This window comes from Alteribacter salitolerans, assembly GCF_016901055.1.
Classification (GTDB): Bacteria; Bacillota; Bacilli; order Bacillales; family Salisediminibacteriaceae; genus Alteribacter; species Alteribacter keqinensis.
On record NZ_JAFEUX010000004.1, the window covers coordinates 1 to 57,671 of the forward strand.

At 46.5% G+C, this 57,671-nt stretch carries 49 protein-coding genes, 1 pseudogene and 1 other annotated feature; of the genes and pseudogenes, 2 read left to right on the forward strand and 48 right to left on the reverse strand.

From position 1 onward, the window contains the following. Positions 1-440: 440 nt before the first annotated feature. The 7 genes from priA to JSY36_RS08670 all read right to left on the reverse strand — a co-directional run bounded on the left by priA (position 441) and on the right by JSY36_RS08670 (position 10,066). Positions 441-2,858 (reverse strand): primosomal protein N', encoded by a 2,418-nt coding sequence (gene priA / locus JSY36_RS08640; protein ID WP_205166083.1) that lies wholly within the window; start codon positions 2,856-2,858, stop codon positions 441-443. Further along, positions 2,855-4,069, reverse strand: a complete 1,215-nt coding sequence (gene coaBC / locus JSY36_RS08645) for a bifunctional phosphopantothenoylcysteine decarboxylase/phosphopantothenate--cysteine ligase CoaBC (RefSeq protein ID WP_205166084.1) — start codon at positions 4,067-4,069, stop codon at positions 2,855-2,857. The genes priA and coaBC overlap by 4 nt, the downstream gene beginning before the upstream one ends. Positions 4,070-4,777: 708 nt before the next feature. Next, positions 4,778-4,999: a DNA-directed RNA polymerase subunit omega gene (gene rpoZ, locus JSY36_RS08650; RefSeq protein ID WP_122897165.1), complete on the reverse strand. Its 222-nt coding sequence runs from the start codon at positions 4,997-4,999 to the stop codon at positions 4,778-4,780. Continuing rightward, the gene (gene gmk, locus JSY36_RS08655) at positions 5,000-5,614 is read right to left on the reverse strand and encodes a guanylate kinase (protein WP_205166085.1); all 615 of its coding nucleotides are present in this window, start codon (positions 5,612-5,614) and stop codon (positions 5,000-5,002) included. 205 nt (positions 5,615-5,819) lie between these two features. Next, positions 5,820-6,083 carry an extracellular matrix/biofilm regulator RemA gene (gene remA / locus JSY36_RS08660; RefSeq protein ID WP_122897167.1) on the reverse strand — a complete coding sequence of 88 codons (264 nt, stop codon included), beginning with the start codon at positions 6,081-6,083 and terminating at the stop codon, positions 5,820-5,822. Positions 6,084-6,243: 160 nt separating this feature from the next. After that, entirely contained in the window at positions 6,244-7,128 is an 885-nt protein-coding gene (locus JSY36_RS08665; RefSeq protein ID WP_205166086.1) for a YicC/YloC family endoribonuclease, read from the reverse strand. Positions 7,129-7,345: 217 nt separating this feature from the next. Further along, on the reverse strand, positions 7,346-10,066 hold the full coding sequence (locus JSY36_RS08670) for a cation-translocating P-type ATPase (protein WP_205166087.1): 2,721 nt from the start codon (positions 10,064-10,066) through the stop codon (positions 7,346-7,348). 269 nt (positions 10,067-10,335) lie between these two features. On the opposite strand from JSY36_RS08670, the gene JSY36_RS08675 reads away from it, so the two are divergent. After that, entirely contained in the window at positions 10,336-12,045 is a 1,710-nt protein-coding gene (locus tag JSY36_RS08675; protein ID WP_205166088.1) for an Rqc2 family fibronectin-binding protein, read from the forward strand. A 246-nt stretch (positions 12,046-12,291) separates the two neighbouring features. On the opposite strand, the gene JSY36_RS08680 is transcribed toward JSY36_RS08675, so the two are convergent. The 29 genes from JSY36_RS08680 to spoIIGA form a co-directional block, all read right to left on the reverse strand. After that, on the reverse strand, positions 12,292-12,519 hold the full coding sequence (locus JSY36_RS08680) for a hypothetical protein (RefSeq protein ID WP_205166089.1): 228 nt from the start codon (positions 12,517-12,519) through the stop codon (positions 12,292-12,294). Further along, complete coding sequence (locus JSY36_RS08685; protein ID WP_122897170.1) at positions 12,520-12,942, reverse strand: NUDIX hydrolase; 423 nt, start codon at positions 12,940-12,942, stop codon at positions 12,520-12,522. 110 nt (positions 12,943-13,052) lie between these two features. After that, complete coding sequence (locus tag JSY36_RS08690) at positions 13,053-14,879, reverse strand: ABC transporter ATP-binding protein (protein ID WP_205166090.1); 1,827 nt, start codon at positions 14,877-14,879, stop codon at positions 13,053-13,055. 65 nt (positions 14,880-14,944) lie between these two features. Next, a complete protein-coding gene (locus JSY36_RS08695; RefSeq protein ID WP_205166091.1) occupies positions 14,945-16,699 on the reverse strand; it encodes an ABC transporter transmembrane domain-containing protein in 1,755 nt (584 codons plus the stop codon). A gap of 630 nt (positions 16,700-17,329) precedes the next feature. Further along, positions 17,330-17,995, reverse strand: a complete 666-nt coding sequence (locus tag JSY36_RS08700; RefSeq protein WP_336511461.1) for a class I SAM-dependent methyltransferase — start codon at positions 17,993-17,995, stop codon at positions 17,330-17,332. A 4-nt stretch (positions 17,996-17,999) separates the two neighbouring features. Continuing rightward, the gene (gene pyrE, locus JSY36_RS08705) at positions 18,000-18,623 is read right to left on the reverse strand and encodes an orotate phosphoribosyltransferase (RefSeq protein WP_205166093.1); all 624 of its coding nucleotides are present in this window, start codon (positions 18,621-18,623) and stop codon (positions 18,000-18,002) included. Then, positions 18,623-19,318 carry an orotidine-5'-phosphate decarboxylase gene (gene pyrF / locus JSY36_RS08710; protein ID WP_205166417.1) on the reverse strand — a complete coding sequence of 232 codons (696 nt, stop codon included), beginning with the start codon at positions 19,316-19,318 and terminating at the stop codon, positions 18,623-18,625. The genes pyrE and pyrF overlap by 1 nt, the downstream gene beginning before the upstream one ends. After that, a complete protein-coding gene (locus tag JSY36_RS08715; RefSeq protein ID WP_205166094.1) occupies positions 19,315-20,253 on the reverse strand; it encodes a dihydroorotate dehydrogenase in 939 nt (312 codons plus the stop codon). The genes pyrF and JSY36_RS08715 overlap by 4 nt, the downstream gene beginning before the upstream one ends. Continuing rightward, positions 20,250-21,017 carry a dihydroorotate dehydrogenase electron transfer subunit gene (locus JSY36_RS08720; protein ID WP_205166095.1) on the reverse strand — a complete coding sequence of 256 codons (768 nt, stop codon included), beginning with the start codon at positions 21,015-21,017 and terminating at the stop codon, positions 20,250-20,252. The genes JSY36_RS08715 and JSY36_RS08720 overlap by 4 nt, the downstream gene beginning before the upstream one ends. Next, the gene (carB, locus tag JSY36_RS08725; protein ID WP_205166096.1) at positions 21,014-24,220 is read right to left on the reverse strand and encodes a carbamoyl-phosphate synthase large subunit; all 3,207 of its coding nucleotides are present in this window, start codon (positions 24,218-24,220) and stop codon (positions 21,014-21,016) included. Before carB ends, JSY36_RS08720 begins: the two co-directional genes overlap by 4 nt. Next, entirely contained in the window at positions 24,213-25,319 is a 1,107-nt protein-coding gene (locus JSY36_RS08730; RefSeq protein WP_205166097.1) for a carbamoyl phosphate synthase small subunit, read from the reverse strand. The genes carB and JSY36_RS08730 overlap by 8 nt, the downstream gene beginning before the upstream one ends. After that, positions 25,320-26,600 carry a dihydroorotase gene (locus JSY36_RS08735; RefSeq protein WP_205166098.1) on the reverse strand — a complete coding sequence of 427 codons (1,281 nt, stop codon included), beginning with the start codon at positions 26,598-26,600 and terminating at the stop codon, positions 25,320-25,322. Further along, positions 26,597-27,490, reverse strand: coding sequence for an aspartate carbamoyltransferase catalytic subunit (locus tag JSY36_RS08740; RefSeq protein ID WP_205166099.1), 894 nt, complete (start codon positions 27,488-27,490; stop codon positions 26,597-26,599). Before JSY36_RS08740 ends, JSY36_RS08735 begins: the two co-directional genes overlap by 4 nt. Before the next feature lie 344 nt (positions 27,491-27,834). After that, on the reverse strand, positions 27,835-29,154 hold the full coding sequence (locus JSY36_RS08745; protein WP_205166100.1) for a solute carrier family 23 protein: 1,320 nt from the start codon (positions 29,152-29,154) through the stop codon (positions 27,835-27,837). Between the two features lie 170 nt (positions 29,155-29,324). Next, positions 29,325-29,861, reverse strand: coding sequence for a bifunctional pyr operon transcriptional regulator/uracil phosphoribosyltransferase PyrR (pyrR, locus tag JSY36_RS08750; protein WP_122897183.1), 537 nt, complete (start codon positions 29,859-29,861; stop codon positions 29,325-29,327). 214 nt (positions 29,862-30,075) lie between these two features. Further along, entirely contained in the window at positions 30,076-30,999 is a 924-nt protein-coding gene (locus JSY36_RS08755; protein ID WP_205166101.1) for an RluA family pseudouridine synthase, read from the reverse strand. Next, complete coding sequence (gene lspA, locus JSY36_RS08760) at positions 30,996-31,469, reverse strand: signal peptidase II (protein ID WP_122897185.1); 474 nt, start codon at positions 31,467-31,469, stop codon at positions 30,996-30,998. Before lspA ends, JSY36_RS08755 begins: the two co-directional genes overlap by 4 nt. A gap of 225 nt (positions 31,470-31,694) precedes the next feature. Next, positions 31,695-32,402: a TraR/DksA C4-type zinc finger protein gene (locus JSY36_RS08765; RefSeq protein ID WP_205166102.1), complete on the reverse strand. Its 708-nt coding sequence runs from the start codon at positions 32,400-32,402 to the stop codon at positions 31,695-31,697. 328 nt (positions 32,403-32,730) lie between these two features. Then, positions 32,731-35,487 carry an isoleucine--tRNA ligase gene (gene ileS / locus JSY36_RS08770; RefSeq protein WP_205166103.1) on the reverse strand — a complete coding sequence of 919 codons (2,757 nt, stop codon included), beginning with the start codon at positions 35,485-35,487 and terminating at the stop codon, positions 32,731-32,733. A 93-nt stretch (positions 35,488-35,580) separates the two neighbouring features. After that, positions 35,581-35,809: a binding site (T-box leader), on the reverse strand. A gap of 73 nt (positions 35,810-35,882) precedes the next feature. Continuing rightward, the gene (locus JSY36_RS08775) at positions 35,883-36,386 is read right to left on the reverse strand and encodes a DivIVA domain-containing protein (RefSeq protein ID WP_122897188.1); all 504 of its coding nucleotides are present in this window, start codon (positions 36,384-36,386) and stop codon (positions 35,883-35,885) included. 100 nt (positions 36,387-36,486) lie between these two features. Continuing rightward, positions 36,487-37,263: a YlmH family RNA-binding protein gene (locus JSY36_RS08780; protein WP_236784697.1), complete on the reverse strand. Its 777-nt coding sequence runs from the start codon at positions 37,261-37,263 to the stop codon at positions 36,487-36,489. A 50-nt stretch (positions 37,264-37,313) separates the two neighbouring features. Beyond that, the gene (locus JSY36_RS08785) at positions 37,314-37,577 is read right to left on the reverse strand and encodes a YggT family protein (protein ID WP_122897189.1); all 264 of its coding nucleotides are present in this window, start codon (positions 37,575-37,577) and stop codon (positions 37,314-37,316) included. Positions 37,578-37,590: 13 nt separating this feature from the next. Next, complete coding sequence (locus JSY36_RS08790; RefSeq protein ID WP_122897190.1) at positions 37,591-38,046, reverse strand: cell division protein SepF; 456 nt, start codon at positions 38,044-38,046, stop codon at positions 37,591-37,593. 29 nt (positions 38,047-38,075) lie between these two features. After that, the gene (locus tag JSY36_RS08795) at positions 38,076-38,759 is read right to left on the reverse strand and encodes a YggS family pyridoxal phosphate-dependent enzyme (RefSeq protein ID WP_205166104.1); all 684 of its coding nucleotides are present in this window, start codon (positions 38,757-38,759) and stop codon (positions 38,076-38,078) included. 33 nt (positions 38,760-38,792) lie between these two features. Further along, positions 38,793-39,629, reverse strand: a complete 837-nt coding sequence (gene pgeF / locus JSY36_RS08800) for a peptidoglycan editing factor PgeF (RefSeq protein ID WP_205166105.1) — start codon at positions 39,627-39,629, stop codon at positions 38,793-38,795. 74 nt (positions 39,630-39,703) lie between these two features. Beyond that, complete coding sequence (locus tag JSY36_RS08805; protein ID WP_122897193.1) at positions 39,704-39,991, reverse strand: YlmC/YmxH family sporulation protein; 288 nt, start codon at positions 39,989-39,991, stop codon at positions 39,704-39,706. A gap of 537 nt (positions 39,992-40,528) precedes the next feature. Next, on the reverse strand, positions 40,529-41,314 hold the full coding sequence (sigG, locus tag JSY36_RS08810) for an RNA polymerase sporulation sigma factor SigG (RefSeq protein ID WP_122897194.1): 786 nt from the start codon (positions 41,312-41,314) through the stop codon (positions 40,529-40,531). A gap of 121 nt (positions 41,315-41,435) precedes the next feature. After that, entirely contained in the window at positions 41,436-42,155 is a 720-nt protein-coding gene (sigE, locus tag JSY36_RS08815) for an RNA polymerase sporulation sigma factor SigE (RefSeq protein WP_122897195.1), read from the reverse strand. Positions 42,156-42,174: 19 nt separating this feature from the next. After that, the gene (gene spoIIGA, locus JSY36_RS08820) at positions 42,175-43,095 is read right to left on the reverse strand and encodes a sigma-E processing peptidase SpoIIGA (RefSeq protein WP_205166106.1); all 921 of its coding nucleotides are present in this window, start codon (positions 43,093-43,095) and stop codon (positions 42,175-42,177) included. Positions 43,096-44,008: 913 nt separating this feature from the next. On the opposite strand from spoIIGA, the pseudogene JSY36_RS08825 reads away from it, so the two are divergent. Then, a pseudogene (locus JSY36_RS08825) lies at positions 44,009-44,307 on the forward strand (transposase); the annotation flags it as partial. 2 nt (positions 44,308-44,309) lie between these two features. On the opposite strand, the gene ftsZ reads toward JSY36_RS08825, so the two are convergent. The 12 genes from ftsZ to JSY36_RS08885 form a co-directional block, all read right to left on the reverse strand. Then, positions 44,310-45,506: a cell division protein FtsZ gene (ftsZ, locus tag JSY36_RS08830; RefSeq protein WP_122897197.1), complete on the reverse strand. Its 1,197-nt coding sequence runs from the start codon at positions 45,504-45,506 to the stop codon at positions 44,310-44,312. 228 nt (positions 45,507-45,734) lie between these two features. Then, positions 45,735-47,042, reverse strand: a complete 1,308-nt coding sequence (ftsA, locus tag JSY36_RS08835) for a cell division protein FtsA (protein WP_122897198.1) — start codon at positions 47,040-47,042, stop codon at positions 45,735-45,737. 221 nt (positions 47,043-47,263) lie between these two features. Beyond that, positions 47,264-47,632 (reverse strand): small basic family protein, encoded by a 369-nt coding sequence (locus JSY36_RS08840; protein WP_122897199.1) that lies wholly within the window; start codon positions 47,630-47,632, stop codon positions 47,264-47,266. Between the two features lies 1 nt (position 47,633). Continuing rightward, a complete protein-coding gene (locus JSY36_RS08845; protein WP_205166107.1) occupies positions 47,634-48,335 on the reverse strand; it encodes a DUF881 domain-containing protein in 702 nt (233 codons plus the stop codon). Then, positions 48,332-49,045, reverse strand: a complete 714-nt coding sequence (locus JSY36_RS08850) for a DUF881 domain-containing protein (protein ID WP_236784698.1) — start codon at positions 49,043-49,045, stop codon at positions 48,332-48,334. Before JSY36_RS08850 ends, JSY36_RS08845 begins: the two co-directional genes overlap by 4 nt. Then, entirely contained in the window at positions 49,023-49,874 is an 852-nt protein-coding gene (locus JSY36_RS08855; protein ID WP_205166109.1) for a cell division protein FtsQ/DivIB, read from the reverse strand. Before JSY36_RS08855 ends, JSY36_RS08850 begins: the two co-directional genes overlap by 23 nt. Before the next feature lie 34 nt (positions 49,875-49,908). Further along, on the reverse strand, positions 49,909-50,823 hold the full coding sequence (murB, locus tag JSY36_RS08860; RefSeq protein ID WP_205166110.1) for a UDP-N-acetylmuramate dehydrogenase: 915 nt from the start codon (positions 50,821-50,823) through the stop codon (positions 49,909-49,911). 436 nt (positions 50,824-51,259) lie between these two features. Next, the gene (spoVE, locus tag JSY36_RS08865) at positions 51,260-52,360 is read right to left on the reverse strand and encodes a stage V sporulation protein E (RefSeq protein WP_205166111.1); all 1,101 of its coding nucleotides are present in this window, start codon (positions 52,358-52,360) and stop codon (positions 51,260-51,262) included. Positions 52,361-52,426: 66 nt separating this feature from the next. Then, positions 52,427-53,782: a UDP-N-acetylmuramoyl-L-alanine--D-glutamate ligase gene (gene murD / locus JSY36_RS08870; protein WP_205166112.1), complete on the reverse strand. Its 1,356-nt coding sequence runs from the start codon at positions 53,780-53,782 to the stop codon at positions 52,427-52,429. After that, positions 53,783-54,757, reverse strand: coding sequence for a phospho-N-acetylmuramoyl-pentapeptide-transferase (mraY, locus tag JSY36_RS08875; protein WP_205166113.1), 975 nt, complete (start codon positions 54,755-54,757; stop codon positions 53,783-53,785). It abuts the gene before it with no gap. Between the two features lie 43 nt (positions 54,758-54,800). Then, on the reverse strand, positions 54,801-56,171 hold the full coding sequence (locus JSY36_RS08880; protein ID WP_205166114.1) for a UDP-N-acetylmuramoyl-tripeptide--D-alanyl-D-alanine ligase: 1,371 nt from the start codon (positions 56,169-56,171) through the stop codon (positions 54,801-54,803). Further along, positions 56,158-57,636 carry a UDP-N-acetylmuramoyl-L-alanyl-D-glutamate--2,6-diaminopimelate ligase gene (locus tag JSY36_RS08885; protein ID WP_205166419.1) on the reverse strand — a complete coding sequence of 493 codons (1,479 nt, stop codon included), beginning with the start codon at positions 57,634-57,636 and terminating at the stop codon, positions 56,158-56,160. Before JSY36_RS08885 ends, JSY36_RS08880 begins: the two co-directional genes overlap by 14 nt. Positions 57,637-57,671 lie beyond the last annotated feature (35 nt).

The following is a 57,671-nucleotide window of genomic DNA, read 5'->3' on the forward strand; positions in this document are numbered from 1 at the left end:
TTTGTAATTTCGATTATGATGCATCAAAAGGTCCTCCTCTTGGTGTATTGGGTTCGCAACCTGCATCATAACGGAGGACCTTTTTTTGTGCAAGAGGCCACTTCACCTACTAACAGGAATGCTCCTGCGGAAGTGCGAGACAGACGAGACCCCGCAAGGGCAAAGCCCTGAGGAGGATCGGCGCGAGTCCGCGGAAAGAGAGCGTATTCCGTTCAGCGCAGCTGACTGCAATGAAGAATTAGAGCATCCTTCCTAATTCTATCTTCATGGTAACCTATCTTAGTTAAGGAACGTATAAGTCCCCGCTACGAATAAGGGTTATTGTATTAATGGCTGTGTACGTTGCCCGTCCGGATGGTGAACCCCCGCTCAAGCCGGTCTCTTTTGAGAGGGAAGCGGCTTTGCTCATTTCACTAAAAAACCGGCCTTTTGGGGCAGCCTTACATAAGCATATATGGATTTGTATCAATATTAATTGCGAGGTCGGTTCTGCTCATTTCAGCCTGGTATGTTTTGAGAATTTCCTGCAAAACATGGATAATCCTCGGTTCATTTTTGTATTTTATCATGCATTGGTAGCGATATCTATCTTTGATTCGCGGGATCGCGGAGGTTGCCGGCCCGTGAATAATCGTTGTTTCCGACAGGCTTGAACGAAGGTAGTCTGCTATTTTTCCGGTTACAGAAACGACTTTCGTCAGCTCTGTCGCACTTACATTAATCAGGGTCACAAAAAAGTATGGCGGATATTCACCTTGCTTCCGGAAATACATTTCCCGATTGAAAAAGGACAGGTAATCGTGCTCTTTTACAAGCTGAATACTGAAATGCTCCGGTGTATAACTCTGGACAACCACTTCCCCGGGCTTTTTATGACGCCCTGCCCGGCCGCTTACCTGAGTTAAAAGCTGAAATGTCTTTTCCGATGCCCTGAAATCAGGAATATGAAGCATCGTATCTGCTGTGAGGACACCCACAAGTGTAATGTTGGGAAAGTCGAGTCCTTTGGCAATCATCTGTGTACCGAGAAGAATGTCTCCTCCCCCTTTTTCAAATGCGGTGAGAAGCTTTTCGTGGGAGCCTTTCCGCCTTGTTGTATCTACATCCATCCGGATAACCTTTGCTTCCGGAAGTACTTTTTTAAGCTCCTCTTCCACCTTCTGTGTTCCCGAACCGAAAAACCGGATATGATCACTTTCACATTCAGGACAGCGGTTTGGTTTCGTTACCTGGTAGCCGCAGTAATGGCACTGGCACGTCTGGTTCGACCGGTGATAAGTCAGGGAAATGTCACAGTGGGGGCATTCAGCTACGTATCCACAGTCTCGACACAACACGAAAGTTGAATACCCTCGGCGGTTTAAAAACAAGACGATCTGCTCCTGCTTCTCCAGGCGGTCTTTCATGGCATCGAGAAGCTTAACGGAGAACATACTCCGGTTTCCGCTTTTGAGTTCATCACGCATGTCCACGATGTCTACATGAGGCAGCTTCACATCGTTTACACGGCGGTCCATCGTAATGAGGTTATAGACCCCTTTTTTTGCCCGTGCGAAGCTTTCCATACTCGGTGTCGCACTTCCGAGTATCACAGGACAGCCGTATGTTTTGCCACGTTCAATCGCTACGTCTCTCGCATGATATCTCGGTGCTTCTTCCTGTTTGTAACTGGATTCGTGTTCCTCATCGATGATGATCATTCCCAGGTTTTCAAAGGGGGCAAAAATAGCTGAGCGGGCACCGACAGCAACGGTCACTTCCTTGTCGCGGATTTTCCGCCATTCATCGTACTTCTCCCCTTTGGATAAGGCACTGTGTAACACAGCAACTTCAGAACCGAAACGCTCTTTAAACCGGTGAACCATCTGAGGGGTCAGACTGATCTCCGGAACCAGTACGATGGCTTCTCTTCCTTTTTTCAAGGCATAATCAATAGCCTGGAGATACACTTCTGTTTTTCCGCTTCCCGTAATGCCGTGAACAAGAAATGTTTCGTGTCTGTCCTCTTTAACGGTCGGTGTGATGGCTTCAAGAGCTGTCTTTTGCTGGTCCATCAGAGGAAGGGCTTTTGAGACACCGAAGTCCCGCCCTTCGTATGGATCACGGTACTCCTCTACCTCGAATTGCGTGAGGAATCCTTTTGATACAAGGGATTTCACCGTTCCGGATGATACATTGGTTTTTTCAAGAAGCCGCGCTACGGCGATCGGTTCTTCTTCCATAAACCTGAGCACTTCACTTTGCTTTGGTGCCTTTTTCTCAAGGGCTTCTGCATGCTCATTTGCCTCGGCGGTGGAAAGAACCCGCTGAACAACATTGGTTTTCTTTTTCGTTTCATTGGATTTAACCACAGGTTCGACAAAGAGGCGGCCGGATTTGATTTCTTTTTGGACAGCCCCAAGAAGAGTTTCGGACTTCTTTTTCACTTCATCCCACATAACAGACCCGTTTTTATGGAAAAAGGTCTTAAGCTCTTCAGGCAGATCCTGTTCATTTACTCCCTCTGCAAGGCTGATTCTTTTATTATAGGAAGCACGCATTGCGGCAGGAAGCATAGACTTCAGTGCAATCACCTGCAGACATAACGTTTTATTTGTCAGCCATTCAGCAAGCTGAAGGAGCTCCCCCGTAAGGGCTGGCTTTACATCTACCAGATCCTCCACTGCTTTCAGCTTCGACGTGTCAACGTCGGTGTCTCCTTTTACAGCCAGTACAAACCCCTGTACTTTTCTCGGTCCAAAAGGAACGATTACACGCATGCCCGGCTTTACGGTTGGAATAAACGGGGCCGGGACAAGATAGTCGAAGGCCTTGTTCGTCTGTTTGCTTGCCACATCCACAATGACACTTGCGATCATGTACGATCTCTCATTTTCATCAGCTTCCCGGCCGCATCCAGGATCCGCTCAGCCACTTCATTTTTCTTAAGTAGCGGAAGTGTTTCAGGCTCTTCTTTAAGGCGGATTAGGGTAATTTTGTTCGTGTCGCTTTGAAAACCGGATCCCGGTTCAACGATCGAGTTGGCACAAACCATGTCCAGGTTTTTCTTTTCAAGCTTTTTTTCTGCATAGTGAACCACTTGCTCGCTTTCTGCCGCGAAACCCACAAGGACCTGGTGTTCCTTTCGTTCACCCAATTCGTTCAATATATCCTTCGTACGTTCCATTTCTATTGACATGGCATCGTTTGATTTCTTCACCTTTTGATCAAACGTTTCTTTCGGGCGGTAATCAGCTACTGCAGCTGATTTCACAACGAGGTCAGCGTCCGGGTAGCGGGACAGAACAGCATCATACATTTCCGCTGCTGTCGTTACCCTTACTGTTTCCACGCCTGCAGGAGACAAAAGGGACGATGGCCCGCTCACAAGCGTAACCACTGCACCCCTTCTGGCTGCTTCTTCAGCTATGGCATAGCCCATTTTTCCTGATGAGCGGTTGGAGAAAAAACGGACCGGATCGATCGTTTCCTGAGTGGGTCCGGCTGTAACAAGAACATTCTTTCCTTTCCAGTCAGGGTACGCCTTCTGGGTAAAAAAGGCGTCAATTTCCTTTACGATGACTTCCGGCTCTTCCATCCGGCCTTTGCCTTCATACCCGCATGCCAGGAACCCTTCACCAGGCTCAATGAATGTATAGCCAAATGAGCGCAGGGTGTCCATGTTTTTAGTAACGGCGGGATGGGCATACATATGTACATTCATAGCAGGTGCCACCATAACAGGTGCTGTTACAGCGAGCAGTGTTGTCGTAACCATATCATCGGCAATCCCGTTCGCCACTTTCCCGATGACGTTTGCTGTAGCCGGTGCAATGACTACTACATCAGCCCAGTCAGCGATGTCGATGTGGGCAATTTTTGACGGGTCTTTCTCGTTGAAGGTGTCCATGTAAACCGGGTTTCTTGAAAGGGCCTGGAAAGTCAGTGGTGTTACAAATTCAGCAGCTGATTTTGTCATGAGTACTTTTACATCAAATCCGTGCTGGGATAGTTTACTCGTCAGAGCAGCAGCCTTAAATACAGCAATACCGCCGGTCACACATAATAGTACTTTCTTTTTCTCATTCACAGCAGTTCCTCCCGTCCTTTTTGCTTTGTTTCACTTTATCTTAATGCTTTTTCATTTATAATGCCGGTTTAAACTCTTGTTGAATGATATTGAAGAAGCCTGCATGCCCTTCGCTTTCCGCGGGGATGCCGGTGAGCCTCCGCGTGCTTCGCGAGGACACTGAAAAAGTCCATTTTCTTTAAAATTGACTCAGAAAAGTCAGGAGTTGATTTCCGCTCATTGCACTTTTCGCGGGCGGCTCGATCCTCAGGGTTTTGCGCCTGCGGGGGCTCCCCCGGAACTCTCTTTTCCCGCAGGAGTGTCGCGCATTCGCTCCAATCAATTCTTTTATACCACAATGGCCTTTTACACCTCATAAAACAAAGCCTTAAGCTTTTTAATAGCGGTTGTGATACTTTTTTCGACAACAGAGGCCCAAAGTGGTGGTGTTAATTACGGTGTTTGATTTTTCAGCACTCCGGGGTCTCACCGTGGCTCCCACTCCCGCTGGACTCTTGGTGCATTTTGGGCTTCTTGACTTTCTTTGCGGGAAATCCAAAAAAAGGTGTCCCAAAAGGTGTTTGTTTACCTTTTGGGACACCTTCTGAAATAATGGTGCAGCCGCTGCCCTCTCTTGCCCGGTATAGGCAGGTTTCTCGTGCCCTGTCAGCGGTCCGGTGCCAACTCTGTTTCGGACTATTGAGATACCCTGCTCACCTTTTGTGCTGTTTATTCTTCTCCCGGTTTAAGCTCTTCACGCTCAAAGTGCACTTTGTCAGCTTCAATCTCTTCAAGTGCCTTTCCAACCAGGTTTACAGAACGGGTTTTGGCCAGTTTTAATTTCTGGCCCGTATTGTCACGAAGTTCTCTCGCACGCTTAGCTGAAACTGTCACAAGTGTGTATTTTGAGTCAATTTTTTTCATCAGGTTGTCAATTGATGGATTTAGCATTTATTCAACCTCCGCTAGTTCTTTGTATTTTTCAATCAGCCGTTCTTTTTTGCAATGTTCAGCTGTAACGATGGACTTAATTCTTTCCACTGCCAGTTCCACTTCGTCGTTTTCCACAACGTAATCATACTTGTTCATCATTTCGATCTCTTCTTTAGCTACCGTCATCCGGCTGTCGATGAGATCTTTCGTTTCTGTACCGCGTCCCTGGAGACGGCTTCTCAGTTCCTTCAGACTTGGTGGCATGAGGAAGATAAATACGCCTTCTGAGAATGACTCCCGCACCTGCAGGGCACCTTGAACCTCAATCTCCAGGATGACGTCCTTACCCTGTGCCAGCGTTTCCTCCACATAATCACGAGGGGTTCCGTAGTAATTATCCACATACTTTGCCCACTCAAGAAGCTGATTGTTTTTAATCATCGCCTCAAATTCTTCTTTAGGTTTAAAGAAGTAGTTAACACCGTCAACTTCGCCCTCGCGGGGGGTTCTCGTTGTTGCGGAAACGGAATATTGAATATCGGTGTCATGGTTTCTAAGAGCGGCACATACCGTTCCTTTCCCTACACCTGAGGGACCGGAAAGAACAATCAGCAATCCTCTGTCTTTTTTCATAGTAACCTCCAAAGTTCCAATCTAAACTTACAAACACGAAGCCACCGGATATTAAACCGATGGCATCAGCATAGTTTCGTACATTCCTTTGTACTAATGTACAAAAAATAAAGCAAAAGCGCAAGCACCTTCTTAATGAGAGAGACGCATGTACTGCCGGCATCAGCCGCGTGACGCTTCCGCTTATTTTGTTTATGATACTATTCTATTCGTCTGTGACTTCATCTTTATTGTTGATCACACGCTGGGCCACTGTTTCAGGCTGTACAGCAGACAGAATGACATGGTCACTGTCGGCAATGATTACAGCTCTTGTTCTTCTTCCGTAGGTAGCATCAACAAGCATATTTCGATCCCTGGCATCAGTAATGATCCGTTTAATCGGTGCACTTTCTGGACTGACGATGGAAATAATCCGGTTTGCTGAGACGATATTTCCAAAACCAATATTAATTAATTTAATATCCATGCTTTCATTCCCCTGCCTGTCTGTAAATTTAAAGTATGTTCCGCTACCAGACGGGTATGTATGTACAGGTCGCTTTATCTGTAACGTAGCCCCTGGGTTGCGGAAATATACATATGAGACGTTTATAGCCATCAATATATAATAGGTTCTGTTAAAAAACCTATTCGATGTTCTGGACCTGTTCTCTTACTTTTTCAAGTTCTGATTTCAGTTCCACAACACGCTGGCTGATCTGAATATCATTCGCCTTTGAACCGATCGTGTTAAATTCACGGTTGAGTTCCTGAACAAGGAAGTCAAGCTTCCTGCCCACAACCCCGCCCGATTCCAGTATGGCATCGAACTGTTTTAGGTGGCTGTCGATTCTCGTAAGCTCCTCCTGGATATCCGATTTATCACTGAACACGGCAACTTCGGTTAGAATTCTTGCTTCATCAGCTTCGAATTTCCCTTCCAGGAAATCACTTACTCTCTTTTCCAGCCTCTCCTGATAACGCTTATGTACTGCTGGTGCATATTGTTTCAGCTGGGCTGCCCACTCTCCCATTAATGACGAGCGGTTTGTTAAATCACGGTAAAGCTCTTTCCCTTCAGCCTGCCGCATTTCATGAAGCTGTTTTGCAGCACGTTCAACAGCCGTGTATAAAAGAGTCTGAACCTCCTCTGTCACGTCATCGGCTTCATCAACAGACACTACGTCTTCGTGGGTGAGCATCTGGCTGAACGGAAATGCCTGCTTTGAAGTGTTGTAAGTCTTCTGCATCTTTTCGAAAGTATGTACATACTGTTCCAGAAGGTTCCAGTCTACACTCAGATCCCGCTTTATGAGATTTTCTCCCCCTACGGTAATAAACACATCCACTTTTCCCCGTTTAACAAATCTGCCGATGGTTTTTTTAACACGGTCTTCCATCATGAGAAACTGACGGGGCATCCGGACATTCACTTCACAGAACCGATGATTCACACTCTTCATCTCTACTGTGACGTGAAAAGAATCACTCTGCTCCACTGACCGGCCATAACCTGTCATACTAACGATCATTTCTACCACATCCACTCTATTTCTATTCTAGAATACCATATTTAACGTGTGTAAGAAAAGGAACTCCAATACGATGAGCAGCTTTAAATGAACGCACTGAACGTATCAATGCATAAAACGTCATAGTTTACGGATACAGTTTTATTAACGGTTTATGTCTTTGTGAAAATGAATGGCGCTTCGCGAAAATACGCGAAGCGCTAACCGTACTTTAGTATTATTTAACCATACCCGGGCGTCTTTTGCCAAGAGTTTCCTTGCGCTTAAACAGCTGGAATCCTGCAAGGGCAACGGTTGGTACAGACGCTGAGGCAAGGATGAGGAGCCAGTGCTCAAAGCCCAGGCTTACTGTATGGAAAACAGGCTGGAGCGGCGGGTAGTACAGCACAACAAGCATTAATACAATGGATGATATGACTGCACCGACCAGGTATTTGTTTTCGAACGGATTTCGGTGAAAGACAGAATGTTCACTGCGGCAGTCAAATACGTGAATGAGCTGGGCCATTACGAGTGTGGCAAATGCCACCGTCTGGGCAAGCATCAGGTTCTCCCCGCTTGACTGGTACGTCTGCCAGAAAGCGAACAGGGTCACAGCCCCGATCATAAACCCGCGGCTCACGACTTTCCAGCCAAGCTTACGTGCAAAAATGCTTTCATTTGGCGGACGCGGTTTCCGCTTCATCACATCATCTTCCGGCTGGTCCATCCCCAGTGCCATCGCCGGCAGGCCGTCTGTTACAAGGTTAATCCAGAGGATCTGAATAGCCACAAGAGGCAGCGGCATTCCGAGCATCATGGCAAACAGCATAACGAGGATTTCACCAACGTTGGATGCAAGCATGTACCGGATAAACTTCCTGATATTATCGTAAATGTTTCTTCCTTCTTTGATTGCGGCTTTTATCGTTTTAAAATTATCGTCACTTAAAATCAGAGAGGACGCTTCTTTCGCTACGTCTGTTCCTGTAGTTCCCATGGCCACGCCGATATTTGCGGCTTTAATGGCAGGTGCATCGTTTACACCGTCACCTGTCATGGCAACAATGTGACCTCTGGACTGCAGCGCCTTTACAATTTTAAGTTTATCTTCAGGTGTAACCCTCGCAAAAACGTAGACATCATCCACGACAGCACTTAATTCTTCCACGTTCATTTTTGAAAGGTCGCCGCCTGTAAGGACTTTCCCTCCGATCGGAAGCATGCCGAGCCTTGTGGCGATGGCTTTCGCCGTAAGGGCGTGGTCCCCTGTGATCATTACGGTTTTAATTCCAGCTTTTTTACATTCATCCACGGCACTAAACACTTCGTCTCTTGGAGGGTCAATCATGCCCTGGATCCCGATAAACGTGAGCTCTCTTTCCGCATCACTTTCAGTCTCTACACTCTCCCCAGGCTTTAATTCCCTGTAGGCAATGGCAATTGTCCTGAGTGCGTCAGAGGCAAGTTCCTCAACGACAGTATACTGTCTGTCCCGTTCGCTTTGGTCGAGTTTGCCTTTTCTCCCGTTCGACAGGATAAAACCTGTTCGGTTCAAGACAACATCCGGAGCCCCTTTTGTTACGATGAAGCGGCTGTTTGTTTCTTTGTTTTTTACAATGACACTCATCATTTTCCGGCCCGAGTCAAACGGAAATTCCTTTTCAACCGTATAAAGCTTCTCAAGAGAGCTTTTTGAAACGCCTGCTTTACGGGCCGCTGCCAGGAGTGCACCTTCAGTCGGGTCCCCGTCCACTGCGTAAACACCGTCTTTTGTCTCTTTTAGTTGAGCGTTATTGCAGAGCATCCCGAATGTTAAAAGCTGCCATAACGGCTTTTCTTTTACCGGATCAATTCTCTTCTCTCCAAGGTAGAAGTCTCCTGACGGCTGAAAACCGCTGCCTGTGACATTCCAGAGAGTACCGTCGCTGTATAATGTGGTGACCGTCATTTCGTTCTGGGTGAGTGTGCCTGTTTTATCCGAACAGATTACCGTAGCACACCCGAGTGTTTCTACAGCCGGAAGCTTTCTGACAATGGCATTTCGTTTTATCATCCTCTGAACTCCAAGAGCAAGTGCCACAGTCACAATGGCCGGCAGCCCTTCTGGTATGGCTGCAACTGCGAGGGACACCCCTGCGAGGAACATGGTATAGACGTCGTGGCCCTGAATGATTCCAAATAGAACAACGAGACCAGTAAGGAGCAGGGCTGCTGCAATTAAAACCTTGCCCAGTTGTTCAAGGCGTTTCTGGAGCGGGGTTTCCATTGATTCCGTTGTTTTCAGCAAATGGGCGATTTTCCCCATTTCTGTTTTCATTCCTGAAGCAATGACCACACCTGCCCCGTTGCCCTGAGTCACAAGCGTACCCATAAACGCCATGTTTTCCTGATCGCCCAGGGGAAGAGTGTCAAAAGATTGGATCGCTTCACGGCTTTTTCTCACGGGCAGGGATTCCCCTGTCAGAGCGCTCTCCTCCACGTACATACTTTCACTGCGAAGGATTCGTACATCAGCTCCGATTCTGTCCCCGGCTGTCATTTTAACAATGTCACCGATGACCGCTTCATGGGACGGTATCCGCTTCCACTCCCCGTTTCTCAAAACATTCATCTGCGGTGCCGAAAGAGCCTTTAACGATGCCAGCGATTTCTCTGCTTTTCGCTCCTGGAAAAAACCTAAAAAACCGTTAAGGAGAACGATAATCATGATTGTGAGGGCATCGATATACTCTCCAAGCAAACCAGACACAAGTGTTGCTGCAAGAAGGACGAGCACCATAAAATCCTTGAACTGCGAAATGAATAAAAAGAAGAGCGGTGTCCGCTTTCCGTCATCAAGCTTGTTCAGTCCGTGCTTTTTCAGCCTCATCTGGGCTTCCTCGTCATCGAGACCCCTTGCTGCGTCTGTGTTGATCACCCGCTCAACTTCTTCTACCTCCATCTCATACCACTTCATGACTCCACCTCTTCTTTTTTACGATAGCGATGTGTTTCCTCCGTGGCGGCGGTTCCGTTAAGAAAAACCGCTGAATTGGTACCATCTGATATCACATCGCGTATAAAAGTAAGCAGCCCACTTTCCACCGGGCACATTGAGACAACCTTTACAACAAATCTTATTCACGGTTGTCCACAAACATGACTTTCACCTGAAACGACTTCCTAACGAGGCGGATCGTTTGCTATACTTAAAAGGATTGTGGAATAAACTTGGCGGTGATAACAATGGCATTTGACGGAATAGTAACAAAGGCAGTTACAGACAGCCTTAATGAAACGCTGGTCTCAGGACGGATTACAAAGGTCCACCAGCCGTATAAATCGGATCTGGTCATTACAGTCCGGGCAAGAGGGCGCAATCACGCTCTCTTCATTTCAGTAAATTCAAGTTTCGCCCGTTTTCATTTAACAAAAGAAAAATATGAAAACCCGAAAGAACCGCCAATGTTCTGTATGCTTTTAAGAAAGCATCTCGAAGGCGGTCTCGTGGAACGCATTGAACAGGACGGACTTGAGCGGATCGTAACGTTTTATATTAAAGGACGGAACGAACTTGGTGACGTGTCCAAAAAGAAACTCGTGCTTGAGCTTATGGGGCGTCACAGCAATCTTATTCTCGTGGATGATGAAGAAGGAATGATCCTTGACAGCATCAAGCATATTCCCCCTTCTCTTTCCACTTACCGGACCGTTCTCCCGGGTCAGCAGTATAAAGAGCCTCCCCACCTTGATAAACTGAACCCTCTTGAAGCCGATGAAACGACGGTTCTCAGAAAAATTCAATTCCAGTCCGGCAAGATAGACAAGCAACTCGTCGGAAAGTTCAGCGGTCTGAGCCCGCTCATTGTCCGGGAGATGTTTCACCGGGCAGGCCTTGTGAATCCGGATACGCTGCCGGGTGCATTTACTTCCCTCCTTGCATCTGTAAAAGAAAAGAAGTATACACCTCAAATCGTTACCGGAAAGAAAGAGGAAGCTTTTTCTGTAATTGACCTTGATCACATTCAAGGTGAAAAGCTTACATTCGATACGGTGCACGAGATGCTAGACCGGTATTTTTACGGAAAAGCCCAGCGTGACCGGGTAAAGCAGCAGGCTCACGATCTTGAACGGTTGCTCAGGAACGAATACAGCAAAAACAAAAAAAAGATCAAAAAGCTTGAAAACACGTTAAAAGATTCAGAGAAGGCTGCCCGCTTCCAGCGGTACGGAGAACTTCTGACCGCCCATATGCATGCGATCACACACGGGGACAAAGAGGTTGAAGTGATTGATTACTACGATCCTGATCAGGCGACAGTGACCATTTCACTGGATCCCCAGAAAAGCCCGTCCGGAAATGCCCAGCAGTATTTCAAGAAATACAATAAGCTGAAAAACAGTGTTGCTGTAGTAAAAGAGCAGATTGTAAAAGCACAAGAGGAAATGGCTTATCTGGACCAGGTTATCCAGCAGGTGGAGACAGCTGCACCTGCCGACCTTGAAGACATCCGGGAGGAACTGGCCGATGAGGGCTATATTAAGAAGCGTCGCGTGGGTAAGAAAAAGAAAAATAACGATAAGCCTCAGCCGGAGAAATATAAATCCAGCGAAGGCGTGGACATTCTCGTAGGTAAAAATAACAAGCAGAATGAATACGTTACAAACCGTCTGGCACGTCAGGATGATACGTGGCTCCATACAAAGGATATTCCGGGTTCACATGTGGTGATCCGCAGCCAGGACTTCACGGACGTAACGCTTCACGAAGCGGCCAACCTTGCAGCTTACTTCAGTAAAGCCCGGAGCTCCGGACAGGTGCCCGTTGACTATACGTTGATCCGGCACGTGAAAAAGCCGAGCGGCGCCAAGCCCGGCTATGTGATTTACGATAATCAGACGACCCTGTTTGTCACGCCCGACGAGGACCAGGTAAGAGAGCTGAGAGTGAAGTAATTCGTATAAATTTTAAAGTTTAAAATGTTTTTTTCGGCTTATTTTAGGAGGATCGGTCTGTTTCGGCGGTTTATCGGTCTGTTTTAGCATTATATCAATCTATTTTGGCTGTTTATCGGTCTATTTTAGCAATTTATCAGTCTGTTTAGGCAGTTTATCGGTCATACTCACCTCCATCCGTTAATATTTCAAAAATCCCCGCAGAGTGACCGGATCCGGTCTTCTGCGGGGATAAATTTATCTTATTTAGAAGTTGATGTAAAAGTAAACGGACTTCAGGAAGGGGTTTGGTTCTTCCTGAAGAATTAATTGGCTTTTTGATAGCATTATTTGTTTTTTTGATAGTATTATTTCTATTTCTGATAGTATTATTTCTATTTCTGATAGTATTATTTCTATTTCTGATAGTATTATTTCTATTTCTGATAGTATTATTTCTATTTTTGATAGAATTGAATGCGGTGTGCCTTTCATTTACCCTTTTATACCTTCAAAATGATACGGAACCGACCTCTCCAGAAGGACCTCAACCCCGTTCGGATGATACGGCATCCGTTCATCTGCTTCATGAAACGTCACCCAGGCTGCTTCTTCAATCGTCTCTTTATCAATGATCTCGATCTGACCTTCTGCAGCATGTGCAGCGAAAGTAAAAAACAGAGCATGATTCCCGTCGTTTTTCATAAATGCTTCGTTTACAGAAAGAAGGTCTCCCATCTCAACGTTCAGCCCCGTTTCTTCATATGCCTCACGGACCGCCGCATCTTTCAGCGTTTCCCCTTTTTCAACAGATCCTCCCGGAAGAGACCAGTTATCGTATTTTTTATTTTTCACCATCAGCACTTTCGTGCGTTCTTCGTTAACAATAAGTGAGTAAACGACATCCACTCTATTCATCCGTCACCATCCCTTTTTAAACGATTGTTTAATTTCTGATTATTAAAATGAAAAAGAAGCGGGCGGTTTACCATGTATAACGTCACCTGGTGAACCGCCCTTTGGAGTAATTAACCTGCATCATTTAACACTTTAAACTGTGCTTTTACCAGATCGTAATACTCGCCTTTTTTATTCATTAACTCTTCATGGTTTCCTTGTTCAAGGATGTTTCCCTGCTCTAAAACGATGATGTTATCCGCTTCCCTGATCGTTGAAAGCCTGTGGGCGATCATTATCGCTGTACGCCCGTGGAGAAGGCGCTTCAAAGCCCGCTGGATCAGTTGCTCTGTTTCTGTATCGATGGACGCTGTTGCTTCATCGAGTATAAGGATCTGAGGATCTGCCAGGAGTGCCCGGGCAAAGGAGATAAGCTGGCGTTCGCCCACAGACAGGACGTTCCCCCGCTCTTCCACTTCTGTTTCATAGCCGTTTTTCAGCTGCTGGATAAACCGGTCGGCCCCCACCGTTTTTGCCGCTTCGATTACTTCCTCATCTGTGGCATCGGGTTTTCCAAAACGGATGTTTTCCATGATGGTGCCGGAGAATATAAACGTATCCTGCAAAACGATACTCACTTTTTTACGAAGGCTGTTTAATGTGACATCACGCAGATCGTGACCATCAATCGTCACTTTCCCTGCCGTAGGATCGTAAAAGCGGCTGATCAAATTGACAATTGTTGTTTTCCCGCTTCCCGTGTGACCGACAAGGGCCACGGTTTCCCCGCTGTTAATATTCAAGTTGATTTTGTTCAGTGCTTTACGGTCACTGTTATAGGAGAATTCCACATCATGAAACTGAATGTCTCCTCCAATGTAATTGAGTTTCTTAGCGCCGGCTTTTTCAGGAACACTAGGCTGTTCGTCCAGAAACTCAAAGATCCGTTCAGACGACGCCATTCCCATTAACAGCTGGCTGTAAACCTGACCGAGTCTTGAAATCGGATCCCAGAACATCCCGATGTAAATCGCAAATGATACAAATTCCCCGATCGTAAGTGCGCCGGTCTGAATGAGCGTTACACCGTACCATAAAAGAACGGCGGTACCGATCGCTCCGCTTATTTCTACGAAGGGACGGAACAGAGCGTTTTTCTGAGAAGCATTTCGCCAAGCTTCATAGTTATCATTGTTCATATTGTGAAAGAATCCGATGTTTTCTGTTTCCTGCGTATAGGACTGTGTGACCCGGATTCCCTGGATACTTTCATTCAAATGAGAATTAATATGAGACTGCTTGATCCTTACGTGCTGCCAGGACCTTCTGATGTTCCGTCTTAACTTGGTAGAGATCAAAAACATAATCGGCAGGATGATCATGATCGCCATTGTCAGCTCAGGACTGATCATAAACAGAAGCACAATAATTCCGATCAGCATAATTAAATCCATCAGCAGGTTGATAACCCCGTTTGTAAAGAGTTCCTGCAGTGAGTTGACGTCGTTTGTTATCCTTACAAGGATGGACCCAGCCGACCGCTGATCAAAAAAGCGGTGGGACAATCGCTGGATATGGTCAAACAGACTTTTTCTCAAATCAAAAATCACATACTGCCCAAGTTTATTCATGTAGCGGATTCGAAAGAAATTCCCTGCCCACGAAAGAATGTAAAGGCCGGCAATAATCGCCACCATCAGCCACAGGTAGTTGAGGTCACCCTCCTGGATGATGTTATCCAAAGCGTACGAACCGATAAGTAGAGGTGCAACGAGCCTTACCGTCGTAGAGACGATCATGGCGATAATAGCGACAGGTAACAGCGTTGTGGAATAAGGCTTCATATATCCGAGGAGCCTGCTCATCTGAAGCCAGTTAAAGGGCTTTTCGATCGCCTGGTCCGTGGAATAATGAAATCGTTTTAACGTCCGGCTTTCGGACTCTTGTTGGTTTGCCATATGATCACCTCCTGATTATTTGGGAAGGCACTGAAAAAGTTTGGTTTTTAACTTTTTCAGTGGCCTCATTTGGCTTCCTGAAGCACGGCGTGACGGTCTTTAAATTGAATGTCATAAATACGGCGGTAGTGTCCGTTTTCAATTGTGAGAAGTTCATCATGAGTTCCCCGTTCCGCCACTACCCCGTCGTCCAGTACCAGAATTTCATCTGCATGCATGAGAGATGAAATACGGTGTGCGATAATAAACGTCGTTCTTCCCTTCATTACTTCACGGAAGGCAGCCTGTATTTTCGATTCTGTCTCCATATCAACAGCACTCGTTGCATCATCCAGAATGAGGATAGACGGGTCAATACAAATGGCCCGTGCAATGGCAATCCGCTGCTTTTGTCCCCCGGAAAGACCCATCCCGCGCTCGCCCAGTACCGTATCGTAGCCATCAGGCAGTTCCATAATAAAATCGTGTGCCTGAGCTCTTTTCGCTGCGTCTTCAATGTCTTCCATTGCAGCATCCGGAAGACCATAGGAAATATTGTCTTTAATAGAACTTGAAAACAGGAACGATTCCTGAAGAACAACTCCGATATTCTTTCTCAGTGACTTGATCGTGAAGCTGTCAATGGTTTTCCCGTCAATTTCAATCTTCCCCCGGTCCGGCTCGTAAAAGCGGGAGATAAGCTGGGTGATTGATGTTTTCCCCGATCCGGTCGCCCCGATTAAGCCGATCGTTTTACCTGACTCGGCAAAGAACGTAATGTCTTTCAGGGCGAGCTCCTCTTCTTCATCGTATCGGTGGCTGACGTTTTCAAAGCTCACATTTCCATTGAGCCGGTCCACTGTGATGGCACCGGGCTTATCTAAAATGTCTTCGTCTTCGTCAAGCACCTGCAGAAGGCGCTCCCCTGAAGCTTTTGACTGACTGAACGTGTTGACGATAAACCCTAAGTTCATGAGGGGTCCGATGATGTACCAGATCAAACTGAAGAAGGCAACAAGTACACCAGGCTGAATTGATCCGTTTATGACGAGAAAGCCCCCGTAACCCAGAAGAACAACGACACTGATTTGACCGATCAGCTCCATTAACGGAAAGTATTTTGCCCATATGTTTGCCGTGTACACATATTTGTCTTTGTAATCATTATTTTTGCTGTCAAAGCGCCCCATTTCAAAGTCTTCTTTTGAAAGGGATTTCACGGTGTTCATCCCGCTGATGTTCTCCTGAACCTTTGTGGTCATTCCGGCAAAGGATTTTCTGATATCTGTAAATGCCGGATGGACTTTTTTATCAAACTGATAAACGGTTACAGCGAGAAACGGCATGGATGCTAGCGTCAACAGGGCCAGGGATGGACTGAAGTAGAACATAATCCCCATACTCAGCCCTACAAGCATCACGAGGTTGATGAGCTGCGCGAACCCGAAAGACAAAAAGAAACGGAATCCCTCTACATCTGCCGTTAACCTTGACATGAGGTCCCCCGTTCTGGCGTTATCGTAATATCGAAACGGCAAGAATTGCAGCTTTCGATATAAGGCATCCCGCAGTTCATACACCGCTTTGATCCCGAAAAGGTCTCCAAGGTACTGGTGAAAGTACGTAAAAAGTCCTTTTAAAGCCATAAGCACGAAAAACCCGATTGCCACATACGGAACGAGCTCAAAATTCCCCTCAAGAATGACGTTATCAATCGTAAACTTTAAAATCACCGGATAGACAACGGTTATCCCTGTTACCAGTAACAAAAACAAAATTGACCAGAAAAAGTATCCTTTATGAGGCCAGTAAAACTCCTTTAAGCGTTTAAATGTGTTCACCGTTCGTCACCTCCTGAACGTTAATTCTGAATTATTAAAAAAACGTAACATTATCAATATATCGACTTCCGAAATAAATAGCGACACGGGATAATAGGTGATTAAAGGCGTTTTCCTAACCTTTACTGTTGTTTACTCTTATTTCCTTCGTTTTTATCAGGTTTACGATTTTTTCTGATTGTTTTGTTAGCTTCGGATGTTAATTTCCGCTCATTACACTTTCCACGGGCGGTTCAGGAGCCTCATCGGTATGCTTCTTCCTCTGCCAGCTATGCTCTGAAGAATATGCGTCGAAGCAACTCGAAGCTTATTCATGAAGTGACGCTCGTGCCTGACCGGGTCTCCCCGGAACTCGCTTTTCCCGCAGGAGTGTCGCGCATTCGCTCCAGTCAACACTTCTTTATTAAAACAACAATGATCTTTCTTTAACACATCATAAATTCAAAACCCATTTTATGCTCCAACCAGAGCCATAAGTGGTCAAGTTATTATCGGACTTTGACTCTTTCAGTGGCTTCGCGGAGCACGAAAAGGCTCACCGATACCCCTGCGGCAAGCGAAAGACATGAAGGCAGTATCCGTATCTTCCGAAATAAAAATGCCTTCCTGTAATACAGGAAGACATTTCTATCAATATGCTCGTTGTGCTGTTGTTAGTAGTGCTAATCCGTCGAGATGGTTCGCATGGACAACATTTCTCCAGCCGCACCGTTCCATCATTTGCGTAAGCTCGTTCTCCGAAAACCGGTGGCGGTGTTCAGCCACCCGACCCCATTGAATTAAAAAGTCTTTTTCCTCTCCAGTTAAACGATGTTTTTCCACGTACTGAGCTGATGCCTTGATTCCGTTCACCCGGGATGGGTTTAGTAAAGCTACCGTCCCGTATGTTACCCGGGCCATTTCAGAGAGCACTTTCTCCGGGTCCGGCATGAGAAACAAGACACAAACACTGACAGTGATAGAAAAGGAATTTCCGGGAAACGGCAGGGCTTCTGCATCTGCCGTAAGAAATGCCCCTGACTTTGGGCCCTTCGTCTCCCCGAACAGCTGCTTACTTCTTTCAATCATGCAAGGACTCAGATCCACACCCGTTACCTCTGTTGTATCCTCAGCTCCCCGCATAAGAAGACGTCCGGTTCCGCAGCCCACATCAAGAATACGTTTCCCTTTCCAAGTTCCGGTTGCTCTGATTAATTCTTCGTGCAACGAACCGAGCCACTTCGTCCGGGCCATCCGGTCAAAAAAATCGACTCGCTCATCAAACTCACTGCTCGAAAACTTTCTCACCTGTATCACTCGCCTATTGTTGATCTGACCAGCTTTCTGGATCCTGCTGCCAAGCTGAAAGCATTTCTTTTTCGCTGCTGCTCAGCCCTTCTGCTTCCTCAATAAGGGTGTTGAAGCTTGTAATCGTGTAAAAGGGCACTTCGGCTTCCTGAAAAAGCTTTTCAGCTTTTTTCAGGCCGTATGTAAAAATGGCTGCAACACCCAGGACATGGGCACCTTCTTCTTGTAAGGCCTTCACCGCACTGATGGAGGATCCGCCGGTCGAGATTAAATCTTCAATAACTACAACGCGATCTCCTTTATTTATACGGCCTTCAATCAGGTTTTGTTTGCCATGTCCCTTCGCTTTCGAGCGGACATAGACCATTGGCAGGTTGAGAGCTTCCGCCGCCCACGCTGCATGGGGAATGCCGGCTGTGGCCGTTCCTGCAACGACTGTTGCATCAGGAAAATGGATGTTAACGATCTCTTTAAAGCCTTTAATCAGCTCTTTACGTACGTCCGGATAGGACATGGTAAGACGGTTATCACAGTATATCGGAGACTTCAGACCGGAGCTCCACGTAAAGGGGTCGGAAGGCTTGAGGGCTACTGCCCCGATTTCAAGCAGGTGACGGGCAACGGCATTGTTGTTCATCAGGAATTCCTCCATTCATTATTGTAAGCGCGGTATGCTTTTTTTACATCTTGGGCACGGGTAATGCCGCGGCCTACGACGATGGCACCTGAACCAATACGGCTCGCCTCTTTTGGAGTGACGATCCGGTGCTGGTCGTCAGCCGAATCTGATTTTAGTCTGATTCCGGGGGTAACAGTCAGAAACTCAGACCCTATTGCTCTTTTAATCTCCTCCACTTCATGAGCTGAGCAGACAACACCATCAAGACCACTTTGGTTTGTGAGTTTTGCCAGGTGAAGAACATGTTCGTTAAGATCCGTCTTTATTCCCAGTTCACTTGAGATCATCTCTTCCGTAGAACTGGTCAGATGGGTGACTCCGATGCACTGAGGTCTGTTTTTACCAGCAGGAGTCCCTTTCTCAAGACCTTCAAGCGCCTGCTGCATCATCTGCCTGCCCCCAAGGGCGTGAACATTGACGAGATCCACTTCCAGTCTGGCAATGTTCGTCATCGCCCGCTCAACGGTTGTAGGGATATCGTGGAGTTTCAGGTCGAGAAAAATGCTGTGCCCATGGGACTTTAACTCTTCTATAAACACGGGACCTTCCCTGTAAAAGAGTTCCATCCCCACTTTTACAAATAGAGGCTCGTCAAAGTGATCTAAAAAGCGATGCACCTCAATCCGGTCCGGGAAATCCAGAGCAACGATCAGCGGGTTGTGAGTGGTTGTAACGATGGTCTCCAGCTCCTTCCGGAAAGTTCACTGATAGTTTCAACGTGATAGTGTTCAAGTTTTAGTTCAAGATCTTTAATAATGGTTGGACAGGCAAAAGGATCGACGAAATTCTGTGTCCCTACTGCAACTGCGCTCGCACCAGCAAGAATCAGTTCCAGTGCATCGTCTGCATTGGTAACCCCGCCCATACCGATAATCGGAATACCAACCTCTTGACTGACGGTGTAGATCATTCTCACAGCGACCGGCTTAATGGCTGATCCGGAAAGACCTCCTGTTTCATTTGCCAGAACCGGCTTACCGGTTTGTAAATCCAGCCGCATGCCCAAGAGTGTATTAATCATACTCAGGCCGTCAGCTCCCCCATCTTCCACTGCCCTCGCAACGGATACGATGTCAGTCACGTTTGGGCTCAGCTTGACGTAAACCGGCACACCGGAAACGTCTTTTACCCGCTCGGTTAGTTCCTTTGCAATATATGGGTCGGTACCAAAAGCAATGCCTCCTTCCTTTACGTTCGGACAGGAGATATTCAGCTCAACTGCCTTCACATTCGGAGCTTTGGAGACTTTTCTGGCCACATGCATGTATTCTTCAATCGTGTTCCCGGCAATATTTACGATCACCGGTACATCAAAGCGTTCGAGCCAGGGAAGTTCATTTGCCAGTACGTGTTCAAGACCCGGGTTTTGAAGGCCGATCGCATTCAGCATGCCTCCGGGTGTTTCTGCCACCCGCGGAGTTGGATTCCCTCTTTTCATCATCGGGCTTACCGCCTTTACGCATATGGCACCAAGTGTTGAAAGATCGTAAAATTCACTGTATTCTTTTCCGAATCCAAAGCATCCGGAAGCGGGCATAACCGGATTTTTCATCTCCAGCCCCGGCAGTGATACATTCATCTTCGTCATATAACCACCTCCCCTGCTTTAAATACCGGACCATCTGAACACACTTTCCGGTACCCTTCTTCATTCTTCACGTCACACACACAGGCAAGGCATGCGCCGACTCCACACCCCATCCGCTCTTCCAACGAAAGAAACCCGGGTATGGTCATGTTGTTTTCAATGGCTCTGAGCATGGGGCGCGGTCCGCATGCGTAATAGCGGTCCCCACTCAGGCGGTTTGCAGCAATAACGTCTGTTACAAACCCCCGTTCTCCTAAAGTGCCGTCCTCTGTAGCCACATAAGTCTCTCCGAGCTCGGAAAACTCTGCTTCGTAAAAGACGTCTTCTTTTGATCGAAAGCCAAGGACCGTCGCGACAGAATGTCCCTGTTTCGTCAGCTGCTTTGCAAGTTCGTAGAGGGGAGGCACCCCGATGCCCCCTCCTGTCAGGAGGCAGTGGGATTTTTCTTTGAGTCCTGAAATCGGAAATCCGTGACCAAGAGGTCCGAGTACATCCACCTGGTCACCTGTGCGTTTCTGGCTTAATGCGTGTGTCCCTATTCCTTCAACACGGTACACCATCGTAAAGGCGTTCTTCTGGTGGTCGACACTGCATATGCTGATCGGTCTCCGGAGGGTCGGGACGGTATTGTCTGACACCCTTAAATGGACGAACTGTCCAGGCTCCGCCATTAATTCAACAAGCTCCCCTGATAACGAACATTCGTAAATGTTTTTTGCAATCGGTCTGTGACTGACGACCGTCATCTTTTCTACTTTTTTCATCGCATTGCAGCTCCTTTTCTGGTAAAGCCCATTGCTTCAGTAGAGAAGCTGATTGTTTCAAGGACGGTAAGAAGGGCTTCGGCAGTGTCCATACTTGTCAGGCAGACGATGCCGTTTTCTACAGACTCACGGCGGATTCTGAATCCGTCCCGTGCAGGCTGCTTTCCTTTCGTAAGGGTATTGATGACAAACTGCGTTTTCCCTTCACGGATCGTATCCAGAAGTGTCGGGCTTTCTCCGCCGATTTTAGAAATGACCGTTACCGGAATGTTCTCTTCTTTGATCTTTTCGGCTGTACCTTCTGTTCCAAGGATTCGGTAGCCGATGCGGTGAAAACGTCGCACGAGCTTCATCATGTCTGTTTTATCCTTGTCAGCTACGGTAAACAGGACCGACCCGTAAGTCGGAATGTTCATACCTGAAGCCACCAGTCCTTTATACAGAGCTTTTTCCAAGGTGTCATCTTTCCCCATTACTTCGCCGGTAGACTTCATTTCGGGACCCAGGGTGATATCGACACTTCTGAGCTTGGCAAAGCTGAATACCGGCACTTTCACACACACCTGCTCGGCTTCAGGAAGGCAGCCGCTCTTAAACCCAAGATCAGCGAGCTTTTCACCGATGATCGCTTTTGTAGCCAGATTCGCCATATTCACACCTGTAATCTTACTCAGAAACGGGACGGTCCGGCTTGAGCGAGGATTCACTTCGAGTACATAGATTTCCCCGTCACAGAGAACAAACTGAATGTTTAACAGACCGATAATGTTCAGTCCTTTTGCGATGCGCATCGTGTAGTCTGTAAGCTTCCTTTTAAGCTTTTCGGACAGCTGCTGGGGCGGATAAACTGCGATGGAATCCCCTGAGTGCACCCCTGCACGCTCGATATGCTCCATTATTCCGGGAATCACAACCGTTTCACCATCGGATATGGCGTCCACTTCAAGCTCTTTTCCCTGAAGGTAACGGTCGATGAGGACCGGATGTTTTGCATTCACTTTAACCGCCCTTTCCATGTATTTGAGAAGGTCACGCTCGTGATAGACGATTTCCATCGCCCGTCCCCCAAGGACGTAGGAAGGCCTTACAAGAACCGGAAACCCGATCCGTTTTGCAATAGTAAGCGCTTCGTTTACACTCGTGGCTGTTTTCCCTTCCGGCTGCGGTATGTCCAGTTCCATCATGAGCTGTTCAAAACGGTCCCGGTCTTCAGCCGTGTCCATGTTTTCAAGTGAAGTTCCGAGTATCTTTACGCCTCTTTCAACAAGACCGTCCGCCAGGTTAATCGCGGTCTGTCCGCCGAATTGAACAATGACCCCTTCCGGCTGTTCAAGGTCGACAACATTCATGACATCTTCAACAGTAAGAGGCTCAAAGTAAAGTTTGTCCGAGATGCTGAAGTCTGTAGAGACGGTTTCCGGATTGTTGTTGATGATGATCGCTTCATAGCCCGCTTCCTGAATCGCCTGAACGGTATGGACGGTTGCGTAGTCGAACTCAATTCCCTGACCGATCCGTATCGGGCCGGATCCGAGAACGAGTATGGAAGGTTTGGATGTTACTTTAGACTCGTTTTCCTCTTCATAGGTGCCGTAATAGTAAGGAGTATGGGACACAAACTCTGCCGCACATGTATCCACCATTTTAAATACCGGTGTGATCTTGTTTTCCTTTCTAAATCGCTCCACGTCGTGTTCAGTGACTTTCCAGAGCTTTGCAATTGTCAGATCTGAAAAACCGAGCTGCTTGCATTCTTCAAGAATCTCCCGGTCAAACGGACGGTCACTCAGCTGTTTCTCCATTTCTACAATTGTTCTCAGGGTTTCCAGGTAAAAGTAGTCCACCTTCGTCATCTTGTGAAGCTCTTCGGTTGAATAGCCGAGTCGAATCGCTTCAGCAAGAAGGAAAAGTCTTTCGTCGTCTGCATTTTCAATACGGGAGCGAAGCCATTCATGGCTCAGTTCATCACGGTAAGGGACAGTAATGTGATCGATCCCGTTTTCCGTTGAGCGTACGGCTTTCAACAGACTTTCTTCCAGTGTACGGCCAATCGCCATCACTTCCCCCGTCGCTTTCATCTGAGTGCCGAGTGAGCGGTTGGCGGAGTCGAATTTATCAAAGGGCCAGCGTGGAATTTTCGTAACCACATAATCAAGGGCCGGTTCGAAGCTGGCGAATGTCGTTTTCGTGATCGGGTTTTCACACTCGTCAAGGGTAAACCCTGCAGCAATTTTGGCGCTGAGCTTTGCAATCGGATATCCTGTAGCTTTCGAAGCCAATGCAGATGAACGGCTCACCCGCGGGTTCACTTCAATAATGTAATACTCTTCGCTATCAGGATCGAGAGCCATCTGTACATTACAGCCCCCTTCTACACCGAGTGCCCGGATGATTCTAAGGGAGGCATTTCTGAGCATCTGATATTCCCGGTCTGTCAGTGTCTGACTCGGGGCAACGACGATTGAGTCCCCGGTATGAATACCGACCGGGTCAATGTTTTCCATGTTACAGACAACAATGGCCTGGTCGCTTGCATCTCTCATCACTTCGTATTCCACTTCTTTAAATCCTGCAATACTCATCTCGATCAGACATTGGTTTACAGGACTGTAGGAAATGCCCGCCTTGGTAATTTCCCGGAGCTTTTCTTCATTTTTGGCAATACCGCCCCCTGTGCCGCCAAGAGTGTAAGCGGGGCGTACGATGACCGGATAGCCGATCTCATCAGCAAAAGCGACTGCCTCATCTACAGAATGAACAATCTCACTTGGCGGTACCGGCTCTCCAAGTTCTCTCATGAGAGTCCGGAAAAGATCACGGTCCTCTGCTTTTTCTATCGCTTCAAGATTTGTTCCAAGAAGCTTTACTCCGTATTCTTCCAGGATCCCGCTTTTATCGAGCTCCATGGCCATGTTGAGGCCAGTCTGCCCCCCGAGTGTCGCAAGGAGGCCGTCGGGCTGTTCCTGACGGATAATCCGGCTTACAAACTCAAGGGTGATCGGTTCGATGTACACTCTGTCTGCCACAGCTTCATCGGTCATAATTGTTGCCGGGTTTGAGTTGATCAGAACCACTTCAAAACCGTCTTCCCGAAGCGCCTGGCACGCCTGTGTTCCTGCGTAGTCAAACTCCGCTGCCTGGCCGATAACGATAGGTCCCGATCCGATTACAAGAATTTTATTTACTCCTTCGATTCTAGGCATGAACAATCCCCTCTTTCTTTGTGACTGGCTTATACGTGTCAACAAGGTGTTTGAAAGCTAAAAATAAATCTTTCGCATCTTCAGGCCCGGGACTTGCTTCAGGGTGATACTGGACACTGAAGGCAGGGTGAATCGTGTGGCTTAAGCCTTCCACGCTCTGATCGTTCACGTTTACATGTGTAATTTCAAGATTTGTTTCACTTACAGATGACGGATTTACCGTGTAGCCGTGATTCTGGGAGGTGATGGCCACTTTACCTGTTCGAAGGTCTTTTACCGGATGGTTAGCTCCCCGGTGACCGAAACGCATTTTTTCTGTACTGGCACCAGAAGCAAGGGCGAGGAGCTGGTGTCCGAGACAGATGCCAAAGATCGGGACCTGGCCAAGAAGGTCTTTGACCGTCTCCACCGCTTCCGGAATATCCTGCGGGTCTCCGGGTCCGTTACTGAGCATAACGCCGTCGGGGCTTAGTGCCATAACGTCTTGAGCCTTCGTGTTAAAAGGAACGACAATGACTTCAAACCCAAGAGCGTTCAAATCTTTAATAATGCCTTTTTTCGCTCCGTAATCAATCAGGACAATACGCTTTCCAGATGCCGGTGTGACGTATCGTGTTTTAGTCGACACATGGGCAACCTGTGTGTTTGGAAAAGCTGTCTCCTGAAGTTTTGCCACAACCGCTTCTATATCGGCATCCGTTTCACAGAACATGCCTTTCATCGTGCCGTGTTCCCGGATCATTCTCGTAAGCTTCCTCGTGTCAATCCCCATAAGCCCGGGGATGTTGTTTGCTTTCAGCCATTCGTGCAACGTAAACCGGCTTCTGAAGTGACTCGGATGAACGCTTGCAGATTTCACAATCAGGCCTTTAATGTATGGCGTAATCGACTCAAAATCATCACGGTTAATTCCGTAGTTTCCAATGAGAGGATATGTGAGCGTGAGAATCTGTCCGCAGTAGGAAGGATCACTCATCATTTCCTGATAACCGGTCATGGATGTGTTAAACACCACTTCCCCTGCATTTTCTGTGCTGCTTCCAAACGCTTTTCCTGTAAAGGTGACACCATTTTCCATTACGAGCATTCGCTTTTTCATCTATTCGTCCTCCGTCCATACTTGTTTTCCGTTAAACACGGTCATTACCGGCCAGCCTTGCAGCTCTTCCCCGTAAAAAGGAGTGTTTTTCCCTTTTGAAACGATGTCTTCTTTTTTCACTGTTTTCTCCTCGTCCAGATCGATGACTGTAAATTCCGCCGGTTCGCCTTCTTGGAGTTTCCCGTACGGTAGTTGAAATATTCGAGACGGTTTTTCACTGAGCCAGCCAATGAGCTGATCAAGGGTGAACTGTCCTTTTTTTACAAACTGTGTGTAAAGAAGGGGAAATGCGAGCTCCAATCCGATAATGCCAAACGGTGCTTCTTCCATCGGCAGGCTTTTTTCTTCTTCTGTATGAGGCGCATGATCGGTTGCGATGAAATCGATCGTTCCGTCCAAAAGGCCTTCCACAAGTGCGTTTCGGTCTTCTTTCCCTCTGAGAGGCGGATTCATTTTGTAGTTGGCATCGTTACCCGGAATGTCATCCTCACACAACAGGAGGTGGTGGGGTGTCACTTCTGCCGTAACCTTAATGCCTGCGTTTTTCGCATCCCGGATCACCCGGACACTTTCCTTTGTACTTACATGACAGACGTGATAGTGAGCCCCCGCTGCCTCTGCCAAAAGGACGTCCCTTGCAATATGGACAGCTTCACATACGCTTGGAATACCTGGTATATTCATTGTTTCAGAGAATCTGCCTTCGTGTACGGCCCCGCCGTAGATGAGAGAATTGTCTTCGCAGTGTGCCACCACAGCTTTCCCCAGGTCAGCTGCTCTTTTCATGGCTTCAAACATCATGCCTGCTTCCTGAACCCCGACACCGTCATCGGTGAATGCGAAGATGTCTTTTGCCACCGCCTCCATGTCGACGATTTCCCTGCCTGCTTCACGGACGGTGATCGAGCCGTACGTAAGGACCCGCACCCGTGCATCGTTATGTATTTTCTCAAGAATACCGGCCACATGTTCCGGACAATCAGGAACCGGTCTTGTATTCGGCATGGCGGCAACGGTTGTAAACCCGCCTTTTGCTGCTGCATGAGTTCCTGTAGCAATAGTTTCTTTCTTTTCTCCGCCCGGTTCCCTCAAATGAACATGGACATCTACAAAACCTGGTGCGATCAGCTTGCCGCTCACGTCAATTTCCCGGTCAAATGTCCAGCCGTCACCGGTTCCCATTTGTTCAATCACACCTGTGTCTTCGTTGACCAGGATGTTCATGACCTCTTGCTTCCCTGATTCTGTTAAAATGGCTGCGTTTTTGTAGATGGTTTTCATACGATCTCCTCCTCGAGTGATAATGCCCGTTTAAGTACGGCTTTTCTTACAGCGACCCCATTGGTCATTTGTTTAAAAATCCGTGACCGCTCACATTCAACGACGGTATCTGCTATTTCAACACCCCTGTTAAAGGGTGCCGGATGCATAATGATGGATCCTGATTTCATCCGTATTTCTCTCTCTTCGGTTAATCCGTAAGTTTCATGGTAGCTCTCTTTCGTCCAACCGCCTGTTTCTTCGTGCCGCTCCACCTGAATTCTAAGGAGCATGATCACGTCCGCTATTTCAAGCGCTTCATCCATGGAGACAACCTTTCCTTCTGTGATGTCCTCATCCATCCATTCCGGCGGTCCGGTAAAATAAACCCGGGCACCAAGCTTTCTTAAAATACGGGCGTTCGTTCTTGCCACCCGGCTGTGGCGGACATCACCTGCTATAACGATGTTCAGATTTTGAAAGAACAGGAATTCCTGCTGAATTGTCAGAAGATCGAGCAGTGACTGTGTTGGGTGATCCCCTGCTCCGTCCCCGGCGTTGATGACGGGAATCGAAACCCCTTCAAGATCCTTGTAATAGGCCTGCTCCGGATGTCGGATCACTACCGCGTCACATCCGATGGCCTCAAGTGTTTTTACGGTGTCGTAAAGCGTTTCTCCCTTTTTCACACTTGAATGTTCGACATCGAAGGGCAGTACGTGGAGCCCTAGTTGGTGTTCCGCCATTTCAAAGCTTGTTTTTGTCCGTGTGCTCGGTTCAAAAAAGAGGTTGGCAACGGATTTTTGTGAATGACATTCGAATTCTTTTTTCACAAGCAGGCTGTTTGCTTCAGTTAATAAGTGATCAAGCTCCGTTGCGGTTAAATCATCCAGGGTCCGTAATTGGAACATAGGAATCCACTCCTTTATAAGGTCTTTTAAACAGGGGTGTTGATTTCCGATCTTTGCGGGCCCTTTCTGCGGCGGTGCCCTGCATTCCGACTGCATCGTCATCTTTAAAAGTGTGTTAAAAACCAGCTTTTTAATGGCTAAGCGCCTTTCACTGGACAGCCTGGGGTATAAAAAATACACCCCGAGGCTTCTCAGGGTGCACAGATTCAGCTTAACCGGGTATACGTGTGGCATTCTGCCCGTATACGGTATCGCTGTAAATTGTACCCTTTCATGCCTCTCCGGACCTGATTAAAGGATTCATAGGGCATAAGGCCGGGGGAGTCACAGCTCCCTGCCCACGCTTATGCCGCTTCGTTATTTTCTTTGTCTGTTTTAAACATCTCATCTTCATTGATGGTCTGCTTCTGTCTTCCGGGAAGGATGAAGTTCAACACAATCCCCACAATCGTTGCCAGTGCCATGCCTGACACCTGAACCGCGTCGTTTACTTCGATGAAGGCTCCTCCAATCCCAATCACGAGAATGACTGAAGCTATAATCAGATTTCGCTTTTCTCCAAGGTCGACTTTATTTTCAATCATCATGCGCAGGCCGCTTGAGGCGATAATTCCAAACAGGAGGATCGATACCCCGCCCATGACCGCTGTTGGAATGGTCGTAATGAGTGCGGATACTTTTCCGACGAAGCCGAAGATAATCGCCGTTACTGCGGCTCCCCCGATGACAAACACACTGAACACTCGTGTAAGTGCAACCACACCGATATTTTCACCGTATGTGGTGTTTGGCGGTGCCCCCAGGAAGGAAGACAGGACCGTTGCTACTCCGTCTCCAAAAATCGAGCGGTGCAGACCGGGCTTTCGGATAAAGTTCTTCCCTGTTACTTTACTCAGTACCATTTGATCACCGATGTGCTCGGACAGTGTAACCAGGGCGATCGGAACCATGATGAAGACGATAGCCCAGTTCAGATCCGGTGTGTAGGTAACGAATGGGACAAGGAAGTCCGGTGCCTGAATCCAGCTCGCTTCTCTCACTGCAGAGAAGTTTACAAGTCCCTGTGTGTAGGCGAATGTATACCCGCCGGTAATTCCGATCAGAATCGGAATCAGGCCGAAAAATCCTTTAAAGAACGCTGAGGCAATAATCGTGATCCCAAGTGTAATCATGGCGACGGTAAAGTGGGTTCCGCTGTAACTCTCGGCTACCGGGTCATTCATGGCCATGTCGATGGCGACAGTGGCAAGTCCCAGACCGATTACCATAATGACCGGTCCGACGACAATCGGCGGAAGAAGATTCATGAGCCAGCTTACCCCGGTCTGTTTAATGATCAGAGCAACAATACCGTAGATGATTCCTGCAAAAAAGCTTCCGATCATGGCTCCTTCAGGTCCCCCGATGGAGATCGCTGCAATGAGCGGCATGATAAAGGCAAATGACGATCCAAGGTAGGCCGGTATCTGCCCTCTCGTCACGATGAGATAAGCGAGGGTCCCCAGTCCGCTTGATACAAGCGCTACTGCCGGGCTTAACCCTACAAGCATTGGTACTAAAATCGTTGCGCCGAACATGGCGAATAAGTGCTGGATGCTGAGAACGATCCATTTATCAAATCGCGGGATTTCGTTGATACCTACAGTCTGTGTTTTATTGTTCATGATGAATGCCTCCTATGCTTTTTTCTGCAAACAAAAAACCTCTTTGAGCCCAAAGAGGTATCATCTGCCTGTTTTGCACACATATCCTGTGCACAGGAGGAGAGTACCCCTTCCCAGCCTCACGGGACCGAGTTAAAGGGAGGTTTTTTGCTGTTTTCACATCACTGCTGTTACTTTTGTAAAATCACAACTTCATCGAGTTCGTCTACTTCAGTAAGTCTTGCTTCCACTACTTCTGATTTGGAAGTGGGCACGTTTTTACCGATAAAGTCCGGTCGGATCGGCAGCTCGCGGTGACCTCTGTCAATGAGAACTGCAAGCTGGATCTGCGCCGGTCTGCCTAAATCAATCAAGGCATCCAGGGCGGCTCTTACGGTACGCCCGGTGTAGAGCACATCGTCGATGAGGATGACCTTTTTGTCTGTAATGTCAGTTGAAATGTCCGTTCCTTTTATCTCCGGCTCTTCGTTCTTCGTCTTTACAGTCAGGTCGTCCCTGTACAGGGTAATGTCCACTTCACCGACCGGGATCGACTCGCCTTCAATCTTTTCGATGCGTTCTGCCAGTCGCTTGGCAATGTAAATCCCCCGGGTTTTAATTCCTACGAGGACGCAATTTTCAATTCCTTTGTTCCGTTCAATAATTTCGTGGGCGATTCTGGTGAGGGCTCGGCCGATTGCTTTTTCATCGAGAATTCCTTTAGTCATGTCTGTCCACCTCGCTATCCAATGTAAAAACCCCTCCCAGCACTGCTGAGAGGGGTTAAAAAGACACAATGATGCACCTATCCTGACTGTTCTTTTGAACAACAGGGTGTGCAGAACCTTCTGCGCTTTTCCTTCTCAGCCTCACGGGACTGTATTTAAAGGACTGTTTATTCTTTTATGCTGTCATCATTATTGCACGGGCTCTGACTTAAAGTCAACCATTTTCGCGCTTTAATTGTTCAAGGCATGCTTTCATGTCCTCAGGAAGCGGCGCTTCAAAACGCATCTCTTCCCCGGTGCGGGGATGAACGAAGCCGAGTACTGCTGCATGAAGAGCCTGTCCTAAGATTGGATACGTCGTCTTTTTACGGGGACCGTATTTCGGGTCTGCCATTATCGGGTATCCGATATATTTCATGTGCACGCGGATTTGGTGCGTCCGGCCTGTTTCAAGCTCACAATTTACGTGGGTATGATTTTTAAACCGTTCGATCACCTGAAAATGAGTAACGGCATCTCTGCTGTTTTTTTCCGTCACGGTCATCGCCTGGCGGTCATCTGTGTCACGCCCGATCGGGGCATCGATGGTGCCTGTGTCATGGCTGATCACACCGTGAACGATCGCATGGTACACACGTTTTGTTGTTTTTGCTTTCAGCTGGTCTACAAGTGATTCGTGAGCCTTGTCATTTTTTGCAACCATTAAAAGGCCTGACGTATCTTTATCAATACGGTGAACGATCCCCGGGCGGATCACTCCGTTAATGCCTGAAAGGTCATTACAGTGGTGCATTAATCCGTTCACAAGAGTGCCACTCGTGTGCCCTGGTGCCGGGTGTACAACCATCCCGCGTGGTTTATTGACCACAAGGACATCGGCATCTTCGTATACAATATCAAGGTTCAAGTCTTCAGCCGTAATTTCCAACTCTTCAGGCTCTGGTTCTTCAATGGTAATGGCATCATGTTCCTGTACTTTGTAGTTGCTTTTAACAGGATCTCCATTCACTTCAATATTACCCTCAGCAATCAGATGCTGAATCTGTGAGCGCGAGAACTGGTCAAAAGAATCTGCAAGTACTTTGTCAATGCGCTTTCCTTTTTGTTCTGCTGTTATTGTTACATTAAATTCATTCATTTATTTTTCCCCTGCTTCTTTTCTTCTTTAAATACGTGAATAATAAGTAAACCTACACCAACAACGAGAGCCGAATCGGCTACGTTAAAAATTGGAAAGTTGTATGAGCCGATATAAACATCGAGGAAGTCCACAACTTCTCCGAACAGTAAACGGTCAATAAAGTTTCCGATGGCCCCGCCAAGTACCAGTCCCATACTAACACCGAATAACGTATTATTCTTTGCTTCTTTCTGGATATAATAAGGGACAATAATGAGGACCGCAATCGTGGCAATCAGAAACAGCCACATCTGTCCCTGAAGCATGCCAAAAGCTGCCCCTGCGTTCCTGTGGGACGTAAGGTGAAAGACGTTTTCAATAATCGGAATCGACTGCCGGAGTTCCATATTCTGTACCACGAGCCATTTTGTAAACTGGTCCAGTATAATCACAATTACGGCAATGAAATAGTAGTAAAGAGTCTTCAATTTTTTTCCTCCGTTCCAAACGTTTACCCTTCTGCATTTTAGCACAGGTTCGGCAACGTCACAATACGAAGACGGATGGGACACGTATGATCCGGATTTAGTTTACAGTAATATCATTATGTAAATCAGACGGCATAATTTTAAACTGCCGTCCAATAAAAAACTGTTACATATTTCCATGCGGCTGATTCTGATCATGCATTCAAAAAATTTAGGCTTCCGGGGCTATTCTTCTTCTTCTTCACTTCCGGCCGTTTCAGAAGAATCCTCCGTCAGGCTGTTCACGTAATGGTTGTAATGCTCATTCCGCTCAAACTTCACGCTGTCAGAGCCGTGATAGCCTTCCATGTCAGTGGACAGAAAACCCTCAAGGTCTTCAACATAGCCAACGAGTTCGGTCGAAGATTCCATGCCGAGTTCATCATAAACGCCATCAATTTCATTGAACTGGCTTACAGACTGAAGGCTGTCTTCCGCATCAAACTCCGTTTCCGTATCATCGTTATCGTAGTTGTAACGGTCAAACCCTCCGAGTACCTGTTCTTCTGACGGCCGGTCATAATACGCCTCGTCCGACCCTCTCCGGTCTGCGTGTTCAATGGTTGTTCTTGCAAGGGGATTTGCTTCAAGTCGCTCAGGTGGAATCGGTGTACCGGTTTTTTCGCAGATACCGTACGTTCCTGCTTCGATACGGGCAAGTGCTTCATTAATATTTTGGAGATGATTTTTTACCTGCTCATGAAGGGCAAGGTCTTTGCTTCTCTCAAAAAGTTCGGTGCCGCTGTCTGCAGGGTGGTTATCGTAATTTGAAATCTCACCGGTCTGATCTCTCATTGACTGGTCGAGACCAAACTTATCCATACTTTCAAGATGCTTAAGGACTTCGAATTTTTCTTCAGTGAGCTTTGCTTTCAGTTGGTCAAACTGTCCCATAGTGTGTCCTCCTTTCGAACAGGATTTTATGGACTCCTGATTATTTTCTCCTGTGAAAGTGCAGTTAGACGGGGGAAGTTTTGCTAGGTAAGGAAATGTAATGATTATTGCTTTTTCCTTATTGATTTTTATCATTCAGCTGCGTGTTTCTACGTTTAGATTGGTTTTTTTACACTTAAGCGTACTGATTTTACGGTTAATCCATCCGATTTTACACTTTCATGCAGTTATTTTACAGTTAGCCAGTCATACGAGAACCCTTCTTACACAAAAAACCTCCAAAAGCACCTTTCCAGGTCCTTTCAGAGGCTTTATTCGAACATATACTTTATACGTAGTGATTTTCTACAGTTTCAGCACAGCTTGAGCAAAGGCCCGGGTGCTTTTCACTGGACCCGATAGTCTTACTTACAACCCAGCATCGTTCACATGTTTCCCCTTCAGCAGGTGAGACAACAACACTGACGTTTTCGTATGACTTTGCTTCGGCAGGCGCACTGCCTTCTTCAAGGCTCACTTCTGATGCGATCAGAAGCTTATCAAGGTTAGGCAATTCTTTCAGTAAAACATAATCGTCACCTTCAGCAAACACTCTTACATGTGCTGTAAGGGATTTTCCGATTACTTTTTCGCTTCGTGCTTCTTCAAGAGCCTTCAGAACGTCATCGCGGAGTTCCATGAAGCGGTCCCACTTCTTCGTAAGTTCACCTGCATTGGCATACTCCTTAACCTCAGGCATATCTGTAAGCTGGACGTTGGCTGCTTCTTTTTGCGGAAGCTCTTCCCACGCCTCATCTGTTGTATGGCTCAGGATCGGGCTCAGAAGCTTCAACAGGCTTACGAGCACTTCATACATAACCGTCTGAATGCCGCGGCGGGACGGATCATCTGCATGCTTGATATAAAGGGTATCTTTAGCAATATCCATATAAAACGAGCTCAGGTCGATGGTGCAGAAGTTATGAACTTTGTGGTACACCTGTGCGAACTGATAGCTGTCATAAGCTCCTCTTACGTCGTTGACAAGGTCATTAAGCTTTACGAGCATATAACGGTCAAGTTCGCTCAAATCACCTTCAGCCACAGTATGGCGGGCCGGATCAAAGTCGTGCAGGTTGCCAAGCAGGAAACGGAACGTGTTACGGATCTTACGGTACACTTCAGCTACCTGTTTCAGAATGTTGTCGGATACTCTTACGTCAGACTGGTAGTCAACGCTTGCAACCCAAAGCCTTAGAATATCTGCACCGAGCTGGTTCATTACTTTATTCGGGATCACAACGTTACCGACACTTTTACTCATCTTGCGTCCTTCACCGTCAAGGGTAAATCCGTGACTGATAACAGCTTTGTACGGCGCTTTACCGGTAATAGCAACAGAAGTGGAAAGGGATGAGTTAAACCATCCGCGGTACTGGTCGGATCCTTCAAGATAAACATCAGCCGGACGCTGAAGTTCAGGACGCTCTACGAGTACACTCTGGTGGGACGATCCGGAATCAAACCATACATCCATGATGTCCATTTCTTTCGTAAATTCACCGTTCGGGCTGTGCTCAGACGTAAAACCTTCGGGCAGAAGGTCTTTTGTATCCCATTCAAACCAGATGTTTGAACCGTGTTCACGGAACAACGCACTTACATGATCAATTGTTTCATCAGTGATGATCGGTTCGCTGTTTTCTCCGTAAAAGATCGGGATCGGTACGCCCCACGCACGCTGACGGGAAATACACCAGTCACCTCGGTCACGGACCATGTTGTAAAGGCGCGTTTCGCCCCATTTCGGCAGCCACTCCACGTTGTTCACTTCACGGAGAAGGTCTTCACGGAAGTCTTTAATGGACGCAAACCATTGAGCGGTCGCTCGGAAAATAACCGGTTTTTTCGTACGCCAGTCATGGGGGTACGAGTGTGTCATAAAGGAAAGGTGTACAAGTGCCCCTGCTTCATCAAGTTTTTCTGTGATCGGTTTGTTGGCCGCATCATAGAAAAGACCTTCAAAGCCCGGTGCTTCCTCTGTCATAACTCCTTTATCATCAACTGGACAAAGAACGTCCAGTCCGTATTTCTGTCCGACGATGTAGTCGTCTTCTCCGTGACCTGGTGCAGTGTGTACACACCCTGTACCGGCATCGAGAGTAACATGGTCACCTAAAATCACAAGGCTTTCACGATCGTATAATGGGTGCTGTGCCACGACATTCTCAAGAGTTGCCCCTTTCATCGTGCGCTCAACGGTCACGTCTTCCCAGCCAATCGCTTCTGTAAGGCTTTCCAGGAGACCCTGGGCAACAACGTACTTCGCTCCTCCTGCATTTACAACTGCGTAATCAAGCTCTGGATGAACCGCAATTCCCAGGTTGGCAGGAATCGTCCACGGAGTAGTCGTCCAGATCATGAGCTTTTCCCCTTGTTCCAGAACGCCTTTTCCGTCTTTCACATCAAATGCAACGTAGATGGACGGAGAACGTTTGTCTTCGTACTCGATTTCTGCTTCAGCCAGGGCTGATTCGGATGACGGGCTCCAATAAACCGGCTTTTTGCCTTTATAGATATAACCCTTCTTCGCCATTTCTCCGAATACCTTAATCTGCTGGGCTTCATAATCGTGAGTCAGGGTAATATAAGGGTTATCCCAGTCACCGCGTACCCCGAGGCGCTTAAACTGTTCACGCTGGCTGTCAACCTGACCGATTGCATACTCTTCACACTTCTGCCGGAATTCTGCAACGCTCAATTCCTTACGCTTTACTTTTCCTTTTTTCGTGAGAGCCGTTTCAATCGGAAGACCGTGTGTATCCCAGCCGGGAACATACGGCGCGTTAAACCCTGTCATGGATTTATAGCGGACGATAAAGTCTTTTAATACTTTGTTTAAGGCATGGCCCATGTGAATATCGCCGTTCGCATATGGAGGTCCGTCATGTAAAACAAACAACGGACGTCCTTGTGTACGTTTCTGGACTTGCTCGTAAAGATTTTCTGATTCCCATTTTTCCTGAATGCCCGGCTCGCGGTTAGGCAGGTTGCCACGCATAGGAAACGCCGTTTTCGGCATAAGAAGGGTTTCTTTGTAGTTCATTGTTCTTCCTCCTGTATTCAAAGTGCTCAGCTGAGCTTAACAGGGCAGCGTCATCAGGCTTTGTTCATTGAAAACAAAAAAACTCCTCATCCCAGTAGGGACGAGAAGTTATACCCGTGGTACCACCCTAATGAACGGAAGGCTTACCGTTCACTTAACGCATTCGTAACGTGAATGATACGACACAGCTTACTCCGGATTTCCGTTTCAATGTGTGACTCAAGGGTGATGTTCTGTTTATCCCGTAAGCCGGGCTTTCACCATCCCCGGTCGCTTCGTCTCTACGGACTGATAAACATACTGTCCCTGTCAAGGTCGTTTGTATTAACTTTCATTATCGGCATGCATGTTAGAAATTATAAGGGAAAATTCAAAAAAGCGCAACCGGAAGGCCATCAGCCTTTTGCGTTCTCATAGGCCTCGTCTGCTTCTTCCACTCCGCGGCCGAGATCATCCCACTCATCTCCAGTAAGCATTTCAAGCTGCGCTTCGAGAAGCATCTTAAAACGGGTACGGTAGACTTTGGACTGTTTTTTAAGCTCTTCAATTTCGAGAGCGATTTTTCGGGATTTTGCTAAAGACTCATTAATGATGCGGTCTGCATTCTTTTCCGCTTCCTTGATGATCAGCTTTGCTTCTTTATCAGCGCTTCGTTTAACTTCTTCTGCTGTTTCCTGAGCAACGAAAATCGATTTGTTCAGCGTTGTTTCCAGGTTGGAGAAGTGGTCAAGCCTTTCCTCAAGGTCACTTACTTTATCAAAAAGTTCTTTCTTTTCCCGGATCACCATTTCATAGTCTTTGATTACCTGATCTAAAAATTCGTTCACTTCGTCTTCGTCATACCCCCGGAATCCACGGGTAAATTCTTTATTATGAATATCGAGCGGCGTTAGCGGCATTTCAGGCACCTCCATTTATAATCGTGTTGTTTCCAGCTTATGTACTACTGGCATTTATTCGACACCGTCAGAATGATTTCCTTCTTTTGTGTCAATTTTCTTATTCAGGAAATCCGATAATAAGCCTTACCCGGTCTTTTTTCGTTACGCCTTCTTCAGCAATGATTCTACCACGGCCTTTCCCCCGCACGGAAAGTACATCTCCCGGCATGAGGCGCATCGTTTTATCCGTTGTTACCTTCCAGTTCACTTTTACAAGCTCTCCGTCAATGATCGTTTTCATTTTCGAACGAGAAACATTGAACATCTCAGAAGCAACGGTGTCGAGTCTCATAGATGACACGGTAATCATGGATTCTCTCCATGTGTCACCTGCTTCAAGTATCCGGTCAAGGGAAATTCTCTCCAGATCCACTGAGGATTTCCCGATTTTCTGAACGTTCATTTCGATATAATCACTAACCTCTTCTGCGCAGGAAAACTGCAGCGTCGTACCGTCCTGAATGATGTCACCGAATTTCTCACGCTTTAACCCTAGGTTCATTAAGGCCCCAAGTACCTGCGGGTGTTCTATCGATACGAATTTGCCCGGGTAGTGAACCTGGAAAAGAACGATGGCGAAATCGTCATCCGATGCCTGATAATAATCAGGAAAGATCATGGCACGCTTTCTTTCGGTACCTTTCCCGCCCCCAAAAAAGCGGATCATAACATCCCCTTGTGAGCCAATCAGATTTTCGGCAATCATCTGCTGTCTCGGATCTAGAAAATCCGTCAGCTTCGGACTGTACTGATCCTCACATGTCTGTTTCCAATCCATAACCTGATCTACAAACGCGTGCTCGTCTTTTCTGTAATGTTCGTAAACACTCAACATTAAACCCTCCAACTCAAAAAGGCGCTGACATTACGCCGCGCCTCTGACTATTAAACAAACCAGCCGGCAATCACATGAAGTCCCGAACGGGCAAAGTTGAGAACCAACAGGGCTACAATCGGGGAGATATCAATCATACCGAGCGGAGGAATAATATTTCTAAATGGCGTAAGGTACGGTTCTACTAACCTTCCAACCATTTGTCCAAATGAAGATTCCTTAAGATTCGGCACCCATGACATGAAGATATAAATAAATACTAAGAAGGAATAGAACATCATAAGTGTCGATATTGCATTGATTACTGTTATCATTACATTCACCTACCTAAAAATTCTGTCTGTCATCTGAGAATATTTCTGAAATTGATCCGGTCACATCCACGTTATCCGGTGTGCATAGGAAGATGTTCATCCCGAGTTTCTGAATATCTCCTCCAATAGCATACACTGTTCCGCTTAAAAAATCGACGACTCTTTTTGCCTGGTCGTTATGAATGCGCTGGAGGTTGATGACCACTGCTTTACGGTTCTTCAAGTGGTCGGCAATATCCTGGCACTCGTCATAACTGTGGGGTTCAATAAGCATCACCTTTGCACTGTTGGACTGCTGGATGCTCGCTAAAGAAACAACATTTCCTTTTTCCTTTTTATCATAGGAAGGGCGTTCTTCCCGCTCTCTCTCCTGAGGATAGGAAGGCTCGTCATAGCTCTCTGAAACCTGCTCCTCTACGTACTCGTCTTCCATCTCGAAAAAACGTTTTAATTTCGTTTTAATTCCCATCTCGCATCTCCCCTTCTCATAACATTTAATTACGATTCATTTCCGACAAGTGCAGAACCGATCCGTACAAATGTAGCCCCTTCTTCCACTGCCACTTCAAAATCATTGCTCATACCCATGGACAAATCCCGGCACGGTGCATGAGGATAATTTCTTTTTTCCACTTCTTCTTTAAGCTCTCTCAGACGCCGGAAATAAGGTCTTACTTCCTCCGGGTCATCCACAAATGGTGCCATCGTCATGAGACCCGCCACTTCAATAACAGGATAGCTTCTCAGTTCTTCAATAAACGGCAAAACGTCATCCGGCTCAAGTCCAGATTTGGACTCCTCTCCGGAAACATTCACCTGAACAAAACACTTAAGAGGGGCTTGTCCTGTGTGGCGCTTTTGCAGTTCCTTCGCAAGACTCATCCGGTCCAGGGAATGAAGGTAGTCAAACTTCCCAATCATATGTTTGACTTTTTTACTCTGAAGGCTGCCGATAAAGTGCCATGTGCCGAGGTCCGGAATCGCATCACGCTTTTTAGTACCGCCTTCAACACGATTTTCACCAATATGACGGATGCCTGCCTGAAGAGCTTCCTTTGTCCTTTCCAGGCTTACGTATTTGGTTACTGCAACAACATGAACCCCCTGCGGCTCTCTGTTTACTCTCTCTGAAGCTTTTTTGATGCGCTCCTGAATCGAAATCAGGTTATCTTTAACATTCACAGTGATGCCTCCTTATGCCAAGGCGGGTAATGGTTATTTCATTCCGATAAAACTCATCATTCTTCCTGTTTTCCCCTGATCGCGGCGATGGGAATAAAACAGGTCTGCCTGTTCGTATGTACAGTAAGATGAAGTATAAATCCGGTCTTCTTTTACCCCCTGGGAACGAAGCAGTTTCCGGTTCACTTCCTTAAGGTCAAGAAGATAATGATGCTGAGTAGTTTCTTTTGCAATTTCTCCCGCATTTCCGAGCGGCAGCTTTCCTACTTCATTCATGACCCGTTCATCAACTTCATAACAGGGCATGGAAATAGAAGGACCAATAGCCGCCAGTATCTCATCCTCTTCTGCACCGGCTTCTTTAAACGCTTCAATCATGCTTCCGGCAATGTTAGCCACCGTGCCTTTCCATCCTGCATGGGCAAGACCTGTCAGCCCCACTTTGGGGGCAAAGAAATACAGGGGTACACAATCAGCATACATACTTGTCAGAAGAATTCCTTTTTCCCTTGTAAAAATCCCGTCTGTTTCAGGAATGGCCGTGCTTTGTGAAGTTGCTCCTGTACCTTTATGTTTTTGTGTAATTTCGACTATACGACTGCCGTGAACCTGCTCTGATACGACACAGCTGTCCAGGGAGAATCCTGCAGTCTCTGTTAAAAGCTTACGGTTATTTATCACGTCACGATACTCATCATCTGTATGTAAGCCGAGGTTCAATGTGTCGTAGGGAGACTGGCTTGTCCCGCCTTGGCGGGTGGAAAAACCGGCTTCCAGCTCTGCATTTTCCTCACTGGCTGCCTTTATAAATGGTGCAATTTGTAAATATAAAGGGGAGCCTGATCGTATAAAAGGTTCGTTTTTCGCCATAATCATACCCCCGGATTGTTGTTTCTTTCTATTCTACCATTTTTTTTATCCGTGCGGAACAAATGAAGTGCTTTTTAAGTCGTATCTCCCTTGCTTGGCGGAAGATACTGCCCATCCATAAAACCATTTTCATTGTGGCGGACTAAAATAACGTCTGAACCGATCTTGATGACATTATTCCACGGGATAACAACTTCCTGATCCTTTCCTCCAAATAAATTCATGACTTTTCCCCCGCCAATGATAAGAGCCTCAACACGTCCCGTAGTCAAATTGATGTCCAGGTCGGAAATATGCCCCAACAACCGTCCGTCTGCCAGGTTAACAATGTCTTTTGACTGGATGTCTGATATTTTAAGCACACCAATTCCCCCGCCTCCATAAATGATACTCCAGTATATGCACGTATCAGGCATGTTATGTTGTCAGCCCCGACATGCGATTCAGGTGGGATAAGCGAGAGTGATCAAAAAGTAAAGGTATGTCATTTGAGTCTCCCACTCCGAACTCTATTGTATTAAAAAATTAGGTAAAACTCCTGACAACTGCTGTAAATTTAAATGCAGGCTCTGTTACAGATAGATGTTTATTTCCGCTCATTGCACTTTCCGCGGGCGGTTCGATCCTCAGCGCTTTGCGCTTCCGGGGTCTCCCCGGAACTCGCTTTTCCCGCAGGAGTGTCGCGCATTCGCTCAAATAAAGCTACAACAATGGCCATTTAAAGGCATAAAAACCAGGTTTGTTTTTATGTAATCTTTTCTGTGGCCTCCCTTGGGGAAAAAATGTATATACCGTCCAACAAATCCATATCTCAATAAAGGTTATGGCACCTGTCTTATTCTATTTTCAGGGCAGCGTTTCACAACAAAAAAACCTGCACGAATGCAGGTTTTTAAAGGTTATTCTTTTGCATGCTTGTTCATCTGCTGAATCGCAGCTTTCTCAAGACGGGACACCTGCGCCTGGGAGATTCCGATTTCATCGGCCACTTCCATCTGCGTCTTGCCCTGGAAAAAGCGCATGTCCAAAATGAGCTTCTCCCTGTCATTTAAACGGATCATCGCTTCTTTCAGTGCGATTTCTTCAATCCATTGGGAATCCTTCTGCTTATCATCGCTGATTTGATCCATCACAAAGATCGGATCCCCTCCGTCATTATAGATCGGCTCAAATAAACTGACCGGATCCTGAATGGCATCGAGGGCAAAAACAATGTCCTCTTTTGGTACGTCAAGGACTTTTGCTATTTCCTGAATGGTTGGTTCACGGTCCCGTTTTTTCTCACTCATAAGAGTGTCCCGGATCTGCAGCGCCTTATACGCAATATCACGAAGAGACCTTGAGACGCGGATCGGGTTGTTATCCCGGAGATAGCGTCTGATTTCACCGATAATCATCGGTACGGCATACGTTGAAAATTTTACATTCTGTCCTAAATCGAAGTTATCAATCGACTTCATCAGACCAATGCAGCCGACCTGAAACAAATCGTCTACATACTCGCCGCGGTTATTAAAGCGCTGAATAACGCTTAAAACGAGGCGCAGGTTTCCATTAACGAGTTTTTCCCTCGCGGATGTATCACCGTTTTGCATTTCCTCAAACAAAATTCGCATTTCCTTGTTCTTCAGTACAGGTAGCTTTGATGTATCTACTCCGCAAATTTCAACTTTGTTTCGTGTCAATGCCTTCCCTCCCAACAGGAGCTGATGTACAAAATCAGTTTCTCCGTCAGAGGGAAATTTATGCAGAAAAAGTAATTCTTAAAATTTGCACTTTAGGAAAGAGAGGGACAAACCCTTGCTGCTAAACCATTTTATTAAATTCTTTTCTCAGCCGTTTAATAATTCTTTTTTCCAGCCGTGAGATATACGATTGGGAAATACCGAGGAGGTCCGCCACATCTTTCTGGGTTTTTTCCTCTCCTCCTGCAAGCCCGAATCGAAGTTCCATAATCTGTTTTTCCCGGGCAGAGAGGGTTTCGAGCGCTTTGACAAGAAGCTTTCTGTCAACACGGTCTTCAATCCCTTTTGTGATGATGTCCTCTTCGGTACCGAGGACATCGGACAGGAGCAGCTCGTTTCCATCCCAGTCAATATTCAGGGGCTCGTCAAAGGACACTTCAGAGCGGATTTTATTGTTTCTTCTTAAGTACATGAGAATTTCATTTTCAATACAGCGGGAAGCATAAGTAGCAAGTTTAATTTTTTTCTCAGGATCAAATGTATTTACAGCCTTGATAAGCCCGATCGTCCCGATGCTGATGAGATCTTCTATGTTTATACCGGTGTTTTCAAACTTACGGGCGATGTAAACGACCAGACGGAGGTTTCTCTCAATAAGCATGGAGCGGACCGCTTCATCTCCGGACGGCAGCTTCTTGAGCAGATGGGCTTCTTCTTCTTTCGTAAGAGGAGGCGGGAGTGCTTCACTTCCCCCTATATAAAAAACTTCGTCAGATTTAATCCCGAATTTCATCAGAAGTTTATACCACCAGAGCTTAATCTTCATTCTGAGAATTCTCATTGTTTTCCCCCCATTATCATTATGCCGGTGACTGTTTTTGGTTTTGAAACATCCCCGGATGAAGTATACAGTCATAATCATCAAGTGAACTGAGCGGCGTGTAGCTTAGTCCGATCAAAACGTGACTGCATGAAAAACTCTCTTCTTTTTCCCCCGGACTGACAATGACGTTTGATGGTTTAAGTGCCCATAGAAATTGATGGCTCTTCCCGACGGTTCGGTAAGGAACGAGTGTCATAGCGTGCTTTTCTACAGCCTGAAAGTCTGTAATGCTCTGTGTGCCTTTTTGAGTGAACCGTACCAGCTCTTCAGGGAATGAGTCCATATGCTTCGTCATATCAATAATCATGACGGGGCGTCCGGATATCGGATCTTTCAGCTGGTTCCCGCTGTCAACAAAACCTTTAAGAACAAGCTCTGTTCCACTGACCATTACCCGGACATTCATAATCTGGTCATACCGGATTTTTGCTGTTTCAATGCCGTGAATCGATTTCCTTGAGAAATAATAGACTGCAGGAAAGCCGATTACCACAAACAGCCAGCTTACCGGGCTGCCGAAACCGCTCAGCCTTGTAGCGAAAGTTCCGTTTACTGTAAAAAGGTCAGTTGAAAAGAAAGAATGGGCTGCAATGAGCCCTCCTCCAGTCATAAAGCTGACAAAATAAAACATCATCCACGCTTTAAAAAAAGGCTTGAATCCTTTAAATCCGAAAGCAGACGTAACAATGCCAAGGGAATACACAGCTTTAAAGAGCGGGTGTGCCACAATGGATGACACCGGAGAAAATAATAAAAATAAGTACATGGAAGCAATAAATGCGCCGAGCGTCAGTTTCCATTTCCGTACATGTTGTTTGAGTGCCAGTGCAGTGAGTGCGAGGAGCATCCAGTCAATCAGAAAGTTGAGTAGCCATATCACATCCAGATAGAGTGTCATGGGAAACCTCATTTAAAAGAATTTGAGATTAGTATAGCTTAACCCGATTTGTAAGTCTGTCACTTTTTGGATGCTGATTGCATGTTATTTTGAGAGATTTTTTTCGATTTTGTCAAATTGTACAGCGGCAGTGTAAATGGATATTTCCGGCCGTAGTGGTGACGGGGATTTATGGGGATTTGTGTTAAGGTTTTCCGTGTTTATGTTAAGAATTCACAGATGACTTTACTCCTGGCAATTCAGTTATCGAACAAAACCTGGTATTTAGGTTTTTACTTAGGTTACATAGGTTAAGCTGTAATAATCCAACTATTCAGATATTTATAGTACACTAATAATAAAGGATTTAGTATGAATTACACAAAAAAAGCAAAGATCCGGCATCTGCTTCAAACGGACGCTTTCCGCGGGCAACGCTTCAACAGCCGCAGTACAGAACATAAAGAAGATAGCAAACCACCTCACAGCCAGCTAAGAGGTGGTCTTGCCGTTTTCTAGAACCAAAATTCATCACTTAATGGCTTTTTAACTTCATAAAGAAACCCACACTTTTTATGAAGTGTGGGTTTCTCGACAGCCTGAAAGAGGCTGGGACAAAACCCAGCTAAATAGAAATGGCCCTTACTGCTTTGGTGAGAGCCATTTCTATTTTTATATTTACATGAGCGTTGATTGAACAAAAATACACTCGCTTGCCGCGGGCAAGGCTTCAGCTAATCGGGGAAAGGTCACCCCGATGGATCTTCAGCTCTTGCTTTCCCGCCGGCGTCTCGTGATTTTTGTTCAATCAACTGATCTATCTTCAAGTTTAAGATTGTGTACGCAAATAGGATACCTTCTGATAAAGTTAAATCACCACAAAATAACAAAATCGGAGGTATCCTTATTCATTACAATAAAAAGTGGGAGTTATATTCGGGAATTGCTTTCGGAAACGGAAACAGGCGAGATCTAAGGGAAACGTAAGATCGATGTTGAGCCAGTCTTCGGATTTTTGAAGGCTAATTTGCATTTCAGCCGAATGTCGGTGAGAGGCAAAGAACAAGCAATAACGAAGTAGGATTTGCGCTGATGGCGGTGAACCTGAGAAAGTACACAGCCCGACAGCCTCACATCCCCCTTTTAGATCAACAAAACGGTGCCAACTATCGCTTTTTGATAGTTGACACCGTTTTTTTACTTATTAGAGACTGTTTGTCCCAGCCTCTTTGATTTTATCGACGGCGACGGTTACGCAGGAATGTTGGAATATCCAGGTTGTCACCATTGTCTTCCTGTGGCTGCTTGTAGCTTTTGTTTGACTGCGGCTGAGGTTCACGTGCAGGCGGCTGCTCTTCATACGTCGGTTGTGCCGGCTGCTGAGGCTGTGCCGGCTGCTGATCCTGGCGCGGCTCGCGTGCAGGTGTTTCTCTTCTTGTGGAATTCAGCTGCTGGCGGACCATTGCAGGACGTTCTTCTGCATCTTCAAACCCAGTTGCAATAACTGTTACTACAATTTCATCTTTTAAGTTCTCGTTAATAACGGAACCGAAAATCATGTTCACTTCGCTGTCAGAAGCGGAAGATACGATCTCAGCTGCCTCGTGAACTTCAAACAGGCTAAGATTGGATCCTCCTGTAATGTTCATAAGAACTCCTTGAGCTCCATCGATGGAAGTCTCAAGAAGTGGAGAACTGATCGCTTTTTTCGCAGCCTCTGCTGCGCGGTTTTCACCAGTGGCAATACCAATACCCATCAGTGCAGAACCTTTTTCACTCATAATCGTCTTCACGTCAGCAAAGTCGAGGTTAATGAGTCCCGGTACTGCGATCAGGTCGGAAATACCCTGTACACCTTGACGAAGAACGTTATCCGCTTCTCGGAACGCTTCGAGCATTGGTGTGTTTTTGTCAACAATTTCAAGCAGACGATCGTTAGGAATAACGATAAGTGTGTCCACTTTTTCTTTTAAAGCACCAATTCCATTGCCGGCCTGAGTCATACGCTTACGGCCTTCAAATGTAAACGGGCGTGTAACCACACCTACAGTAAGTGCACCGAGGTCTTTTGCAATCTCAGCGATTACAGGGGCTGCACCTGTTCCGGTACCTCCGCCCATTCCGGCTGTGATAAATACCATGTCGGCACCGCCAAGAACCTCTTCAAGATGCTCGCGGCTTTCTTCTGCAGCTTTTTTACCGATGTCAGGATTCGCTCCTGCACCAAGGCCCCGCGTAAGCTTGCCTCCAAGCTGTAACTTTTTTTCCGCTTTTGAAAGGTGAAGAGCCTGTGCGTCTGTATTGACCGCAATAAACTCTACTCCCTGCAGACCATTTTCAATCATTCGGTTAACGGCGTTGCTTCCTCCGCCACCTACACCGATTACTTTTATCGTAGCTAGCTGCTCCATATCCATTTCAAACTCTAACATTTACGATCCCCCAATCTATCATGCAAAGCATGATCATCACTTATCATTGTGCGAGTCATTTCCGGAAACACGAGTTTTGACTTCCCCCGCTATATCGTTACCGGCGTTATTCTTTTACTCAAAGGCTCTGTTAAACTCAGGTGTTGATTTCCGCTCATTGCTCCCGCATGAGTGTCGTGCATTCGCTGCAATCAACTTTAATAAATCAACAAGGATCTTTAACACAGCCTACTCAAAAAAGACTTTAAACAGTTTGGACATTCGCTTTTTCACGCCTGCCTCTTCCTGCTGCTTCTGTGTTGCCTGCTGTTTTGGCTTCTGGTGCTTTTTCGCTGAACGTTCCTGACGTTCTTCTGCTGGTTCGTGTTCGACCTGTGCAACACCTGCAGCAATTTCCTTGCCTTGAATTCTGGCACTGCGGTGTGCGTACTGGATGAGTCCGACCCCGTTCGTATATTGAGGCTCTCTGACCCCGATATAATCAGGAATAGCAACTCGTACATTCTTTTGAAGGATTTCCCGTGCAAGTTCCAGAAGTCCTGGCATCTTTACACATCCCCCCGTAAGTACGTAGCCACCGGAAACATCTCTAAATCCAAGTTTCTGCACTTCTCTATGAACTAACCCTAACATTTCTGCCATTCGGGGTTCAATGATTTCTGCTAAATCGGCTTGAGAATATTCCTGCAGTTCATCACTGCCGATCTCTGAAACTTCGAAAACCTCGTCTTCAGAAGCAAGATCGATGTAGGCACAGCCATACTCTCTCTTTACTTTTTCGGCCTCTGCAGTAGACGTTCGTAAACACACGCTAATGTCATTTGTCACATGGTCTCCTCCAAACGGAAGGACCGTTGTGCCTTGAAGTACGTTGTTTTTGAAAACCGAGACTGTAATGGATCCTCCACCGATATCCACAAGAGCACAACCCAGGCTTCGTTCATCTTTTAACAAAGCAAAAGACCCTGCTGCCAAAGGTTGTAGTGCGATATCTGCTATATTGAGTCCTGCTTTTTCAACGCATCGCAGCAGGTTATGTAGCATCGTTCTCGATGCAGTAATAATAGTGCCTTCCATTTCCAGTCTGACACCAATCATGCCCCGAGGATCGTTAATCTCATCAAGCCCGTCTACAATAAATTGTTTTGGGTGGACGTTTACAATCTCCCTTTCAGGAGGAATTGAAACCACTTGGGCCGCATCGATGACACGGATAATATCTTCATCGCCGATTTCACGGTCTTCACTTGAAACGGCAACAACTCCGTGGCAAGGTTGAAGCTGGACGTGATTTCCTGACACGCCAACGATAATGTTTTCAACCTTTAAGCCGACCATGCGCTCTGCTTTTTCTACAGCTGCACGGATTGACCGGACTGTTTCATCAATGTCCACAATTGACCCTTTACGAATCCCTTCTGATTCTGCTTCTCCTACTCCGATGATATTCAACGTACCATTGGCAATTTCTCCAATTATGACTCGGACAGTAGATGTGCCGATGTCCAACGTCACGTACGTATCATGGTTGTTCATTCTCTGGCACCTCCTTTAAGTTCCTCCATCTATGTAACACTGGGTATCCAATGCTTCATTTCTTATGTTCATAAGAGCCTGGTCCATACTTCCAAGTAAGACTTTACACACCCTCTACTTAAGAACAATAACTCATAGATTAGTAAGTACACAATGTATTCCACATCTTTTTTACATTCCCTCTTTTTTTCCCTTATTTTAATAGGAAAACTTCAGGAAAGTCATGGGGATGCAGATAAATCTTTTTTCTTTCTTTTTGACCAGCGTTCAAGCAGCAGCCTTCTGATCTGGGCGATGTTGTTAAACAACCTGACCCCAAAAGCAAAAACAGCGGCTAAATACAAGTCTACACCAAGATGGACGCCTAGAAAAGCCAAACCCGCCGCTAAAATAATATTTGAGAAAAAACCTGTAATAAAAACCTTCTCCTCAAACGTTTTTTCCAAATGAGCACGGATACCTCCGAAAAGAGTATCCAGTGACGCAAGGACCGCGATACTGAGATAGCTTGTATAGGCATCCGGTACACGGATTCCGGTAGACAAACCAAGAAGTATCCCTACAAGAAGGCCGATAAACGGAAGCCACATATTATGATTCCTCCTTTACTGGCGCCATGTAGCGGACACGCATGGACTGATCATATGCCGGTACGGTGATATCCGTCATCGGAGCAGATGTAAACTCCAGGTTTTCATACTGGAGATATTCTTTCACTTCAGAAGTCATCATATAGTGATGCAGCTGTTCGGGATCGTCTGTAAGAACCCTTACCTGAAGAGGGAATGTTGTCATTCTCCGGCTGTTTATCAGCGTTACGCCCTGAACTTCACGAATGGGTGTCGTAGATACTATTCGCTGTGATCCCACGGCAATGTCCTTTGCACCATAAATATTTAACTCATTTATCAGCATTCTTACAAGGTGTGCAGGAACAGTGCGGATGGGCCCTCCCTGATAATTCTCATCAAAATAAGGCCTGATTTCAATCAAAACGCCTTCTCCGCTCACTTCTGTCAAGCCGGCCCGGGCTTTAAGACCGTTGATGGCCTCCTCAATGACATTTTCCACATTACCTGTATTTTGAAGCTGTTCAAGCATTTCTTCCTGCGTGGCCAGTTCCTCTATGAGCTCCTGCTGTTTTTCCTTTTCAGCAGTAAGTTCCTGTCTCAATTCCATCACTGTTCTCGTGTCACGGACATCAGGTTCTTTAGTCGTCTGAAACTGAACAGCTACCATAAAGCCGATAATCGTTGTAATAACGGTGAAAATCATCATTCTGTCTTTCATCATGACATATCTCCTTCTTCATAGAACGGATCGAGGAGAACATCATTCTTTTTTTCTACACGGACTTCCACGTTATCCTGTACGAGCTGGTCCACAACCCCTCCGGAAAGGTTGACTGCAAGGTTCAGCTGTTCACTTTCACCGATGGCAGTAATGGTAAACGGTGCAAAAGAACGGTTGCCGTCGATTTCAATAACCGGTCCGATGCATTGTATGTAGGAATTCTGGTTAATCCTGTGACCATTCACGGCTATGGCCTCTGCACCGGTGACGAGCAGTTCGTCAATCACTTTCTGAACATGCTGCTCATGGACAATAAAGTTGTTGGCATGCTGATCATCCGGAACAAATTCGGCATCGTCGAGGGTAATTTCAATTCCTTCCCCTATCACTGCCACTGCACCGGTAAGCATTCTGAGCTTGTCCATATCTTCAACAAGGTTAAAATAACGCCGCTCATGGTTTGCCACTTCTTCTTCGACCCGGCTCATCTCTGCCTGAATCAAGCGCAGCTCCTCTGTCAGGTTACGGTTGACGGATTGCTGCATCAATATGTTATTTCGTAAATCATCTTCAACTTTCCACTGTGAATCACCTGCAGCCTGCGGGTAGCTGTTGTCACTCGTCAACTGGTATGAAAACGCAATAAGAAAGCCGGCAAAGAGAAGTACGAATGACAAAACAACATGACTACCCTTCACTTTCACTTTCATCTTCCTCCTCAATAATCTCTTCAATTCCTTCTTCTGAAATTACATCTGACACTTCTTCCAACTCTTCTTCAATACCTTCATCGGAAGCCGTACTTTCAAAATAAGGACTCATCCTCATATGAATAATACCTTGGGCATCCTCATCAAGCTGCGCCACAATGGACGGGTACGGAATAATCCGCTCTGAAAAATGACGGAGGGTAGAATGGACTTCAAAACCGTCATTCATAAAAATCATCAGCTGATGAGGATCGTTCTCGGACGGAACAAGGTGCACTTCCGAAATTCTCTGGTGAAGACTTTCCGGAAGACTGGTAAGTTCCGAAGCCATTTCCGACAAGGTGTCATTTTCTTCAAAGCCTGCCATCACCGGGGCATCATAAGGTCTTTCAGCACGGTCTGTTCCTGTAAGAACAACGCCAGTTTCAAGCATAGGCAGGTATTTACCATCTCTTTTTACATAGGCGACCCTGCTGTGTTCCTTAACTGAGATCACCACTGTGTTTGGAAGCTGACGTGAAAGGGAGGCAGAACTGATTTCCGGATGAGCTTCAAGACGGCTAATGATATCTCTCTCATCATAACGCCACATACTCACATCATCGAGGAGATTGGTCATTTCCACAAGTTCATCATCCATCACGTGCTCGTTGCCTGTCACGTTAACGGCCTTGATATGACTGAAGGAAGACTGAAAATAGATGACGGCTGTCATGAGGATAAAAAATCCGCTCACGTATATAATGAGCCGTCTGTTGGCCCGCTGTTTCCGTTTTTCTTTCAGCGTCGGTATCCTGCCCTCAATTTCAACCACTTTCTTTTCATCCATCTTAACTCCCCCCTTTCATTTACAGAGCCAATAATTATCGGTCACCCATCACTTCGACTTCTGTGTGAAGATCAATGTTCTTTTCTTTCTTTATGGTTTCTTTAATATGGGCAATCAGGTTCAGGACATCTTCACATGTAGCATCAGCAACATTCACAATGAAGTTTGCATGCATATTTGACACCTGGGCACCGCCGATTCTATACCCTTTAAGACCGGCTTCCTCAATCAGCCTTCCAGCGTGATCGGGGAGAGGATTGCGGAAGACACTCCCGCAGCACGGAAAGTTCCATGGCTGTGTATGGCGCCGGTAATCCTTATTTTTCTGGAGAACAGCCTTGATAGCTTCTTTATCTCCTTTTGTAAGTTCAAGTTCAGCTTCAATGCAGATACCACGGTTTTTCTGCAGTACAGATGTTCTGTAAGAAAACCCAAGTTCATCTTTTGTGAGCCAGCGAAAGGTACCGTCGGGGTACAAAATATGGGCCTTCGTAAGAATTGTGGACATATCTGCTCCATGGGCTCCTGCGTTCATAAAAACAGCTCCGCCTACAGTGCCTGGTATGCCGCCGGCAAATTCAAGACCTCCGAGTCCATCCCGTGTCAGTACCGTTGCCAGTTTAATAAGAGGATACCCCCCGCCTGCCGTAACGGTCGTACCGTTAACAACCAAAGGACTCGTATCTTCAGCAAGTTTAATCACAACCCCGTCAAATCCTTTGTCTGAAACGAGAAGGTTGGATCCCTTTCCGATTACAACCCACTTGAGCCCCCTTTGTGTAATGAGTTCCATTGCTTTCTTAAGTGAAGCAATGTCAGTCGGCGTATAAAGAATACCTGCAGATCCCCCGATTTTCCAAGTCGTATGGTTTTTTAACGGTTCATTTTGTTTAACTTCCCCAAGAAATGACAGCTCTTCAACTGTTTTTTTCACCTGTTCACTCCCCATTCAAGGTTACTCATTTTCCCTGTTTCATAGTTTTTTTATGTTTATAAAAATGCCGCTTCGTCGGAAATTGATTTTTATGTCTGTCCTTTTGCCGATCTCCTGAGAATTCTACTTATTATTATAGCTTAAAAACGTTTATCTTGATACGAGATATGAAAAAAGTGGATATATTTTTTACAGACGAAATAAACCCTGTTCCGACTTTCTGTGACGATTTGCGAGGAAAGGAGCGTTGCAAAAAGCCTGACTCTGTCACGGGAGAGTCAGGCTTCATTTTTTATAAAAGTTTTTTCCGTATAAATGACTGCTTCCTTCATTCTTTTTCCTTTTTACGTTGCTGCCCCCAATATAGAAATTGGAAGGTGCTATAACGGTTTATTCAGACTCAGCTTCGTTGAACGGAAGACAACGTTTGCGATGCCAAAATTTTTGTATGTCAGGCTTTTGCATACCGGCTTACACTGAGAAGGACACCGATGGCAGAAAGCATTAGCGTAAGTGATGAGCCGCCGTAGCTGAGAAGAGGAAGTGTAATTCCCGTTACCGGCATGAGGCCGGTTACCACCCCGACATTAATCATTACCTGAATGGCAATCATCCCGATAATTCCTGTTGCAAGAAACGTTCCGAAAAGATCCGGTGCATGGAGAGCAATCCGCAGACCTCTCCACAACAGAACCGCAAACAGCATAAGTACGAACGTTCCGCCGATAAAACCGAGCTCTTCTGCAAGAATCGCAAAAATAAAGTCAGTCTGCGGTTCCGGCAGATAAAAATACTTCTGTCTGCTCTCCCCCATTCCCAGACCTAAGAGTCCCCCCGGCCCGATGGCATACAGGGACTGAATGATCTGAAACCCGCTTCCCAGTGGATCCTGCCACGGATCAAGAAAAGAAACAATCCGCTTCAACCGGTATGGGGCTGATAAAATCAACCCGACGAGCCCCGCCACACCGAGCATCCCGATGACAGCAAAATGGGAAATTCGCGCACCTGCAATAAACAGCATAACCACACACGTTAAGATCATGACCATCCCCGTTCCAAGGTCAGGCTGGAGCATAATCAGAGCAAAGGCCACCATAGCAAGTCCGAGAGTGGGAAAAAGACCTTTCTTCCAGGTGGTTACGTACTTTTGTTTTTCAGATAAGTATTTAGCAAGAAACACAATCATAGCCATCTTCATAAATTCAGAAGGCTGAATCGAGAAGGCACCGACACCGAGCCAGCTCTGTGCTCCTCCACGGACAAGGCCGACACCTGGTATTAAAACGAGAATGAGAAGGCCGAAGCAGACAAACATCAGTATTTTTGCCCACGAACGCCACGCCCAGTAATCGATATGCATTAAAAATACCATGGCAACCAGACCAAGCCCTGCAAAGAACAGCTGTCTTTTTAAAAAGAAGAACGAATCGTCAAACTTAAAGTCTGCCCATACAGCACTCGCACTGTAAACCATGATCATCCCTATGATCAGCAGTCCGAGGGTGGCAGCAATCAAAATAAAATCAGGTGTAGTTTTTGTTTTCGGCAATAGAGACACCCCAGTCTTCGTACTCTCTACTACCGATTGTATGAAGGGGCTGGGACAAACATGCTATCAGCTGCCCAACTTTTCAACAGCCTCGATAAAACGGTCGCCTCTTTCTTCAAAGGTCTTGAACTGATCCCAGCTTGCACAGGCAGGTGATAACAGCAGTATATCCCCTTCGTTTGTAAGCCTGTATGCTTCCGGGACTGCTTCATCAAGTGTCTGAACGCTGATGACTTCAGCTCCTGCCTCACGGGCCACACGGGCAACCTTTTCAGCGGTTTCTCCGTATGTCACAACCGAATGAACATTTTTAAGCCACGGAAGAAGATCGTCAAACTCATTCCCCCGGTCAAGGCCCCCGGCAATGAGGACAACCGGCTTATCAAATGCTTTCAAAGCCGTAATGGTAGCCGGAATGTTTGTTGCTTTTGAATTATTATAAACGGCCCGTCCGTTCAGGTTTTTTACAAACTGAAGACGGTGTTTCACGCCTGTGAATGACATAAGAACCGAAGCCATGTCTTTTCGGTTTACGTCATAGACTGATGCTGTAAGAGCTGCTGCCAGGGCATTTTCGATATTATGCTCACCGGGCAGGCTCATCTCATCTTTATGGATCACAGCTTCTCCATTGACTGTGAGATAACCGTCCTCCGAAAGGGAAGCACCGGTGTTTAATTGTTCCCGGACTGAAAACGGCATTTTTATCCCCTCGGCCCGCTCAGCAAGACGGCGGACAAGAGGGTCATCGAAATTATAAACAAGAACACTGTTTTCATCTGTATTTTTAAACAGGCGGGCTTTTGCTTCTGCATACGCTTCACGATTTCCGTGATAATCCAGGTGGGCGTCGATAATGTTCAGCAGGACAGCCACTTGTGGTTTAAATGCTTCAACGCCCATAAGCTGAAAACTGGACAGCTCCGTGACCATGACATTTTCCGGACCTGCATTTTTCGCCACCTCACAGCTTACTTTTCCGATATTCCCGGCAATAAGGGGGTGTTTCGTCCCGTTTTGAAGCATTTCATGGACCAGGGTCGTTGTGGTGGTTTTTCCATTCGATCCGGTAATGCCCACGATCGGGGCCTCACTTACCCGGTAGGCAAGTTCAACTTCTGTAATGACGGGAATCGCGAGGCGCAATGCCTTTTCAATCAGCGGATTATCATAACGGATCCCCGGATTTTTTACTACACAGGACAGCCCCTCATGAATAAGGGATGAAGGATGCTCACCGCAGATAACCCGGCACCCTGCTTTCTCAAGGGAACGGGCCGCTTCATTTTCCTCCAGGGGCTTCTGGTCATTGACGGTTACCCTGGCTCCTAATTCATGAAGCAGGAGAGCCGCCGCCGTTCCACTTTTGGCAAGCCCTAATACAAGCACATCTTTTCCTTTAAAATCCGAAACAGCTTTCATCTATAACCACACCTCTAAGTAAATTCCTGCAGCAGCGAACAATATACCCACAAGCCAGAATGTGACAACAACGCGCCATTCACTCCAGCCTGACAGCTCGTAGTGGTGGTGAAGCGGGCTCATTTTAAATACCCGTTTTCCTCTGAGCTTAAAGGAAGCAACCTGAATAATAACACTCAGCGTTTCAATGACAAATACACCGCCAATGATAACGAGAAGCAATTCTGTTTTAGTCAAAATAGCAATAGCACCGATAGCTCCCCCGAGGGCAAGGGAGCCCGTATCTCCCATAAACACTTTTGCAGGGTGTGCGTTGAATACGAGAAAACCAAGTACGGCACCGACAATCGCCACACTGAATAAAGATACAGTATACATTGAAGCAGCATAGGCAACGATGGCGAAAGCACCGAAAGCCACTGCTGAAGTACCTGCCACGAGCCCGTCAAGACCGTCAGTAAGGTTTACTGCGTTGGATGCCCCGACAAGAATAATAATGATCAGGGGAAGGTACAGCCAGCCGATATCAAATCCGACGTTTGTGCCGGGAATAAAGATTTCCGTTGACAGCCCTGACTGAAGAAGGACGATATAAAAGATTACAGAAATAACAATCTGTCCAAGGGCTTTTTGTTTTGATGTAAGTCCGAGATTTCGCTTTTTTACGACTTTGATAAAGTCATCCAAAAAACCGAGGAGACCAAAGCCGAGTGTCACAAGAAGAACGAGGAAGATTTCCACGTTTAAGGAATGGAACTTCGCTCCCATAATCAGTGTTGTTAAAACGATTGAGAGAATAATCATGATTCCGCCCATCGTTGGTGTCCCTGTTTTTTTCTGGTGTGATTTTGGTCCTTCATCACGAATACTCTGTCCGAACTTCAGCCTTCTGAGAAACGGAATGAAGATCGGAGAAAGTATGACCGTAATAAGAAAACTCATAATAAGTGCAAATAATAAACCCTGTTCCAGCATTAAAGGAACTCCTTTCTAAAGTGCGCGTACATCATTGCGGTTTCTAATTGGATTGTAGTTGTTCGATAAGCTGTTCAAATTTGATGCCTCTGGATGCTTTAAACAGATACACTGTTTCAGGCAGGTTTAAAGAAGCCAGATAGCTCTCTGCCTCATCCTTTTGTTCATAGGATCGGATCTCCGGCATTTCACCCTTTTCCTTTTTCAGTGCGCAGGAAATCCATGTCGCTTTTTTTCCGATGGTTACAACATGGGTGCAGGATGAAGGAATATGACCCGCAACTGACTCATGAAGTTCTTTTTCATTCTCACCAAGCTCCAGCATGTCACCTAACACGAGGACCTTGTTTTTGTAGCCTTCCATATTTTTCATCGTTTCAATCGCAGCTATCATGGAAGTTGGGCTTGCATTGTAGGCGTCATTGATCATCAGGGCACCTGTATTGGATTTCATTCTTTCCATTCTCATTCCGGAAAGCCGGAGCCCGGCAAGACCGCGGCGCACATCTTCATCGGTAAGCCCCAGATGAGCCCCGAGAGCAATGGCATAGAGAGCATTTTTTACGTTATGGGCACCGAGAACAGGCACGGTAAACTCACCATTTATGCCCTTGACAGAAAAGGTTACCCCATCTTCGGTGTTGGTGAATTTCTCCGCCAGGAATAATGCCGAGTCCTTAAAACCACAGGTAATCACACTCGTTTTCCATTCCCGGTCAAGAAGAGGTTCATCGGCATCTGCAATAAGCACTCCGCTTGCCTTCATACCATCAGTTATTTCACCTTTCGCTTCAGCGATACCTTCACGGGAACCCAATTGTTCCATATGGGATTCACCTATATTGGTGATTACAGCATAATGAGGGTTAACAAGCTGGCTTAGAAAGGAAATCTCCCCTTTATGGTTCATTCCCATTTCACATACGAGCACATCGGATTTCTCCGGCATCCGGAGTACAGTAAGGGGAAGTCCGATGTGATTATTATAATTCCCGTCCGTTTTGTGAACCGTAAATCGTTCAGCGAGCACCTGGGCAATCATGTCTTTTGTCGTCGTTTTCCCGTTGGAACCGGTCACGGCTACAATGGTGGGCTCCACTTCTGTCAGGTATCGCCGGGCAAGGTCCTGAAGGGCATTTAATGTATCTTCTACAAAATAAACAGGAAAACCGTCCGGCAGGCTGTCAGGCAGAGGTATCCCCTTTTTCCAGAGCGTTCCCTTCGCTCCGTTTTCAACGGCTTTATCAATAAATTGATGTCCGTCGAAGCGATCTCCCACAATCGGAATGTACAGTGCATTCGGTTCGAGAGTCCTCGTATCGATACTTACTCCATTAAACGATTCAGGCTGGACACCACGGCCTAATAGGGACACCTGGGATACCAGATCGGATTTCAACTTAAGATTTGTCATCAGTCAACGCCTCCAACGCTTGTTTTGCAACAATCCGGTCATCAAAATCAAAGGTTTGACCGGCAATAATCTGATACGTTTCATGGCCTTTTCCGGCAATTAAAATGACATCCCGGGATCCTGCTTCTCTAACCGCACGCTCAATGGCTTCCTTCCGGTCGACAATGACGCTGTACCTGTCATTTTTCATGCCGGCTTTCATATCTTCAAGAATCTGCTCAGGTGCTTCTGAACGGGGGTTATCGGACGTAAGAAAGACCATATCGCTAAGCTTCTCTGCCACCCGGGCCATCTGAGGCCGCTTCGTCCGGTCCCGGTCTCCGCCGCATCCCACTACAGTAAAGACCCGTCCGGTGGCAAATTCCTTAATGGTCTCCAGCACATTTTCAAGGCTGTCCGGTGTATGGGCGTAATCAACGAGAATGGTAAACGGGTCGTTGTCAGTTGTAACTTTTTCCACTCTGCCGGAAACTCCGCTTATATCCTCAAGACTCGCGATCACATCCTTAAGGGGGATGCCTGACATTCTGACAGCCGCAATCGCCGCAAGGGCGTTATATACGCTGAACTTTCCGACCATATTCAGGCGTACGGGTGCACTCTCCTCAGGTGTTTTCACTGTAAATCTGGAACCTCCTTCGTCAAAGACGAGATCAACGGCTTTTATTTCAGCGTCATTATTAACACCGTACTGAATAACAGGAGCTGCTGTCATCTTAAGTAGATCCTTTGACGCTTCATCATCAGCGTTAAGTACAGCAAGGTTTTTCTGCTCAGGATAATAACCGTTACCAAGCTGGGCAAAAAGGAGCCCCTTTGCATGAAGGTACTTCTCCATCGTTTCGTGATAATCAAGGTGATCCTGGGATAAATTCGTAAAGACCGCCACATTGTAATGGCAGCCATGGACACGCCCCATTTCAAGAGCGTGGGAAGAAACTTCCATAACAGCTGTGTCGACACCGGCCTCTTTCATCTCACTGAACGTTTTCTGCAAAGGCAGTGATTCGGGTGTTGTGTTCTGTACCGGGTGCTCGACACCTGCGAACCGGGTGTACATTGTGCCGATCATCCCCGTCGTCTTCCGGGCGTCGGTTAAAATTTTCTCAATTAAATGAGCGGTTGTTGTTTTCCCATTCGTACCTGTAACCCCTATCAGGTTCATATCCATCGTCGGATACCCGTAAAAGCGGTTGGCGAGAAGAGCCATGGCTCGTTTGGAGTCCTTGACTACAATAACTGGCACATCAGTATCCAGCTGTTCTTCCGCAATGAGTGCCGCTGCTCCTTTTTTTACTGCATCATTAAAAAAGCTGTGGCCGTCCACGGTAAAACCGCGGACACAAATAAACAAGCTGTTTTTTGTTACTTCCCTGGAGTCCATATGAACGGACTTGATATCAGGATTTTCGTTACCTATGTACTCATAAGATGGCAAACACTCCAGGAGTGATTGAAGATTCATTGTCATATGTATATCCCTCATTTCATTTCCTCCGT

Bases quoted from the DNA above. Each gene is read 5' to 3' on its own strand.
- spoIIGA (WP_205166106.1), bottom strand. From the start codon at position 43,095: ATGACACTCTATCTGGATGTGATATGGCTACTCAACTTTCTGATTGAC.
- JSY36_RS08715 (WP_205166094.1), bottom strand. From the start codon at position 20,253: ATGACGAAGATGAATGTATCACTGCCGGGGCTGGAGATGAAAAATCCG.
- JSY36_RS08850 (WP_236784698.1), bottom strand. From the start codon at position 49,045: ATGAAAGTGAAAGTGAAGGGTAGTCATGTTGTTTTGTCATTCGTACTT.
- JSY36_RS08845 (WP_205166107.1), bottom strand. From the start codon at position 48,335: ATGATGAAAGACAGAATGATGATTTTCACCGTTATTACAACGATTATC.
- JSY36_RS08730 (WP_205166097.1), bottom strand. From the start codon at position 25,319: ATGAAAAAGCGAATGCTCGTAATGGAAAATGGTGTCACCTTTACAGGA.
- priA (WP_205166083.1), bottom strand. From the start codon at position 2,858: ATGATCGCAAGTGTCATTGTGGATGTGGCAAGCAAACAGACGAACAAG.
- murD (WP_205166112.1), bottom strand. From the start codon at position 53,782: ATGAAAGCTGTTTCGGATTTTAAAGGAAAAGATGTGCTTGTATTAGGG.
- pyrR (WP_122897183.1), bottom strand. From the start codon at position 29,861: ATGACTAAAGGAATTCTCGATGAAAAAGCAATCGGCCGAGCCCTCACC.
- JSY36_RS08755 (WP_205166101.1), bottom strand. From the start codon at position 30,999: ATGAATGAATTTAATGTAACAATAACAGCAGAACAAAAAGGAAAGCGC.
- JSY36_RS08680 (WP_205166089.1), bottom strand. From the start codon at position 12,519: ATGAAAGGCACACCGCATTCAATTCTATCAAAAATAGAAATAATACTA.
- JSY36_RS08855 (WP_205166109.1), bottom strand. From the start codon at position 49,874: ATGGATGAAAAGAAAGTGGTTGAAATTGAGGGCAGGATACCGACGCTG.
- pyrE (WP_205166093.1), bottom strand. From the start codon at position 18,623: ATGAACAACAATGCCGTTGCCCGTCACCTGCTTGAAATCGGGGCAGTA.
- JSY36_RS08735 (WP_205166098.1), bottom strand. From the start codon at position 26,600: ATGAAAACCATCTACAAAAACGCAGCCATTTTAACAGAATCAGGGAAG.
- JSY36_RS08665 (WP_205166086.1), bottom strand. From the start codon at position 7,128: ATGATCGTTAGTATGACAGGTTATGGCCGGTCAGTGGAGCAGAGTGAT.
- JSY36_RS08690 (WP_205166090.1), bottom strand. From the start codon at position 14,879: ATGGCAAACCAACAAGAGTCCGAAAGCCGGACGTTAAAACGATTTCAT.
- JSY36_RS08840 (WP_122897199.1), bottom strand. From the start codon at position 47,632: ATGTGGCTTCCGTTTATCGGCCTTCTTGTAGGGATACTTCTTGGTTTG.
- JSY36_RS08745 (WP_205166100.1), bottom strand. From the start codon at position 29,154: ATGAACAATAAAACACAGACTGTAGGTATCAACGAAATCCCGCGATTT.
- JSY36_RS08740 (WP_205166099.1), bottom strand. From the start codon at position 27,490: ATGTTCCAATTACGGACCCTGGATGATTTAACCGCAACGGAGCTTGAT.
- JSY36_RS08785 (WP_122897189.1), bottom strand. From the start codon at position 37,577: ATGATAACAGTAATCAATGCAATATCGACACTTATGATGTTCTATTCC.
- sigE (WP_122897195.1), bottom strand. From the start codon at position 42,155: ATGAGAATTCTCAGAATGAAGATTAAGCTCTGGTGGTATAAACTTCTG.
- JSY36_RS08720 (WP_205166095.1), bottom strand. From the start codon at position 21,017: ATGAAAAAAGTAGAAAAGATGACGGTCGTCAGTCACAGACCGATTGCA.
- JSY36_RS08765 (WP_205166102.1), bottom strand. From the start codon at position 32,402: ATGGGACAGTTTGACCAACTGAAAGCAAAGCTCACTGAAGAAAAATTC.
- JSY36_RS08775 (WP_122897188.1), bottom strand. From the start codon at position 36,386: ATGCCGCTAACGCCGCTCGATATTCATAATAAAGAATTTACCCGTGGA.
- JSY36_RS08790 (WP_122897190.1), bottom strand. From the start codon at position 38,046: ATGGGAATTAAAACGAAATTAAAACGTTTTTTCGAGATGGAAGACGAG.
- ftsZ (WP_122897197.1), bottom strand. From the start codon at position 45,506: ATGTTAGAGTTTGAAATGGATATGGAGCAGCTAGCTACGATAAAAGTA.
- mraY (WP_205166113.1), bottom strand. From the start codon at position 54,757: ATGCTGGAACAGGGTTTATTATTTGCACTTATTATGAGTTTTCTTATT.
- JSY36_RS08675 (WP_205166088.1), top strand. From the start codon at position 10,336: ATGGCATTTGACGGAATAGTAACAAAGGCAGTTACAGACAGCCTTAAT.
- ileS (WP_205166103.1), bottom strand. From the start codon at position 35,487: ATGAACTACAAAGAAACCCTTCTTATGCCGAAAACGGCGTTTCCTATG.
- murB (WP_205166110.1), bottom strand. From the start codon at position 50,823: ATGGGGAGTGAACAGGTGAAAAAAACAGTTGAAGAGCTGTCATTTCTT.
- JSY36_RS08670 (WP_205166087.1), bottom strand. From the start codon at position 10,066: ATGAAGTGGTATGAGATGGAGGTAGAAGAAGTTGAGCGGGTGATCAAC.
- JSY36_RS08880 (WP_205166114.1), bottom strand. From the start codon at position 56,171: ATGACAAATCTTAAGTTGAAATCCGATCTGGTATCCCAGGTGTCCCTA.
- pgeF (WP_205166105.1), bottom strand. From the start codon at position 39,629: ATGGCGAAAAACGAACCTTTTATACGATCAGGCTCCCCTTTATATTTA.
- JSY36_RS08685 (WP_122897170.1), bottom strand. From the start codon at position 12,942: ATGAATAGAGTGGATGTCGTTTACTCACTTATTGTTAACGAAGAACGC.
- JSY36_RS08780 (WP_236784697.1), bottom strand. From the start codon at position 37,263: ATGTTGAGTGTTTACGAACATTACAGAAAAGACGAGCACGCGTTTGTA.
- JSY36_RS08885 (WP_205166419.1), bottom strand. From the start codon at position 57,636: ATGAATCTTCAATCACTCCTGGAGTGTTTGCCATCTTATGAGTACATA.
- remA (WP_122897167.1), bottom strand. From the start codon at position 6,083: ATGGATATTAAATTAATTAATATTGGTTTTGGAAATATCGTCTCAGCA.
- carB (WP_205166096.1), bottom strand. From the start codon at position 24,220: ATGCCTAGAATCGAAGGAGTAAATAAAATTCTTGTAATCGGATCGGGA.
- ftsA (WP_122897198.1), bottom strand. From the start codon at position 47,042: ATGAACAACCATGATACGTACGTGACGTTGGACATCGGCACATCTACT.
- gmk (WP_205166085.1), bottom strand. From the start codon at position 5,614: ATGAAAAAAGACAGAGGATTGCTGATTGTTCTTTCCGGTCCCTCAGGT.
- rpoZ (WP_122897165.1), bottom strand. From the start codon at position 4,999: ATGCTAAATCCATCAATTGACAACCTGATGAAAAAAATTGACTCAAAA.